45 protein-coding genes and 1 pseudogene are annotated in these 57,671 nt (G+C 71.0%); 26 read left to right on the top strand and 20 right to left on the bottom strand.

The window, feature by feature from the left end; all coding sequences use genetic code 11:
* Window positions 1-146: 146 nt before the first annotated feature.
* Complete coding sequence (locus EF387_RS30905; RefSeq protein ID WP_128379946.1) at window positions 147-2,858, bottom strand: ATP-dependent Clp protease ATP-binding subunit; 2,712 nt, start codon at window positions 2,856-2,858, stop codon at window positions 147-149.
* Window positions 2,859-3,091: 233 nt separating this feature from the next.
* Window positions 3,092-3,877: a type I methionyl aminopeptidase gene (gene map / locus EF387_RS30900; RefSeq protein ID WP_128379945.1), complete on the bottom strand. Its 786-nt coding sequence runs from the start codon at window positions 3,875-3,877 to the stop codon at window positions 3,092-3,094.
* A gap of 32 nt (window positions 3,878-3,909) precedes the next feature.
* On the opposite strand from map, the gene EF387_RS30895 reads away from it, so the two are divergent.
* The 9 genes from EF387_RS30895 to EF387_RS30855 all read left to right on the top strand — a co-directional run bounded on the left by EF387_RS30895 (window position 3,910) and on the right by EF387_RS30855 (window position 15,488).
* Complete coding sequence (locus EF387_RS30895; RefSeq protein ID WP_128379944.1) at window positions 3,910-4,161, top strand: helix-turn-helix domain-containing protein; 252 nt, start codon at window positions 3,910-3,912, stop codon at window positions 4,159-4,161.
* A 178-nt stretch (window positions 4,162-4,339) separates the two neighbouring features.
* A complete protein-coding gene (locus tag EF387_RS30890; RefSeq protein WP_128379943.1) occupies window positions 4,340-6,034 on the top strand; it encodes a hypothetical protein in 1,695 nt (564 codons plus the stop codon).
* A gap of 271 nt (window positions 6,035-6,305) precedes the next feature.
* Window positions 6,306-7,148 carry a nitrilase-related carbon-nitrogen hydrolase gene (locus tag EF387_RS30885; RefSeq protein ID WP_128379942.1) on the top strand — a complete coding sequence of 281 codons (843 nt, stop codon included), beginning with the start codon at window positions 6,306-6,308 and terminating at the stop codon, window positions 7,146-7,148.
* Window positions 7,145-8,446 carry an aspartate aminotransferase family protein gene (locus EF387_RS30880; RefSeq protein ID WP_128379941.1) on the top strand — a complete coding sequence of 434 codons (1,302 nt, stop codon included), beginning with the start codon at window positions 7,145-7,147 and terminating at the stop codon, window positions 8,444-8,446. The genes EF387_RS30885 and EF387_RS30880 overlap by 4 nt, the downstream gene beginning before the upstream one ends.
* A gap of 200 nt (window positions 8,447-8,646) precedes the next feature.
* Window positions 8,647-10,200, top strand: coding sequence for a PucR family transcriptional regulator (locus EF387_RS30875; protein WP_128379940.1), 1,554 nt, complete (start codon window positions 8,647-8,649; stop codon window positions 10,198-10,200).
* A 179-nt stretch (window positions 10,201-10,379) separates the two neighbouring features.
* Window positions 10,380-11,222, top strand: a complete 843-nt coding sequence (locus EF387_RS30870) for a nitrilase-related carbon-nitrogen hydrolase (protein WP_128379939.1) — start codon at window positions 10,380-10,382, stop codon at window positions 11,220-11,222.
* Window positions 11,223-11,361: 139 nt separating this feature from the next.
* Complete coding sequence (gene hydA / locus EF387_RS30865; protein WP_128379938.1) at window positions 11,362-12,765, top strand: dihydropyrimidinase; 1,404 nt, start codon at window positions 11,362-11,364, stop codon at window positions 12,763-12,765.
* Window positions 12,766-12,789: 24 nt separating this feature from the next.
* Window positions 12,790-13,812: a TIGR03842 family LLM class F420-dependent oxidoreductase gene (locus EF387_RS30860; protein ID WP_128379937.1), complete on the top strand. Its 1,023-nt coding sequence runs from the start codon at window positions 12,790-12,792 to the stop codon at window positions 13,810-13,812.
* A gap of 134 nt (window positions 13,813-13,946) precedes the next feature.
* Window positions 13,947-15,488, top strand: a complete 1,542-nt coding sequence (locus EF387_RS30855; RefSeq protein ID WP_128379936.1) for an NCS1 family nucleobase:cation symporter-1 — start codon at window positions 13,947-13,949, stop codon at window positions 15,486-15,488.
* A 28-nt stretch (window positions 15,489-15,516) separates the two neighbouring features.
* On the opposite strand, the gene EF387_RS30850 is transcribed toward EF387_RS30855, so the two are convergent.
* Window positions 15,517-16,173, bottom strand: a complete 657-nt coding sequence (locus EF387_RS30850; protein WP_128379935.1) for a hypothetical protein — start codon at window positions 16,171-16,173, stop codon at window positions 15,517-15,519.
* Between the two features lie 449 nt (window positions 16,174-16,622).
* On the opposite strand from EF387_RS30850, the gene EF387_RS47155 reads away from it, so the two are divergent.
* Window positions 16,623-17,099, top strand: coding sequence for a DUF4232 domain-containing protein (locus tag EF387_RS47155; RefSeq protein WP_162467239.1), 477 nt, complete (start codon window positions 16,623-16,625; stop codon window positions 17,097-17,099).
* A gap of 173 nt (window positions 17,100-17,272) precedes the next feature.
* Here the strand turns inward: EF387_RS47155 and EF387_RS30840 are convergent, their stop codons facing one another.
* Window positions 17,273-17,467, bottom strand: coding sequence for a DUF2795 domain-containing protein (locus EF387_RS30840; RefSeq protein WP_128379933.1), 195 nt, complete (start codon window positions 17,465-17,467; stop codon window positions 17,273-17,275).
* 151 nt (window positions 17,468-17,618) lie between these two features.
* Between EF387_RS30840 and EF387_RS30835 the strand changes: the two genes are divergently transcribed.
* From EF387_RS30835 to EF387_RS30800, 8 genes are all read left to right on the top strand, one after another.
* Window positions 17,619-19,535, top strand: coding sequence for a gamma-glutamyltransferase family protein (locus EF387_RS30835; RefSeq protein ID WP_128379932.1), 1,917 nt, complete (start codon window positions 17,619-17,621; stop codon window positions 19,533-19,535).
* Between the two features lie 77 nt (window positions 19,536-19,612).
* Window positions 19,613-20,458: an inositol monophosphatase family protein gene (locus tag EF387_RS30830; protein ID WP_128379931.1), complete on the top strand. Its 846-nt coding sequence runs from the start codon at window positions 19,613-19,615 to the stop codon at window positions 20,456-20,458.
* Window positions 20,459-20,784: 326 nt separating this feature from the next.
* Window positions 20,785-22,194, top strand: a complete 1,410-nt coding sequence (locus EF387_RS30825; protein WP_128380064.1) for a phytoene desaturase family protein — start codon at window positions 20,785-20,787, stop codon at window positions 22,192-22,194.
* Window positions 22,191-22,703 (top strand): O-acetyl-ADP-ribose deacetylase, encoded by a 513-nt coding sequence (locus EF387_RS30820; protein WP_128379930.1) that lies wholly within the window; start codon window positions 22,191-22,193, stop codon window positions 22,701-22,703. The genes EF387_RS30825 and EF387_RS30820 overlap by 4 nt, the downstream gene beginning before the upstream one ends.
* Window positions 22,704-22,972: 269 nt before the next feature.
* Entirely contained in the window at window positions 22,973-24,451 is a 1,479-nt protein-coding gene (locus EF387_RS30815) for an AlkA N-terminal domain-containing protein (RefSeq protein ID WP_128380063.1), read from the top strand.
* 86 nt (window positions 24,452-24,537) lie between these two features.
* Window positions 24,538-25,020 carry a methylated-DNA--[protein]-cysteine S-methyltransferase gene (locus EF387_RS30810; protein ID WP_128379929.1) on the top strand — a complete coding sequence of 161 codons (483 nt, stop codon included), beginning with the start codon at window positions 24,538-24,540 and terminating at the stop codon, window positions 25,018-25,020.
* Between the two features lie 415 nt (window positions 25,021-25,435).
* The gene (locus EF387_RS30805) at window positions 25,436-26,710 is read left to right on the top strand and encodes a S8 family serine peptidase (RefSeq protein WP_128379928.1); all 1,275 of its coding nucleotides are present in this window, start codon (window positions 25,436-25,438) and stop codon (window positions 26,708-26,710) included.
* A 180-nt stretch (window positions 26,711-26,890) separates the two neighbouring features.
* Window positions 26,891-27,451 (top strand): hypothetical protein, encoded by a 561-nt coding sequence (locus EF387_RS30800; protein ID WP_128379927.1) that lies wholly within the window; start codon window positions 26,891-26,893, stop codon window positions 27,449-27,451.
* 77 nt (window positions 27,452-27,528) lie between these two features.
* Here EF387_RS30800 and EF387_RS30795 read toward each other — a convergent pair whose 3' ends face one another.
* The 4 genes from EF387_RS30795 to EF387_RS30780 form a co-directional block, all read right to left on the bottom strand.
* A complete protein-coding gene (locus EF387_RS30795; RefSeq protein ID WP_128379926.1) occupies window positions 27,529-29,196 on the bottom strand; it encodes a hypothetical protein in 1,668 nt (555 codons plus the stop codon).
* A gap of 284 nt (window positions 29,197-29,480) precedes the next feature.
* Complete coding sequence (locus EF387_RS30790) at window positions 29,481-30,221, bottom strand: SIR2 family NAD-dependent protein deacylase (protein WP_128379925.1); 741 nt, start codon at window positions 30,219-30,221, stop codon at window positions 29,481-29,483.
* A 118-nt stretch (window positions 30,222-30,339) separates the two neighbouring features.
* The gene (locus EF387_RS30785) at window positions 30,340-30,843 is read right to left on the bottom strand and encodes an NUDIX domain-containing protein (RefSeq protein ID WP_128379924.1); all 504 of its coding nucleotides are present in this window, start codon (window positions 30,841-30,843) and stop codon (window positions 30,340-30,342) included.
* 107 nt (window positions 30,844-30,950) lie between these two features.
* On the bottom strand, window positions 30,951-32,018 hold the full coding sequence (locus tag EF387_RS30780; RefSeq protein WP_128379923.1) for an ADP-ribosylglycohydrolase family protein: 1,068 nt from the start codon (window positions 32,016-32,018) through the stop codon (window positions 30,951-30,953).
* A gap of 183 nt (window positions 32,019-32,201) precedes the next feature.
* Between EF387_RS30780 and EF387_RS30775 the strand changes: the two genes are divergently transcribed.
* Window positions 32,202-33,326: a glycerate kinase gene (locus EF387_RS30775; RefSeq protein ID WP_128379922.1), complete on the top strand. Its 1,125-nt coding sequence runs from the start codon at window positions 32,202-32,204 to the stop codon at window positions 33,324-33,326.
* A gap of 179 nt (window positions 33,327-33,505) precedes the next feature.
* On the opposite strand, the gene pssA is transcribed toward EF387_RS30775, so the two are convergent.
* The 7 genes from pssA to ccrA all read right to left on the bottom strand — a co-directional run bounded on the left by pssA (window position 33,506) and on the right by ccrA (window position 41,335).
* Entirely contained in the window at window positions 33,506-34,360 is an 855-nt protein-coding gene (pssA, locus tag EF387_RS30770; protein ID WP_128379921.1) for a CDP-diacylglycerol--serine O-phosphatidyltransferase, read from the bottom strand.
* Window positions 34,347-35,003: a phosphatidylserine decarboxylase gene (locus tag EF387_RS30765; RefSeq protein ID WP_128379920.1), complete on the bottom strand. Its 657-nt coding sequence runs from the start codon at window positions 35,001-35,003 to the stop codon at window positions 34,347-34,349. The genes pssA and EF387_RS30765 overlap by 14 nt, the downstream gene beginning before the upstream one ends.
* A 172-nt stretch (window positions 35,004-35,175) precedes the next feature.
* A complete protein-coding gene (locus EF387_RS30760; RefSeq protein WP_128379919.1) occupies window positions 35,176-36,381 on the bottom strand; it encodes an acyl-CoA dehydrogenase family protein in 1,206 nt (401 codons plus the stop codon).
* A gap of 2 nt (window positions 36,382-36,383) precedes the next feature.
* The gene (locus tag EF387_RS30755) at window positions 36,384-36,953 is read right to left on the bottom strand and encodes a MaoC family dehydratase (RefSeq protein ID WP_128380062.1); all 570 of its coding nucleotides are present in this window, start codon (window positions 36,951-36,953) and stop codon (window positions 36,384-36,386) included.
* Window positions 36,954-36,958: 5 nt separating this feature from the next.
* On the bottom strand, window positions 36,959-37,933 hold the full coding sequence (locus EF387_RS30750; protein ID WP_128379918.1) for an HpcH/HpaI aldolase/citrate lyase family protein: 975 nt from the start codon (window positions 37,931-37,933) through the stop codon (window positions 36,959-36,961).
* The gene (locus EF387_RS30745; RefSeq protein WP_128379917.1) at window positions 37,930-39,987 is read right to left on the bottom strand and encodes a protein meaA; all 2,058 of its coding nucleotides are present in this window, start codon (window positions 39,985-39,987) and stop codon (window positions 37,930-37,932) included. The genes EF387_RS30750 and EF387_RS30745 overlap by 4 nt, the downstream gene beginning before the upstream one ends.
* Window positions 39,988-39,997: 10 nt before the next feature.
* Window positions 39,998-41,335, bottom strand: coding sequence for a crotonyl-CoA carboxylase/reductase (ccrA, locus tag EF387_RS30740; RefSeq protein ID WP_128379916.1), 1,338 nt, complete (start codon window positions 41,333-41,335; stop codon window positions 39,998-40,000).
* Between the two features lie 529 nt (window positions 41,336-41,864).
* On the opposite strand from ccrA, the gene EF387_RS30735 reads away from it, so the two are divergent.
* A complete protein-coding gene (locus EF387_RS30735; RefSeq protein ID WP_128379915.1) occupies window positions 41,865-42,755 on the top strand; it encodes an endonuclease/exonuclease/phosphatase family protein in 891 nt (296 codons plus the stop codon).
* 4 nt (window positions 42,756-42,759) lie between these two features.
* On the opposite strand, the gene EF387_RS30730 is transcribed toward EF387_RS30735, so the two are convergent.
* On the bottom strand, window positions 42,760-43,593 hold the full coding sequence (locus EF387_RS30730) for a TetR family transcriptional regulator (protein WP_202918423.1): 834 nt from the start codon (window positions 43,591-43,593) through the stop codon (window positions 42,760-42,762).
* A 127-nt stretch (window positions 43,594-43,720) separates the two neighbouring features.
* Window positions 43,721-45,526 carry a 3-hydroxyacyl-CoA dehydrogenase family protein gene (locus EF387_RS30725; RefSeq protein WP_128379913.1) on the bottom strand — a complete coding sequence of 602 codons (1,806 nt, stop codon included), beginning with the start codon at window positions 45,524-45,526 and terminating at the stop codon, window positions 43,721-43,723.
* 375 nt (window positions 45,527-45,901) lie between these two features.
* Here EF387_RS30725 and EF387_RS30720 point away from each other — a divergent pair, with 375 nt between their 5' ends.
* Window positions 45,902-46,498 (top strand): adenylosuccinate lyase, encoded by a 597-nt coding sequence (locus EF387_RS30720; RefSeq protein ID WP_128379912.1) that lies wholly within the window; start codon window positions 45,902-45,904, stop codon window positions 46,496-46,498.
* A 282-nt stretch (window positions 46,499-46,780) separates the two neighbouring features.
* Here EF387_RS30720 and EF387_RS30715 read toward each other — a convergent pair whose 3' ends face one another.
* The 3 genes from EF387_RS30715 to EF387_RS30705 all read right to left on the bottom strand — a co-directional run bounded on the left by EF387_RS30715 (window position 46,781) and on the right by EF387_RS30705 (window position 50,033).
* Window positions 46,781-47,179 (bottom strand): RidA family protein, encoded by a 399-nt coding sequence (locus EF387_RS30715; RefSeq protein ID WP_128379911.1) that lies wholly within the window; start codon window positions 47,177-47,179, stop codon window positions 46,781-46,783.
* Window positions 47,180-47,263: 84 nt separating this feature from the next.
* On the bottom strand, window positions 47,264-48,835 hold the full coding sequence (locus tag EF387_RS30710) for an alpha/beta hydrolase (protein ID WP_128379910.1): 1,572 nt from the start codon (window positions 48,833-48,835) through the stop codon (window positions 47,264-47,266).
* A 136-nt stretch (window positions 48,836-48,971) separates the two neighbouring features.
* The gene (locus EF387_RS30705) at window positions 48,972-50,033 is read right to left on the bottom strand and encodes an Rv2578c family radical SAM protein (protein WP_128379909.1); all 1,062 of its coding nucleotides are present in this window, start codon (window positions 50,031-50,033) and stop codon (window positions 48,972-48,974) included.
* 327 nt (window positions 50,034-50,360) lie between these two features.
* On the opposite strand from EF387_RS30705, the gene EF387_RS30700 reads away from it, so the two are divergent.
* The 5 genes and pseudogenes from EF387_RS30700 to EF387_RS30680 form a co-directional block, all read left to right on the top strand.
* Window positions 50,361-50,801 carry an SRPBCC family protein gene (locus tag EF387_RS30700; RefSeq protein WP_128379908.1) on the top strand — a complete coding sequence of 147 codons (441 nt, stop codon included), beginning with the start codon at window positions 50,361-50,363 and terminating at the stop codon, window positions 50,799-50,801.
* A 210-nt stretch (window positions 50,802-51,011) separates the two neighbouring features.
* Window positions 51,012-53,501, top strand: a complete 2,490-nt coding sequence (locus EF387_RS30695) for an MFS transporter (protein ID WP_238431802.1) — start codon at window positions 51,012-51,014, stop codon at window positions 53,499-53,501.
* 139 nt (window positions 53,502-53,640) lie between these two features.
* The gene (locus EF387_RS30690; RefSeq protein WP_128379907.1) at window positions 53,641-56,277 is read left to right on the top strand and encodes a SpoIIE family protein phosphatase; all 2,637 of its coding nucleotides are present in this window, start codon (window positions 53,641-53,643) and stop codon (window positions 56,275-56,277) included.
* Window positions 56,278-56,412: 135 nt separating this feature from the next.
* Window positions 56,413-57,168 carry a response regulator transcription factor gene (locus tag EF387_RS30685; protein WP_128379906.1) on the top strand — a complete coding sequence of 252 codons (756 nt, stop codon included), beginning with the start codon at window positions 56,413-56,415 and terminating at the stop codon, window positions 57,166-57,168.
* Window positions 57,169-57,170: 2 nt separating this feature from the next.
* A pseudogene (locus EF387_RS30680) lies at window positions 57,171-57,671 on the top strand (HAMP domain-containing protein); the annotation flags it as partial.

Raw genomic sequence — 57,671 nt, 5'->3', positions numbered from 1 at the left:
ACCCCGGGCAGCGCGTCGTTCGCGAGGCCGTCCGGGGAACGCGTCGTCCGAGAAGTGTCACCCGGGCAGCGCGCCGCGCGGGCCTCGTGTGAGGTCCTCGTGTGAGGCCCCCGTGAGGTCCCGTGCGGGTGCTTCGTGCGCCGTGCTCAGTCGGCAGGCGGGCCGTCCCTGCCGGGCGGGGGCGCGGCGCCGGGCCCGGCCTCCGGGCCGCCGGCCGGTGGGGGCTGGATCCGGCTCTCGGCGCGGCCCACGACGCCCCGCGCGTCCTCGTCGTCGGCGCCGGCCAGGATCCTGCCGTCGGCGCCGGACCGCACCTCTCCGTCGGTGCGGAACACCAGCCGGTCGTCCTTGGAGTCCACCAGGACCAGGCTGCCGGCCGGGATCCGGCCGTCCAGGAGTATGCGGGAGAGCTGGTTGTCGACCTCGCGCTGAATGGTGCGGCGCAGCGGCCGGGCCCCGTACTCGGGCTGGTGGCCGCGCTGCGCCAGCCAGTCGACGGCCCGCTCGGTGAACTGGAGCGTGACGTCCTGGGCGTGCAGCCTGCGCCGCGTCCCCTCCAGCAGCAGGTTCGTGATCCGGCGCAACTGCTCCTGGGTGAGCTGCCGGAAGACGACGATCTCGTCGATGCGGTTGAGGAACTCCGGCCGGAAGTGTTCGCGCAGCGGGCGCAGGATCCGCTCGCGGCGCGCCTCCTCGTCCGCCTCGGCGCCTCCCATGGCGAAGCCCAGACCGGCACCGCGCCGGGTGATCGCCTCGGAGCCGAGGTTGCTGGTCATGACGACGACGGTGTTGGCGAAGTTCACGGTGCGGCCCTGTGAGTCGGTGAGCCGGCCGTCGTCGAGGACCTGCAGCAGGATGTTGAACACGTCCGGGTGGGCCTTCTCGACCTCGTCGAGCAGCAGCAGCGAGTAGGGGTGCCTGCGCACGGTCTCGGTGAGCTGCCCGGCCTCCTCGTGGCCCACGTAGCCGGGCGGGGCGCCCACCAGCCGGCTGACGGTGTGCCGCTCCTGGTACTCGCTCATGTCCAGCCGGACCATCCGCTCCTCGCTGCCGAACAGCGCCTCGGCGAGCGCGCGGGCCAGCTCGGTCTTGCCGACGCCGGTCGGGCCGAGGAAGAGGAAACTGCCGATCGGCCGGTCGGGGCTGGACAGCCCGGCACGGGAGCGCAGCACCGCGTCGGCCACCGCGCGGACCGCCTCGTCCTGCCCGATGACCCGCTGGTGCAGGTGTTCCTCCAGACCGAGCAGCCGGTCGCGTTCCTCCTCGGTGAGCTGCCGGACCGGGATGCCGGTCTTCTGCGACACCACTTCCGCTATGCGCTCGGCGGTGACCTCGAGGTGCTGGCCCTCGTCGGCCTCCTCGCCGAGTCCGGCGGCCCCGGTCTTCGCCCGCAGTTCGCTGATGCGGTCGCGCAGTTGTGTCGCCTTCTCGTACTGCTCGTCGGCGACCGCCTGGTCCTTGTCCCGGACGAGTTGCTCGATCTCCCGTTCGAGGGCCCGTACGTCGGTGCCCTTGGTGCGAGCGCGCAGCCGTACCCGGGCGCCGGCCTGGTCCATGAGGTCGATGGCCTTGTCCGGCAGATGGCGCTCGGTGAGGTAGCGGTCGGACAGTTCGACGGCGGCGATCAGCGCATCGTCGGTGTAGCGGACCTGGTGGTGGGCCTCGTAGCGGTCGCGCAGCCCGCGCAGGATCTCCACCGCGTCCGCGACCGACGGCTCCGGCACCAGGATCGGCTGGAAGCGGCGGGCCAGTGCCGCGTCCTTCTCGATGCGGCGGTACTCCTCCAGCGTCGTGGCCCCCACGATGTGCAGTTCGCCGCGGGCCAGCGGGGGCTTGAGGATGTTGCTCGCGTCCATCGCCCCGCCCTCGCCGCCGGCGCCGGCGCCGACGACGGTGTGCAGTTCGTCGATGAAGACGATCAGGGAGTCGGAGTGGGTGCGGATCTCCTCGACGATGTTGTTCAGCCGCTCCTCGAAGTCCCCGCGGTAGCGGGTGCCGGCGACCACTCCGGCCAGATCCAGGGCGACGACCCGGCGTCCGGTGAGGATGTCCGGCACGTCGCCCTCGGCGATCCGCTGGGCCAGGCCCTCCACGATGGCGGTCTTGCCCACGCCTGCGTCACCGATCAGGACCGGGTTGTTCTTGCCCCGCCGGGACAGCACCTCCACGGTCTGCTCGATCTCGTCCTCGCGGCCGATGACCGGGTCGATACGGCCCTGACGGGCGAGGTCGGTGAGGTCCCGGCCGTACTTGTCCAGGGTCGGGGTGGGGGCCGGCTCGGGGCGGGGCTGGGGGAGCCCCCGCTCGGTGCGCGGCGTCGACGGGCCTTCCGACGAACCGGACGGCAGGGTGGGACCGAAGCGGGCGGTGTGCAGGATGTGCCCGGCCGCGGAGTCGGGGTTGGCGGCGAGCGCGCTCAGTACGTGCTCGGGGCCGATGTAGCCGGTGCCGCGGGACCGGGCCAGGTCATGGGCGTCGAGGAGGGCGCGCTTGACCGCGGGTGTCATCGCCAGCGCGGAGGGCGGGGGCGCCTCGCCCGGCTTGTGTTCGGGGGTGCCGCTGCGCTGGTCGATCTCGCCGGCCAGCGCGTCGGGGTCGGCGCCGGCCCGGGCCAGCAGGGTGCGGGTGGGCTCGAGCTTGACCGCGGCGCGCAGCAGGTGCTGCGTGTCGAGGTCGGTACTGCCGTGCTCGGCGGCGTACGCGGCGGCGTCGGCCACCAGCTGCCGGGCCGGCTGGCTCATCAGCCGTCCGATGTCTATCTGCCGCGGACTTGGCTGGGGCCCGCCGAAGAAGCGTGCCAAGAACTCTTCGAAGGGGTCCGAACCGTAGCCCTGCGGACCCGGGAAGCCGCTGGTCATGGCCCTCCGTTCCGGCGTTCCGGCGCATGCCGGGACACCATCGGGGTCCCTCCCCGCTCGGGCGAGGCCGAGAGTCTCGGGAGAGGATCACGTGCCGGTCCGCACGCGGGTGCCCGGGGCAGCGTCGGTTACACCTGCCGCGCCCGGGCCCTCACGTCACCATGGGTGCCCCTTACAGCATGCCGTCGGGTGGGGTGGCGCGCATGTGGGCCGCGGGCGGGCGGGGGGCCGGGTCAACCCACGTGTGACTCCTGCCGGGCGGTGAGGATCCGGGGCCCGGTCTTCGTGATCGCCACCGTGTGTTCGGTGTGGGCGGCGCGGGAGCCGTCGTTCGTCCGCAGCGTCCAGCCGTCCGGGGCGGCGTGGTAGCCGTCGGTGCCGCCGCCGATCAGCATCGGCTCGATGGCCAGGACCATCCCGTGCCGCAGCGGCATCCCGCGACCGGGGCGGCCCTCGTTCGGAACCCCCGGGTCCTCGTGCATCCGGCGGCCCACGCCGTGCCCGCCGAAGCCGTCGGGGATGCCGTACCCCGCGGCCCGGCACACCGAGCCGATCGCGTGCGCGATGTCCCCGATGCGGTTGCCGACCACCGCCGCCTCGATGCCTGCGGCCAGGGCCCGCTCGGCCGCCTCCACAAGGCGCCGGTCGGCGGCCCGGGCCTCACCCACGACGAAGCTGATCGCCGAGTCGCCGACCCAGCCGTTCAGCTCCGCGCCGCAGTCGATGGAGACCAGGTCACCGTCGCGCAGCCGGTACTTGGTCGGTATGCCGTGCACGATCGCGTCGTTCACGGAGGCGCAGATAACCGCGGGGAAGGGGGTGGGGGCGAAGGAGGGGCGGTAGCCGAGGAAAGGTGAGCCCGCACCGGCCTCGCGCAGTACCCCGTGGGCGATCTCGTCCAGCTCCAGCAGCGATACGCCCACTTCGGCGGCGCGCCGCACCGCGGTGAGCGCCCTCCCGACGACCTGTCCCGCTTCGTACATTGCGTCGATGGACGCGTCCGTCTTCAGTTCCACCATGCCAATTACTATACCGGTATTAGAATGGGCCCATGGTGCGGAATCCTCTGACCCCGGAAGAGCGCGAGCGCGGCGAGCGCCTCGGCAGGCTGCTGCGCGAGGCCCGGGGCGGGCGCAGTATGGCTGACGTCGCCGCTCGGGCGGGCATCTCCGCGGAGACCCTCCGCAAGATCGAGACGGGGCGGGCGCCCACTCCGGCGTTCTTCACCGTCGCCGCGCTGGCGGGGGTGCTGGGGCTGTCGATGGACGAACTGGCGGGGCAGTGTGCCTTCGTGGTCGCGTGAGCGTGAGTTGGGGCCGGGATGGGCGGGAGGCCGGAGTGTGCCACGCCGGCCTCCCGGCCGCACAGGCTGCCGCCGCCGGCAGAAAGCGTCGACTACGAAAACTGAACGTAGCCGCCCTGTAACACGGTTGGTGTTGCCTCGACATCGGAGGGCTCCGTTGTGACGGGAGTGGGCTTTGATGACGGTGGAGCAACTCCCGGGTGAGGTGCGGGAGTTCGCGCAGTATCTGAACCGGATGCTGATGCGGATCGATCAGCGCGGCGGCTGGTGTGCGGTGTTCTGGCAGCGCGACCCCGACGGTATGCGGGCGTGCCTGGACGGAACGGAGGTTCCGCCCTGGGACGTCGTCGAGGCGCTCCTGATGGACCTCGCCACCGCGGCCGGAGCGGACGCCGCCGCCCGGGAGAAGGAGCGGGCCCGGGCGCTGCACACCGCCTCCCTCACGGCCTACGACGCGCGGCCCGGCGGGCGGGAGGAACTCGGCGACCGCCTCGACCAGATGCTCCGCGAACAGCGCCACGCCGCCGAACGCCGGGCGGAACTCACCCGCAGGCTCGGCTCGGCCACCTCCCCCCAGGAGGCCGAGGGCATCCGCCTCGACCTGGCCTGGGCCACCGACGACCATGAACGCGCAACCGCACGTTGCGCCGAACTCCGGTCCCGTATGGCGGAGTTGGCCTGGCGGGCGGTCGGCGGTCACCCGCCGCGGGGCCGCGAGGACGCGCGCCGGCCGTCCCCCGGGCAGCCGGACGCGTACGCCCACGCCACGGCCCGGGCCGACGAGGCTCCCGCCCCGCGCACCACGGCCTTCGTCCCGGAGCCCACAACGGCCCCGTCGGTGGCCCCGGACGACCCGTTCCTCGCGCCTTCCCGCGGTGACGTCTCCGTCGGCGCGCCCGCCACCCCGGACGACGACTTCATGGCGGCCTCCCGGCAAACCCGGCCCCACACCGGTGCTCCGGGGCCCGCGGACCCCGCGAACCCCGCAGATCTCAGAACGCCCGGAACCCCCGGAAGACCTGCCATCCCCGGAACTCCCGGAATCCCCGGAGGCCCTGGGGCCTCCGAATTCGGGCCGGCACCCGGCCCCGGCGACCCGGGTGCCGACGCCGACGCAAGCCCCAAGGCCAAGTCCAAGGCCAGACAACGCTTCAAGCGCCGCACCCGCGGCAGCGCCCGGTTCGCCGGCATGGTGGAGGAGGAGGCTGTGGAGCCGGTCGCCGTACCCACCATGGCGGCGCCCTCGCCCGCGCCCGCCTCCCGGTCCCCGCGGGGAGCCCGGTTCGCCGGGGCCGCCGACGCGGCGCCAGAGCCGGCCGAGCCGCCGCAGCGGCAGCTCGGCGACGAGGCCGGCCGGATCACCGCCGAGACCGTCGCGACACTGGTCCGGCTGCGCACCGAGGGCCGCGGCGGCGAGGCGCACGGAGTCCTCGTCGAGGCGGCGCACTGGCCGGCCGACCGCTTCCCGCTGCTCGCCGACCAACTGCAGCGCGCCGGGCTCTCCGCGGACTGGGCCACCCTGCTCTGGGAGGCCGCGTCGCTGCCCCCGCACCGGCTGGTCGCCGTGGCCGCGGCCCTCGCCGCGGCGGGCCGTGCCGCGGACGGCGAGCAGATGCTGCGCCAGGGCGTCACCCGCCCGGCCGAGGAGATCGGCGAGGCCGCGCTGGGCCTCGTCGAGGAGGGCCGGCGCGGCGAGGCGCGCTCCCTGCTCGACGCGTACGTCCGCATCCGCCCGCCCGCGGACGCCGCCCGGAGTGCCGCCGTCGCACCCGACCGGCTCGTCCCCCTCCTGCTGGAGGCGGCCCGCGGCGTCTCGCAGGAACACCACCGGGACCTCCTCCACGCCGTGCGCATGGCAGGGCTCACCGCCTGACCCGGCACTCGCCCGCCGACGGAACGCCACCGACCGGAGACGGCGCCCACCACTTGGCGACGGGCACCCGCCGGCGGGAAGCTGGGGAGGAATGAAGGGCCCTTCACCCACGGCGCTGGCCACTCACCCACTGGGGTAGGAAACGTGATCGACTCAGCCGGTTCACGGCGATGGTCTTGCCCAGCCCGGCGGCTCGGCTTACGTTCGTGCCTCTACGGCCTGCGTCTACGGGCGTAGAGGCTCTCTGACGTCCCCGTCGAAGGAGCAGCTCATGGCCAACGTCGTACGCGCCGCTCTGGTCCAGGCGACCTGGACCGGCGACACCGCGTCCATGGTCGCCAAGCACGAGGAGCACGCCCGCGAGGCCGCCCGGCAGGGGGCGCGGATCATCGGCTTCCAGGAAGTGTTCAACGCGCCCTACTTCTGCCAGGTCCAGGAGCCGGAGCACTACCGCTGGGCCGAGCCCGTGCCCGACGGGCCGACCGTGCGCCGGATGCAGGACCTCGCCCGCGAGACCGGGATGGTCGTCGTCGTCCCCGTCTTCGAGGTCGAGCAGTCCGGCTTCTACTTCAACACCGCGGCCGTGATCGACGCGGACGGCTCGTACCTCGGCAAGTACCGCAAGCATCACATCCCGCAGGTCAAGGGCTTCTGGGAGAAGTACTACTTCAAACCGGGCAACCTCGGCTGGCCCGTCTTCGACACCGCCGTCGGCAAGGTGGGCGTCTACATCTGCTACGACCGCCACTTCCCCGAGGGCTGGCGGCAACTCGGCTTGAACGGCGCCCAGTTGGTGTACAATCCGTCGGCCACCTCGCGGAGCCTGTCGTCGTACCTGTGGCAGCTTGAGCAGCCGGCCGCGGCGGTCGCCAACGAGTACTTCATCGCTGCCATCAACCGCGTCGGGCGGGAGGAGTACGGCGACAACGACTTCTACGGATCGAGTTACTTCGTCGACCCGCGTGGACAGTTTGTGGGGGAGATCGCCGACGACAAGACGGAGGAACTGGTCGTACGCGACCTCGACTTCGACCTCATCGAGGAAGTGCGGCAGCAGTGGGCGTTCTACCGCGACCGCCGCCCCGACGCGTACGAAGGGCTGGTGCAGCCATGACACCCCATCCGTCGAACGACCTCCACGAGCGGCACAAGGCCGTGCTGCCCGAGTGGCTCGCGCTCTACTACGACGAGCCGATCGAGATCACCCATGGCGAGGGCCGCCACGTCTGGGACGCCGAGGGCAACAAGTACCTCGACTTCTTCGGCGGGATCCTGACCACGATGACCGCGCACGCCCTGCCCGAGGTCACCAAGGCGATCAGCGACCAGGCCGGGCGGATCCTGCACTCCTCGACCCTCTACCTCAACCGGCCGATGGTCGAGCTCGCCGAGCGCATCGCCCAGCTGTCCGGCATCCCGGACGCACGGGTCTTCTTCACCACCTCTGGCACGGAGGCCAACGACACGGCGCTGCTGCTCGCGACGGCGTACCGGCGCAGCAACCAGATCCTCGCGATGCGCAACAGCTACCACGGCCGCTCGTTCAGCGCGGTCGGCATCACCGGCAACAGGGGCTGGTCGCCGACATCGCTGTCACCTCTGCAGACCCTCTACGTACACGGCGGCGTCCGCACCCGCGGCCCGTACGCCCACCTCAGCGACGCCGACTTCATCGCCGCCTGCGTCGCGGACTTGGAGGACCTGCTCGGTCACGGCCGTCCGCCCGCGGCCCTGATCGCCGAACCGATCCAGGGCGTCGGCGGTTTCACCTCCCCGCCCGACGGCCTCTACGCGGCCTTCCGCGAGGTCCTCAACCCGCGCGGCATCCTGTGGATCGCCGACGAGGTGCAGACCGGCTGGGGCCGCACCGGCGACCACTTCTGGGGCTGGCAGGCACACGCCCGGAGCGGTCCGCCGGACATCCTCACCTTCGCCAAGGGCATCGGCAACGGCAGCTCCATCGGCGGTGTCGTCGCCCGCGCCGAGATCATGAACTGCCTCGACTCCAACTCCATCTCCACCTTCGGCGGCACCCAGATCACCATGGCCGCGGGCCTCGCCAACCTCACCTACCTCCTCGAACACGATCTGCAGGGCAACGCCCGGCGCGTCGGCGGACTGCTCATCGAGCGGCTGCGGGCCGTCGCCGCACAGCTCCCGGGGGTACGGGAGGTACGCGGGCGCGGCCTGATGATCGGTGTCGAACTGGTCAGGCCCGGCACCGACGCCGCCGACCCGGACGCCGCCGCGGCCGTGCTGGAGGCGGCCCGCGAGGGCGGGCTGCTGATCGGCAAGGGCGGTGGCCACAACACCAGCGCACTGCGTGTCGCCCCGCCGCTCTCGCTCACCGTCGCCGAGGCGGAGGAGGGTGCCGAGATCCTCGAGCAGGCGCTGCGGAGAGTCCTGTCCTGACATGGTCTGTCATCATGCGGTACGTCTGGCGCGGCACGTCATGACATGGCCGGTCATGGGGTGTCCTGAGTAGCACCGGAGCAAGGCGAGTGAGCCGAAGGGGCGCGCCTGTGTCGAGGAGCTGAGCACGCTCGGGCCCTCCGCACAGGCTCCGGCGCCCCCCAGGCGAACCGAGCCACAGAAAAAAGGGGAATGTCGCCATGGCCACCTCCTTGGAACCCACCCTGTCGGTCCGCCAGGTCCTCAGCCTGGAACGGGTGCTGGCGGGGGAGCCCGAGGTGGTGGCCGGCGCGGCCCAGCTCGACCGGCCGGTGCGCTGGGTGCACGTCGCCGAGGCCGCCGACGTCGGTGTGATGCTCTCCGGCGGCGAGATGGTCCTCACCACCGGGGTGCTGCTGGCCGGCGATCCGGAGGCACAGGCCGAGTACATCCGCTCACTGCACCGCGCGGAGGCCGCGGCCGTCGTCCTCGGGCTCGGCCGGGCCTTCCCCGCGCCGCCGGAGGTGATGCGCCGGGCGGCGGAGCGCTGCGGGCTGCCCATGGTGGTGCTGCACCGGCCATTCCCCTTCGCCGACCTCACAGAGGAGGTCCAGTCCCGGCTGGTACGGCGCAAGTTCGCGGCGGTCAGCCTGTCGGAGGCCGTGCGGACCGCGCTCACCGGGCTGATCACCGCGGGCGCCCCGCTGCAGCAGCTGCTCGACGAGGTGGCCGGGCACAGCGGCTGCCCCGTCGTCGTCACCAACCTCGCGCACCGGGTGCTCGCCACGGCGGGGGAGCGGTCGGCGGTCGACGACGTGCTGCGCGACTGGGAGCGGATCGCCCGGCAGGCGGGCGGCAACGAGGGCGACGGCTGGATCCGGGCGGAACTGGGCGGGCGCGGCGAGCGCTGGGGCCGCATCGTCCTGTGCGGCTACCGCGGTGACGCCGAGACGGGACGGCTGCTGGCCGACCGGGCGGCCGAGGCGCTGGTGCTGCACCGCATGCTCGGCGGGGCGGTGCACACCTGGGAGGAACAGTCCGCGCAGAGCCTGCTGACCGACCTGGTGAGCGGGATCGTGCCGGCCCGGCAACTCCTGCCCCGGGTCCGCGCCGCGGGGCTCCCGGTCAACTACCGCACGTTCGTGCCGATGGTGGTCCGGGGCGCGGACACCGGCCGGCTCGACCGTGTGCTGCGGCTGCTGGGACTGCCCGGGCTGGTCGCCGAGCTGGCCGACTCGGCCACCGCCGTGCTGCTCAGCCTCGCCCGGGACCAGGACGCCGAGGCGCTGTCGGCGCACTTCGCCACCCGGCTGCGCACGGAGGCGGGGGCGGAGCGCACGGTCGTCGCCGCGGCGGACGCGCGGACCGCGTGGGAGGACGTCCCCGCCGGGGTGCGCGAGGCCCAGCACGTGGCGGACGCCGTGGCCGACTCCTCGGCCGCGCTGAACCTCCCGGCGGTCGTCCGACTGAAGGACGTTCATCTGCGGGGCCTGATCCGGCTGTTGCGGGACGACCCGCAGGTCCAGTCCTTCGCGGAGCGCGAGTTGGACGGACTGCTCAGCCGGGCCGACCCGGACCTGTTCTCCGTGCTGCGGACGTATCTCGCCACGGGCCGGAACAAGTCCCGTACCGCCCAACTGCACCATGTCAGCCGCCCGGCGCTGTACCGCCGGCTGGAAGCCATACAGGCCCTGCTCGGTGTCGACCTGGACGATTTCGAGCAGGCCGCGTCGGTACACATCGCCCTCCTCGCACACGACGCGCAACGGGGCTGACACGACGCCGGGAAACAGCGGGGAAACACAGCACTACCTGGGAAAACGGCGGTGAAACATGGGGTCTTGCAAGGGTGACACGGTGGCACGCCCGGCGCCCCGAGACGTGACACGGTGCAACTCAATCCGCCCCGCGGGCCCCCCTACGCTCGCCGCACACCGAGCTACCGGAGGTCCCGATGAGCAGAGTGATCCGTGCCGCCGTCTTCCAGACCGCGTGGACCGGCGACAAGGAATCCATGATCCAGGTCCACGAGCAGGCGGCCCGCGACGCCGCCGCGCAGGGCGCCCAGGTCCTGTGTTTCCAGGAGCTGTTCTACGGGCCCTATTTCTGCCAGGTCCAGGACAAGGCGTTCTACGAGTACGCCGAGCAGATCCCGGACGGCCCGATCGTCAAGCGTTTCCAGGCGCTCGCCAAGGAACTGGGCATCGTCCTGGTCCTGCCGATGTACGAGGAGGAGCAGCCCGGCGTCCTCTACAACACCGCCGCGGTGATCGACGCGGACGGCTCCTACCTCGGGAAGTACCGCAAGACCCACATCCCGCAGGTCGAGGGGTTCTGGGAGAAGTTCTACTTCCGCCCGGGCAACAGCGGTTGGCCGGTCTTCGACACCAAGGCGGGCAGGATCGGCGTCTACATCTGCTACGACCGCCACTTCCCGGAGGGCTGGCGCGCGCTCGGCCTCGCGGGTGCCGAGATCGTCTTCAACCCCTCGGCCACCTCACGCGGACTGTCCGGCTACCTCTGGCAGTTGGAGCAGCCGGCGGCGGCCGTCGCCAACGAGTACTTCGTGGGCGCCATCAACCGCGTGGGCGTGGAGGAGTACGGCACCAACGACTTCTACGGCACCTCGTACTTCGTGGACCCGGAGGCGCAGTTCGTCGGGGAGGTCGCGAGCGACAAGGAGACCGAACTCGTCGTGCGCGACCTCGACCTGGCCAAGCTGCGCGAGGTCCGCGACCGCTGGCAGTTCTACCGCGACCGCGCGCCGGGAGCGTACGAGCCGCTCACGGCTCCGTGACAGGGGCGCGGGGCCGCAACACCCTGCGGCCCCGCCGCGTGGGCGCGACCAGCCTCCCCCAGGCTCTGAACCGCGTTCGAGCCGGGGACATCCCCACCCATCCGCACTTTCCGACCACAACCGAGCGGAGCGTCAACGCATGAGCAGCCGTACCGTCATCCGCGGTGGTCTCGTCATCACCGCGTCCGACGAAATCCACGCCGACGTCCTCATCGAGGACGGCCGTATCGCGGCGCTCGCCGCGTCAGGCACCGACGCCGCCGGCTCCTGGACGGCCGAGCGGACCATAGACGCCACCGGCAAGTACGTCATCCCGGGCGGAGTCGACGCCCACACCCACATGGAGCTGCCGTTCGGCGGCACCTTCGCCTCCGACACCTTCGAGACCGGCACCCGGGCCGCCGCCTGGGGCGGCACCACCACCATCATCGACTTCGCGGTGCAGAGCGTGGGCCACTCGCTGCGCGAGGGACTCGACGCCTGGAATGCCAAGGCCGACGGCAAGTGCGCCATCGACTACGGCTTCCACATGATCGTCTCCGACGTCAACGAGGAGACGCTGAAGGAGATGGACCTGCTGGTGGAGGAGGGCGTGACCTCCTTCAAGCAGTTCATGGCCTACCCCGGCGTCTTCTACAGCGACGACGGCCAGATCCTGCGCGCCATGCAGCGCTCCGCCGAGAACGGCGGACTGATCATGATGCACGCCGAGAACGGCATCGCGATCGACGTCCTCGTCGAACAGGCGCTGGCCCGGGGCGAGACCGATCCGCGCTTCCACGGAGAGGTCCGCAAGGCGCTGCTGGAGGCCGAGGCCACCCACCGCGCCATCAAGCTCGCCCAGGTCGCGGGCGCACCCCTGTACGTGGTGCACGTCTCGGCCATGGAGGCGGTCGCCGAACTGGCCAAGGCCCGCGACGACGGCCTGAACGTCTTCGGCGAGACCTGCCCGCAGTACCTGTTCCTCTCCACCGACAACCTCGCCGAACCGGACTTCGAGGGCGCCAAGTACGTGTGCTCCACTCCGCTGCGGCCGCGCGAGCACCAGGCCCAGCTGTGGAAGGGCCTGCGCACCAACGACCTTCAGGTGGTCTCCACCGACCACTGCCCCTTCTGCTTCGTCGGGCAGAAGGAACTCGGCCGCGGCGACTTCTCCAAGATCCCCAACGGTCTGCCGGGCGTCGAGAACCGTATGGACCTGCTGCACCAGGCCGTCGTCGACGGACACATCTCGCGCCGCCGCTGGATCGAGATCGCCTGCGCGACCCCGGCCCGGATGTTCGGCCTGTACCCGAAGAAGGGCACCATCGCCCCGGGCGCCGACGCCGACGTCGTCATCTACGACCCGAGCGCCGAGCAGGTCATGTCCGCCGAGACCCACCACATGAACGTCGACTACTCGGCGTACGAGGGCAAGCGCGTCACCGGACGGGTGGAGACCGTGCTCTCACGCGGCGAACTCGTCATCACCGAGCGGGAGTTCACCGGACGCGCGGGACACGGCGTCTACACCCCCCGCTCCACCTGTCAGTATCTGAACTGAGAACCCGGACCAGGAGCGCGGCACATGGACTTCGGACTCGTCCTGCAGACGGACCCACCGGCCTCGAAGGTCATCAGCCTGATGAAGCGCGCCGAGGAAAACGGCTTCACCCACGGCTGGACCTTCGACTCCGCGGTGCTGTGGCAGGAACCCTTCGTCATCTACAGCCAGATCCTCAGCAGCACGGAGAAGCTGACCGTCGGTCCGATGGTCACCAACCCGGGCACCCGCACCTGGGAGGTCACCGCCTCCACCTTCGCCACCCTCAACGACATGTTCGGCAACCGCACCATCTGCGGTATCGGACGCGGCGACTCGGCGATGCGGGTCGCGGGCCGCAAGCCCAACACCCTGGCCCGGATCAGCGACGCCATGAAGGTGATCCGGGCGCTCGGCAGCGGCGAGGAGGCCGACCTCGGCGGTGGCACGGTCATCAGCTTCCCCTGGATCAAGCCGGGCGCCCGGCTGCCGGTGTGGATGGCCGCGTACGGACCCAAGGCGCTGAAGATGACCGGTGAGGAGGCGGACGGTTTCATCCTCCAGCTCGCCGACCTGTATCTGACGGAGTACATGGTCAAGGCCGTCAAGGACGCGGCCGCCGCGGCCGGACGCGACCCGTCCGACGTCAAGATCTGTGTCGCCGCGCCCGCCTACGTCACCGAGGACGACTCGCCTCAGGCGCTCGCCCACGCCCGTGAGCAGTGCCGCTGGTTCGGCGGGATGGTCGGCAACCACGTCGCCGACCTGGTCGCCAAGTACGGCGAGCACTCCGCCGCCGTTCCGGACGAACTCACCGACTACATCAAGGCCCGTGAGGGCTACGACTACTCCCACCACGGACGCAGCGGCAACCCCGACACCCAGTTCGTGCCCGACGAGATCGTCGACCGGTTCTGCGTCATCGGGCCGGCCGAGAAGCACATCGAGAAGCTGCACGCGCTGCGCGAGCTGGGCGTCGACCAGTTCGCCGTCTACGACATGCACGACGCTCAGGAACGCGTCATCGACGTCTACGGATCCACGGTGATCCCGGCCGTCAACTCCTGAGCGCCCCCGCGTCGTCACCGGTTGTTCCCGCTCCGTCCCAGCCCCCCACCCCTCGTCACCCCTCCCCACGGTCCCGGGGAGGGGCAAGGGCCCCCGCACGGCCTTTTCCGTCCCCCTGATCGATTGGCCTGCCCATGACCGACACCGTCCCCACGGGGCTGACGACCCAGACCGCCGACGCCGACGGCCGGATCGAGCTCGCCCCCGAGGCCTTCCCCGCCGACAGCCCCTTCGCCAACGAGGACCTGCGCCCCGTCCCGGTCTCCGAACGCAAGTGGACGACGTACAACTTCGCGGCCCTGTGGATCTCCATGGCCCACTGCATCCCGAGCTGGACCCTGGCCTCCGGCCTGGTCGCCCTGGGAATGGACTGGAAGCAGGCCGTCTTCACCATCGCCCTGGCCAACGTCATAGTGCTGCTGCCGATGCTGGCCACCGGTCATGCCGGACCCAAGTACGGCATCCCCTTCCCGGTGCTCGCCCGCGCGTCCTTCGGTGTGCGCGGCGCCAACATCCCGGCGCTGATCCGCGCGGCCGTGGCCTGCGGCTGGTTCGGCATCCAGACCTGGATCGGCGGCAGCGGCATCTTCGCGCTCGGCTCCAAGCTCACCGGCGGTGGGTGGGAGAACGCCGGGAAGATCGCCGGCAACCCGTGGCCATTGTGGCTGTGCTTCGTCCTCTTCTGGGTCGTGCAGATGGCCATCATCTACCGCGGTATGGACTTCCTGCGGCACTTCGAGAACTGGGCCGCGCCCTTCGTGATAGTCGGCGCGTTCGTGCTGCTGATCTGGATCGCGGTCAAGGCCGACGGCTTCGGACAGCTGCTTGACCAGCCGTCGAAGCTCGGCTGGGGTGACGACTTCTGGCCGGTCTTCTTCCCGTCCCTGATGGGCATGATCGGCTTCTGGTCCACGCTGTCCCTCAACATCCCGGACTTCACCCGCTTCGGCCGCAGCCAGAAGGCACAGACCTGGGGCCAGTCCCTGGGCCTGCCCACCACGATGACGCTGTTCGCGATCCTCGCCGTGCTGGTCACATCCGGCTCCGAGGTGGTCTACGGCGAGGCGATCTGGGACCCGGTCGCCCTCGCCGCCAAGACGGACAACACCTTCGGTCTGCTGTTCGCGCTCATCACCGTGCTGATCGCCACGGTCTCCGTGAACATCGCGGCGAACGTGGTCTCGCCCGCGTACGACCTGGCCAACCTGGCCCCGAAGCTCATCAACTTCCGTACGGGCGCGCTGATCACCGGTGTCATCGGTGTCCTGATCTTCCCGTGGAAGCTGATCTCCACGCCCGAGTTCTACATCTTCACCTGGCTCGGCGTGGTCGGCGGTCTCCTCGGCACGGTCGCGGGCATCCTCATCGCCGACTACTGGATCATCCGCCGTACCGTGCTCGACCTCGCGGACCTCTACCGCTCCGGCGGGCGCTACTGGTACTCGTCCGGCTGGAACTGGCGCGCGGTGCTGGCCTTCGTGGTCGGCGGTGTGCTCGCCGTCGGCGGCTCGTACTCGAACGTGGACGCCGAGGGCGCGAAGCAGGGCCCGTTCCCGGTCGACGGCCTGATCCCGTTCCTCAAGCCGCTCGCGGACTACGGGTGGGCGATAGGACTGGCCTCGTCGCTGGTGCTGTACGTGGTCCTGATGTCCGGGCAGCGCCGCGGGCACGTCTGATGCGGAGGGCCGACGCCGGGGGAGGACCCTACTGGGCCTTCTCCAGCGCGGCCACCGCCTCCTTGGCGGCCTTGATGGCGCCCTTGTTGATCTCGTCCGTGCTGGGTGCCTTCTTCGTCTCGAAGTCACTGCCGTTGTACGTGACGACGACCAGGGCGTTGGACACGCGAGTGACCACCACACCCTCGCGCGTCTGCTGCTTGTCCTTGGTGGTGAGGTTCACGACGGAGTAGCCCGTGTCGCCGAGACCGGGGACCGCGCCGCCACCGCCCTTCTCCTCGAGACGCTGCCCGTAGGCGCTCCGGGCCGCCTCGTCGGACTTCTTGAGTTCGTACGAGACGTCCAGCCAGCGGTAGTCGAAGCCCTTCAGCGCGTTCCACGAGCAGGTGCGGCGCAGCGTCTTGTCGGTCGACGGGATCTCCTTGCCGGCCGTCTTGGCACCCGGCACCAGCGACTTCACCGTGGCCTGGCTGATCCCGCGACAGGGTTCGGGCGAGGTGCGGTACGTCATCGGCGCCGCCGTTCTGGACGGGGCGGTCGTCGACTCGCTCTGCGGCTTCTTGTCGTCATCCGCGGCCGGGGTCGAGGCGAACGGGCCCGAGGACAGGGCCCAGCCCATGGACGCCAGCACGGCGACCGGCAGCAGGCGCGCGCCCAGGGTGAGCGGCAGGGGAAGAGAACGCACAGCGCACTTCTCGCAATCGGGTCGGCCCTCAGAGCCGCACTCGGGGTGGGGAAACGACAGTGTCACACGCATGCCTGTGAGGTGGTAGTGAAAACTCGCAGCGTGGCTGTGCGGTCACTGTGACGTGCTGTTGCTCGTGGCATGATCGTCGGATGACGGTCATATCGGCCAGACGCCGGACATCCATCGGACGCCGGATATCCACCAGCAGGCGCAGGATACCCGGAGAACGCGGAACACCCCCACGGCGCGGGCCATCGGCCGGACAGGGATTACCGGCCGCCCAAGGGCGACCGGCCGGACGCGGGCTCCGCCTCGCCGCCTCCTTGTCCGCGCTCCTGCTCCTCACCGGCTGCGGGCTCTCCGGCGAACTGGACCGCGAACGAAATCCCGAGCGCAAGCCCACACCGACACCGACACGGACACCGAGCCGGGCTGAGCCGCCGCCTGTGTCCGCGCTCCCCGTACCCACCGCCTCCACCTCCGCGTCCGTCCCCGTCCAGCAGGCTCAGGGCTGCCCGCCGTCCGGCCTGCGGTTCACAGCGGATGAGGGCACCGCGGCCATGGGACTGCGGGCCATGGGCCTCGACGTCACCAACTGCGGTGACCGCCCACAGGAGTTGAACGGCTACCCCGCCATCACCGTCCTCGACGAGTCGGGCGCGCCCATGCCGGGCGTACGGGCCGTTCAGGGGACCGACGATGTGTCCATGGCACCGGATGACCCTGGTCCCCGGCCGTTGACCCTCGACCCGGGCGAGAGCGCACACGCGGGCCTGTACTGGAGGATGCACGCCGAGGACGCCGTGTACCTCCGCGTCGCTCCGGAGCAGGGGGGTGACGCCGTCAACGTACGCCCCCCGTACCCCCTGGACATCGGCCCGGAGAACGTCCTCGGGACGACGGCCTGGCAACCATCGCGGTAGTGGGCGGGCGGACCCGGGCGCGGGAACGAGTCCGGAGTCGGGGCCGGGGCCGCCGGTCGCCGGACCGCAGGGGTCCGGCCCCTTCCGGTTCGTCCCGGCCCCCTCCGGTCCCTCCGGCCCGTCCTCCCCTTCCGGCTAGTCCGGCCCCCTCGGCACCGCATCGCCGCGGTCCGTCAGGCGGACTCGAAGACGGCCCGGCTCACCTCGTTGGGTCCTTCGAACTCCTCTTCTCCGTGCTCGTTCAGCAGGTCCACCAGCTGCTGGTCGGCCCCGTTCTCCTGCGCGGTCTGCGCCAGGTTCTCACCGGTCGTCGGGTATTCGACGCCCTTGAGTGCCTTCTGCAGGTCGATCGGACTGATGCTCGCCATGATGGAGTCCTTTTGATCGTCGTTCGTATCAATCCTCCGCATTTGTCGGAGGATGAACATCACGCAGTACCCCTCCCGCGATCCGCCATGCAGCCTCCGCGAAATCATGTGGTCCGACCGGATCCCCACGAACGGCGAGGTGGCAAACGGCATGTTCACGACCCGACCGACGCTCCAGGGCACGTTCGGCATGGTGTCCTCCACGCACTGGCTGGCCTCGCAGTCCGCGATGGCCGTGCTGGAGGACGGCGGCAACGCCTTCGACGCGGCGGTCGCCGCCGGCTTCGTACTGCATGTCGTCGAACCGCACCTCAACGGGCCCGCCGGCGAGGTGCCGATCGTCCTGGCCCCGGCGGCAGGCGAGGTGCGCGTGCTGTGCGGGCAGGGCGTGGCGCCCGCCGGGGCCACGATCGCCCACTACCGGGACCTCGGGCTTGATCTCGTGCCCGGTACCGGACCGCTCGCCGCCGCCGTTCCGGGCGCCTTCGACGCCTGGATGCTGCTGCTCCGCGACCACGGCACGAAGCCGCTCGGGGACGTACTGAAGTACGCGATCGGCTACGCGGAGCACGGCCACGCACCCGTGGAGCGCGTCGGGGAGACCGTGGAGACCGTACGGGAGCTGTTCGAGACGGAGTGGACCTCCTCCGCGGAGGTCTATCTGCCCGGCGGGAAGGCACCGCGGCCCGGTGAGCTCTTCCGCAACCCGGCACTCGCCGCGACCTGGCGGCGGCTGCTCGCCGAGGTCTCCGGGGCCGGCGGCAGGGAGGCCGAGATCGAGGCGGCGCGGGAGGTGTGGCGGTCCGGCTTCATCGCCGACGCCCTGGTGCGGCAATCCGCGAGGCCCACCCTCGACACCAGCGGCGAGCGCCACACGGGCACCCTGACCGCTGCCGACCTGGCCTCCTGGTCCGCGTCCTACGAGGACCCGGTGACGTACGACTGGCAGGGCTGGACCCTGTGCAAGGCGGGCCCCTGGAGCCAGGGCCCCGTCCTGCTGCAGCAGCTCGCGCTGCTCCCGCCGGAGCTGCCGCCGTACGGGTCCGCCGACTACGTCCACCTGCTGATCGAGGGCTGCAAGCTCGCGATGGCCGACCGGGAGGCCTGGTACGGCGACGCGGCGGAGGTTCCGATCGACGAGCTGCTGTCCGAGTCGTACAACTCCGGCCGGCGCGCGCTAGTCGGAGACCGGGCTTCCCGGGAGCTACGGCCCGGCAGTCCCGGAGGGCGGATCCCGCGGCTCAGCGGCCACGCGCGCGTGGCCGCCGCCGGAGGCCCCGGAAGCCGAGCGACCGCGCCGGGCGCCGGCGAGCCCACGGTCGCGAAGAGCCCGCTGTCACCGGTGCCGGACGAGCCGGACGCCACGGCGGGCGAGCCGATCGTCACGGCGGGCGAGCCGGACGTCGCGGCGGGCGAGCCGGACGTCGCGGCGGGCGAGCCGGACGTCGCGGCGGACGGGCGGACCCGCGGCGACACCTGCCACCTCGACGTGGTCGACCGGTGGGGCAACATGGTCGCGGCCACGCCCAGCGGCGGCTGGTTGCAGTCCAACCCGGTGGTGCCCGAACTCGGCTTTCCCCTGGGCACCCGGCTCCAGATGACCTGGCTGGAGGACGGACTGCCGGCCGCACTCACACCGGGCCGCCGTCCGCGCACCACACTGACCCCCTCGCTCGCTCTGCGCGACGGGGTGCCGGTGATGGCGTTCGGCACCCCCGGCGGTGATCAGCAGGACCAGTGGCAGCTGCACTTCTTCCTGGCCGTCGCGCTGCGCGAGCGGGTCCGCGGGGACCTCGACCTGCAGGGCGCGATCGACGCCCCCAACTGGCACAACGACAGCTTCCCCGGCTCGTTCTTCCCGCGGGGCATGCGGCCCGGGGCCGTCACCGTGGAGTCCCGCACGGACGCCGGGGTCGTCGCGGAGCTGCGGCGGCGCGGGCACGAGGTGCTGGTCGCGGAGGCCTGGTCCGAGGGACGGCTGTGCGCGGTCGCCCGGAACCCGGACACCGGGGTGCTGTCCGCGGCGGCCAATCCGCGCGGAATGCAGGGGTACGCCGTGGGCCGCTGAATGCATGTTCACGGTGATTCCACCGGGAGTGCACCGACAGGGCGGGGATTGTCAGTGGGCCGTGCTCTCATGGAGCCGTGATGGAAGACACCGAGACCTTCGACGGGTTTCTCGCACGCCATGCGGCCGACGTCGAAGAAGCGGTCCGCAAGGCGGCCGCCACCGAGATCATGCCGCGCTTCCGGCAGCTCGCCGAGCACGAGGTGGACCGCAAGAGCGGACCGCACGATCTGGTGACCGACGCCGACCGCAAGGCGGAGCTGTACCTCACCGAGGCGCTGGGCACGCTGCTGCCCGGATCGGTCGTGGTCGGCGAGGAGGCCGTCCACGCGAACCCCGCTTCGTACGAGGCGATACGGGGTGACGCACCGGTCTGGATCGTGGATCCGGTCGACGGCACCCGGAACTTCGTGCACGGCGAGACGCACTTCTGCACGCTGGTGGCGCTGGCCCGCCGCGGCGTCGTGCTGGCGTCGTGGACGTACGCGCCGGCGCTTGACCAACTCGCCACGGCGGTCCGCGGAAAGGGCGCGTTCCACGAGGGCGAGCGGCTGCGCTCCGGTTCGCCGGAGCCCGGCCGCGACCTGAGGGTCGTCACCTCCCACCCGGACTACACCACCGACGCGGAGAAACGCGCCCTGCTCGCCCTGCGCACCGAGGGCGTCCGGCCCCGGCCGTGCGGCTCGGCCGGGCTGGACCACCTCGCCGTCGCCCGCGGGGAACTCGACGCGACGGCGTTCTCGTGGGAGGCCGCCTGGGACCACGCGGCCGGTGTCCTGCTGGTGGAAGAGGCGGGCGGTGCGCACCTGACACCCGCGGGGGAGCCGTTCCGTATCACCGGGGGCAACGCGCTGCCGTTCACCACGGCCCGGGACGCGGCAACGGCCCGCCGCGTGGCGGGACTGCTGGCGAGCGGGGTCTGAGGGCCCGGTGGCGGGGCGGCAGACGCCCGCGGTGGGGCGATGGGGCTCGCTGGTGGGGCGGCACGTGCTCGTGGTGTGCGGCACGTGCTCGTGGTGGGGCGTGGGGCTCGCTGGTGGGGCGATAGGTGCTCGGTGAGGGGGCGGCAGGTGCTCGTGGTGGGGTCGGCAGTGCTCGTGGTGGGGTCGGCAGTGCGTGGTGAGGCCGGCAGTGCTCTGGTGAGGCCGGCGGGTGTGCAATCCGCTGCACCTGGGGAACCGGTCAGACCCCCGGCATATCCTGACCCCGAGTGGCCATCGGCTGACGAAGGAGTCCGAAGGTGCCGGCGATGCTCGATGCCGTGGTGGTGGGTGCGGGGCCGAACGGACTGACGGCCGCCGTCGAGTTGGCCCGCCGCGGCTTCTCCGTGGCCGTGTTCGAGGCCCGGGACACCGTGGGCGGGGGAGCGAGCACCGAGGAGCTGACCCTCCCCGGCTTCCGGCACGACCCGTGCTCCGCCGCGCACCCGCTCGGGATCAACTCGCCCGCCTTCAACGCGATGCCGCTCGAACGCTACGGACTGCGGTGGCTGCACGCCGAACTGCCCATGGCGCACCCCTTCCCGGACGGCACGGCGGCGGTACTGGCGCGCTCGGTGGCCGAGACGGCCGCCTCGTTCGGGCCGCGGGACGCCGGCGCCTACCGCCGGCTCGTCGAGCCGTTCCTCGGCCGGTGGGACACGCTGGTACGGGACTTCATGTCGCTGCCGCTCACCGCACTGCCCCGCGACCCCGTCACCCTCGCCCGCTTCGGCCTGGCCGGACTGCCGCCGTCGACGTGGCTGATGCGCCGCTTCCGCGACGAACGGGCCAAGGCGCTGTTCTCCGGTCTCGTGGCACATGTCATGGCACCGCTCAACGGCTTCGCCACCGGTGCCGTCGGCCTCGTCTTCGCCCTGGCCGCGCACGCGCGGGGCTGGCCCGTCGCGCGCGGCGGCTCCCAGTCCGTCTCCGACGCGCTCGCCGCCTATCTGAAGGACCTCGGTGGCGCGGTCCACACCGACTACGAGGTCAAGCGCCTGGACGACCTGCCGCCCGCCCGCGCGTACGTCTTCGACACCTCACCCACCGCGCTCGCCCGGATCGCCGGCTTCGGGCGCTACTACGACGGGTTCCGGTACGGCCCCGGCGTGTTCAAGATCGACTACGCGCTGGACGGACCCGTGCCATGGACCGCCAAGGAGGCACGCTCCGCCGGCACCGTGCAGATCGGCGCGAGCAGCGCGGAGATCGGCACCGCCCTCCGCGCGGCCTCCCGCGAGGGCCGCGCGCCCGACACACCGTTCCTGATCACCGTGCAGCCCAGCGTCGTCGACCCGTCCCGGGCCCCCGCCGGCAAACAGGTCTTCTGGGTGTACGGGCATGTGCCGGGCGGCTGGACCGGTGATCTGACGGACGCGATCGAACGTCAACTGGAGCGGTTCGCGCCGGGGTTCCGGGACCGCGTGCTCGCGCGGGCGACCGCGGGCCCGCCCGAGTTGGCCGTACGCAACGCCAACTACGTGGGCGGCGACATCGCCTGCGGGGCCACGTCCGGGCTGCAGCTCGTCCTGCGGCCCAAGCTCTCCCTTTTCCCGTACAGCACCCCGCACCCGGCCGTGTTCATCTGCTCCTCGGCGACCCCGCCGGGCCCGGGTGTCCACGGCATGTCGGGGCACAACGCCGCCAAGGCCGTGTGGAGGAGGCTACGCGACTCATGACAACGATCACCCTCGTCCAGGGGGACATCACCCAGGAGACGGTCGACGCGATCGTCAACGCGGCCAACTCCTCACTGCTCGGCGGAGGCGGTGTCGACGGCGCCATCCACCGCCGCGGCGGACCGGAGATCCTCGAGGAGTGCCGCAGGCTGCGCGCTTCCCACTATGGAAAGGGCCTGCCCACGGGCCAGGCCGTCGCCACCACCGCCGGAAAACTGCACGCTCAGTGGGTGATCCACACCGTGGGCCCGGTGTGGTCGGCCTCCGAGGACCGCTCCGACCTGCTGGCCTCCTGCTACGCCCAGTCCCTGAAAGTCGCCGACGACCTCGGCGCGCAGACCGTGGCCTTCCCGGCGGTCTCCATAGGGGTCTACGGCTGGCCGATCGAGGACGGAGCCCGGATCGCGATACGGACCGTACGCGACGCCGACGTACCGGCCGTCGAGGAGGTCCGCTTCGTCCTCTTCGACACCCGCGCGTACAACGCCTTCGTGGACCAGTTGGGCTGAGGGGTCGTCTGCTGGACGCTCGTCCGCGGGATACTCGCCTCGGGATGGTTGTCCGCGGGATGCTCGCCCTCGGGATGGTTGTCCGCGGGATGTTGGTCGGCGGGATGTTCGTCCGCGGGGTACTCGTCCGCAGGGCTCCCGCCCCTCCCCGGCCCCCGAGGCGCCCGGGGAAGGCGGTCGGCCTCCCACGGTCTGCCTCCCACCTACATGTCGGATTCCCGCCAGCCCCGCCTCCTCCCGTGCAAGATGCTTGAGCCATGCGGAACGGGATGCACACCGAGACGGAGCGCTGCGTGCGCGCCGTGCAGTCGAAGGACGCGCGGTTCGACGGCTGGTTCTTCACCGCGGTCCTGACCACCCGGATCTACTGCCGCCCCAGCTGCCCCGTCGTCCCGCCCAAGGCGGAGAACATGACCTTCTACCCGAGCGCTGCCGCCTGTCAGCAGGCCGGATTCCGGGCCTGCAAGCGCTGCCGCCCGGACACCAGCCCGGGCTCCCCGGAGTGGAACCAGCGTGCCGACGTCGTCGCCCGCGCCATGCGGTTGATCGGCGACGGTGTCGTGGACCGCGAGGGCGTGCCCGGTCTCGCCACGCGCCTGGGCTACAGCACCCGGCAGGTCGAGCGCCAACTGCTCGCCGAACTGGGCGCCGGACCCCTCGCGCTGGCCCGGGCGCAGCGCGCACAGACCGCCCGCCTGCTCATCGAGACCACCGGACTGCCCATGGCGGAGATCGCCTTCGCCGCCGGGTTCTCCTCGATCCGCACCTTCAACGACACCGTCCGCGAGGTCTTCGCCCTCTCACCCAGCGACCTGCGCGGCCGGGTTCCGAAGAACGCGCAGTCGGCGGCGGGCAAGACACCGGGTGCGCTCACCCTGCGCCTGCCGTTCCGCGCCCCGCTCAACCCCGACAACCTCTTCGGTCACCTGGCCGCCACCGCCGTACCGGGAGTGGAGGAGTGGCGCGACGGCGCCTACCGGCGCACCCTGCGTCTGCCGTACGGCCACGGCATCGCGGCGCTCACCCCCCGGGCCGATCACATCGCCTGCCGGCTCACCCTCAGTGACCTGCGCGACCTCCCGGTCGCGATCAGCCGCTGCCGCCGCATGCTGGACCTCGACGCCGACCCGGTCGCAGTCGACGACCAGCTGCGCACCGACCCGCTGCTCGCGCCCCTGGTCGACAAGGCGCCCGGCCGCCGCGTACCCCGCACCGTCGATGAGGCCGAGTTCGCGTTGCGGGCCGTGCTCGGCCAGCAGGTCTCCACCGCGGCCGCGCGTACCCACGCCGCTCGCCTCGTCGTGGCGCACGGCGAATCGGTCGAGGACCCGGAGGGCGGCCTCACCCATCTGTTCCCGTCGCCCGAGGCGTTGGCCGCGCTCGACCCCGAGTCACTGGCAATGCCCCGTGGCCGCCGTGCCACCTTCACCACCCTGGCTCGACAACTCGCTGACGGGGCCCTGCACTTGGGCGTCGAAAGCGACTGGGACGAAACCCGCCGGCGCCTTCTGGAGCTGCCCGGGTTCGGGCCCTGGACGGTCGACGTCATTGCGATGCGCGCACTCGGCGACCCCGACGCCTTCCTCCCCACGGACCTCGGAATCCGGCGCGCGGCAAGCGAGTTTGGCCTGCCGTCCACCCCCGCCGCACTCACCGCCCGCGCCGCGGCGTGGCGCCCCTGGCGGGCGTACGCGGTCCAGTACCTCTGGGCCACCGACAGCCACCCGATCAACTTCCTACCGGTATGAGCGTCGACAGCCTGCCCTCCACCGGTCAGCCCTTCACAACCACCCCACCAACGAACCCACCCGGCAGCCACTCCATGAAGCAGAAGATGAAACAACACACGGTCATCGACAGCCCGTACGGCCCTCTCACCCTCGTCGCTTCCGACGGAGTCCTCTGCGGCCTCTACATGGCCGGCCAACGCCACCGCCCCCCGGAAGAGAACTTCGGCGACCGCGACGACACCCCCTTCGCCGAGACCACCGCCCAACTGCGGTCCTACTTCGCGGGCGAGCTCGTGGAGTTCACGGTCCCGCTCGGCATGATCGGCACCCCGTTCCAGCGCAGTGTCTGGGAGCAACTGAGGCGCATCCCCTACGGCGAGACCCGGTCCTACGGCGAACTGGCCCGGGCCCTGGGCAATCCCGGCGCCTCACGTGCGGTGGGGCTGGCCAACGGCAGGAACCCCATCGGCATCATCGTGCCCTGCCACCGGGTCGTGGGCGCCGACGGCAGTCTGACCGGGTACGGCGGCGGCCTGGACCGCAAGCAGCGACTGCTGGACTTCGAACGAGGACTGGCCCCGCGGTAGTGGCGAGCGCGAACGGCGAGGGACGAACGGCGAGGGACGAACGACGAGCGGCGAACGGCGAGCGGCGAACGGCGAGGGCGAGCGGCGAACGGCCCGGCGGCGCAACCTTCCCCCGGCCAGGCGGCGAGCGGCGGGCCGGGAGTGGTGGGTTGGGAGCGGCGGGCCGACGGCTACGTGCCGCGGAGGGACGGCGGGGAGCGGGTGACGGAAGGCCCGCCGCTCCGGGAGGGCGGCTCCGCCGCACGGCTGACAGGACGTCAGGGAATCCGGTGATCGCCGGATGTCGGACGGCCGTGCTCCATGCGGACCTGTTACCTCTGGGTGTGCCCTGGCGGCGGCGACCCCCGCATCGACGAACCGAGGGGCCCACCCGTCCCCGGTCGGCTGCCGCCCCTCGCCCCTGAGAAAGGTCCGGATGAACAAGATCATCGGCGCGACGCTCCTTGCGCTGGTGCTGGCGTCGGCTCCCGCCGCGTCCGCGGCAGCTCCAGCCCCAGTCACCACGAAGTCCGACCAGACCACCGACCGGTACATCGTGTCCCTCGACACCGAGGCGACGGGCGATTTCCAGGCGAACGCAGCCACGGTGGCCGCCGAGCACGCCGACGCCGTGGGCGCCAAGGTTCGGCACGTGTACCGCCACGCCCTCAACGGCTATGCGGCGTCGATGAGTCCCGAGGCGGCCGCCGAAGTCGCCAAGGACCCACGCGTACGTTCCGTGCAGCCCGACCGGCCGGTGCACGCGACCGCCGCCCAGCCGACGCCGACGGGTGTCGCCCGGGTGGGGACGGAGAAGAGCCCCACGGCGGCCATCGACGGTATCGACCAGCGCGTGAATGTGGACGTCGCGGTCATCGACACCGGAATCTCCCTGAAACACCGCGACCTCAACGTCTACCAGGAGGGTGGCAAGAACTGCTGGCTGGGCTGGGACTTCCTGCCCCCGGACGACTTCCACGGTCACGGCACGCACGTCGCGGGCACCATCGGGGCCCTGGACAACAGCAGCGGCGTCGTCGGTGTGGCGCCGGGTGCCCGGCTGTGGCCGGTACGCGTGCTGAGCCCGTTGGGCAGCGGCAGCACCTCGGAGGTCATCTGCGGCATCGACTACGTCACCGAGCACGCCGACGAGATCGAGGTCGTCAACATGAGCCTCGGCGGCGCGGGCACCGACGACGGGAACTGCGGGAAGACCAACAACGACCCGATGCACGAGGCGATCTGCAACTCGGTGGCGCGGGGCGTCACCTACGTCGTGGCCGCGGGCAACGACAACCAGGACGCCGCGAAGATGGTGCCGGCCGCGTACGACGAGGTGATCACGGTCAGCGCCCTGGCCGACTCCGACGGCAAACCGGGTGGTCTCGGCAAGTCGACGAGCTGCGGCTACACCGACCAGGACGACACCTTCGCGAACTTCTCCAACCACGGTGCGGACGTCGACCTGATCGCTCCGGGTGTGTGCATCTACTCCACCTGGCGGTTCGGGGGCTACAACACCATCTCCGGCACCTCGATGGCCGCTCCGCACGCGGCCGGTGGCGCCGCCCTCTACAAGGCCACCCATCCGGGAGCCAGCCCGGCCCAGGTGAAGGCGGCCCTGCAGGCCGCCGGATCCAAGGACTGGATCTGGCCGTCCCAGGACGACGACAACATCCAGGAACCGCTGCTCGACGTTTCCGGGTTCTGATCCCCGTCCGGTGCGACGCGACGGTGGCCCCCGCCTTCCGGGCGGGGGCCACCGTCGCGTCGTCCCCGCTGTGCTTCCCGCGCTTGCGGACCTCGGGAGACCTACGCTGGTGCTGTGACCGGGAAGGCGAGAGCCCGAAGGCGGATGCGCCCAGCGAGAACGGCGCCGACTGCGGCAGTCGTGACCGGTCTGGTCGTCGTGGCCGCGGCGTGCGCCTCGTCGTCGGACTCCCGGCAAGGCCCAAAGGCCGAGTCCACAGAAGTGACCGTCACACCCGCGACGCAAACCGCCGCTCCCGCCTCACCCGCCCTGCCGGGGGACGGGCCCGGCCAGCGCGTGGACGCACCCGCCGGCAGGGTCACCATCACGCTCTCGGCAAGGGCCTACGAGGAAGGGCAGGTCATCTCCGCCCTGATCGCCAACGGTCTGGAGCGGACCGTCCACGCGCAGGATTCCAAGACCGACTGCACCATCGCTTTCCTCCAGCGCGGGCATGGAACGGAATGGGTCGATCTCCTCGCGTGCGCGGTGATGCGGCCGCCCATCACCCTGGCGATCGGCCCGCAGCACGGGCGTACGGTCACCTTCGACCCGTCCAGCAGAAATTTCGCCGCTCTGCCGGAGAGACAGCCGGCCCTCGGCCCCGGGACCTACCGTGTGAAATTCACCTTCCGGCTGAGCCCCGGACCAGAAGGTGAAGAGCGGCTCGCGGCCTTCTCGCCCGTCTTCGCCATCCACTGACTGCCCGGCGCCGGGACGACCGCGGCCCCCGCCCGGAAGGCGGGGGCCGCGGTCGGTTCGTGGCGGAGCCGTTCTGTTCACGCCGCGGGGACGGAGTTCCTCCAGGCCAGGTAGCAGGGCTCGTCCCGGCCGCGTCCGAACTCGACGTACCGCGAGTTGACGTTCGCCACTGCCGTTCCGTTGAGGAGTCCGTATCCGGTGGTGGTGAAGAACTCACCGCACGGTGCCTGCCGGCGGACCGTGAAGTAGTCACCGAAGCGGTTGTTGGTGGGGTTGTGCGTGGCAGCGGCCACGGTCGTGAAGGAGAAGCCACCGGGGCCGGGGCTGAACTGGTCCTTCATGGTGATGGCCGTGGCGACGGCGGGTCCGCCGCCGCCCTTGCGACCGCCCAGGGCGATGGCCAGTCCCTCGTCACCGCGGTCGTTGACACCGGTCGTCGACGTTCCCGCGCACTGGTCGGTGAACCAGATCTCCGGCTGCTGGACGAGTGACAGAGCGCTCTGGCTGCTGCCGACACGGAACCGGGCGCCGCGCACGTAGGCGTGCGGGTGACTGGCGTCGTTGGCCGTGGGCACCCAGACGTTCACGTGGTCGTTCCCGATGGAGGTCCGCACGTTGAATCCCACGATTCCCGTCGCGAGCGGACTCGACCAGTCGGTGTTGTTCGCACCTCCTCGGCAGTCGGCGTCCCCGAAGGTCATCGAGGCGACGTTGACGAACGTCGACAGGACGCTGGCCGAGTTGTCGGCCCAGCTGAACACACGCCACTGGGTGGGGGTGTTGACCCAGGAGAAATACATGACGTCCCGGGCTCCGTGTCCGGGGACGAGAACGCGCTGGCCGCCGGCGTTCGTGAAGTTGACCGAGCTCCCCGAAGCCCCTACACACGAGGCCATCTGGTCGAGGTTGAGTCGTCTGAGCGACGCGCCGAGCCATGCCGTGGGGCTGACCCGGTTGGCGCTGACGTACAGGAAGTCGTTGCTCAGGCCCAGGTGCGGGTAGTCGGGGATGACGTTCGTCGCGCTCGGGTCGAAGTCGAGGGTGTACGAGCAGTTGTCCGCCGCGGGGATGCTGCGGCGGACGAAGACGCGTACGACACCGTTGGTCGCGGAGCTGTTGAGGTACATGACACTGTGGAACGTCACGCTGCGTGAGTGGTCGTAGACGACGTCCGTGTCGCCCCACGGGATCGGCGCCTCGGCGGGCCCGGCCGGGAACGCGGACGCACAGTTCCAGGTCGCTCCGCCGTTGGTGGAGAACTCCTGATGTGACAGGTTGCCGGAGGCGAAGACGTGCGGTCCTTCGTTCGCCGCGGCCGGCTCGGCCAGCGTGCTGCCGGTCCCACAGGTGTTGGTGTTCGCCACCGTGTTCTTGTTGTTCCGTCCGATGACCAGCGTGCCCGGAGCGCGCGTCCCCTTCCTCACGTGCGAGGCCGCGGCAGCCGGCGTCCGGGGGGCCTCGATGTTCTTCTGGGGAACCGAAGCTGCCAGCTTCTCGCGGTTCGCATGCAGCCGCTCCCTGATGGCTTCGGCCTCGGCTGCCGACATCTTCACGGCCGGCCGGAAGTCCTTGGCCTGAACAGGGTTGACCGAAACCGGCTGCGTGCTCTGCGACAGCACCCGCGACCGGGACGGCGCCACATCGTCGGCGCTGACCGACCCGGAGGCGCCGAAGGGGATAAACGCGGCCGACGCCACAAGTCCGATGGCGAGGCAGCGGAGATTCACACGACCACGTGGGGGCATTCAAGCAGTCCTTCTCTGTGATCCAACGTCGTGTTGTCGCAGGCATACTCATGAGCTGCCGCACCCCCGACCGCACGACGCGCCGCTTGCCGCCCGTCAACCAACCTGTTGGACGCTCAGGTGACGACGACGGGCAGCTCTGATCGCCCCCGCACAGCGGTGCTGTGGAGAGATGAAGAGACGGACGACGAGAACTTCCTGAGACCGCCGCGCGGTGGCGCCCTGCCGCGCGGCCAGGTGCGGCGCCGGACGTCGCAGGCCCGGCGGGATTCGTCGGACAGGCCCTACTGGGCGTCGCTCCTGGTGGCCAGCCCGCGCAGCAGCTTCGGCAGCGCCGTGCCGATCGGTTCCCGGACGATCTCGTCGGCGCGGTCGTCGTACGGGGTCGGCTCGGCGTTGACGATGATCAGCCGCGCGCCGTGGTCGGCCGCGAGGCCCGCGAGACCGGCGGCCGGCTGCACCTGCAGACTGCTGCCGACCGCGATGAACACCTGGCACGCCTTGCTGATCGCCGCAGCCTCGCCGAGCACCACCGGGTCGAGCCGCTCACCGAACATCACCGTCGCCGACTTCAGGATTCCACCGCACTCCAGACACGGCGGATCGTCCTCGCCGGCCTCGACCCGCGCGAGCGCGTCCTCCATGGAGCCCTTCGCATGGCACTTGGTGCACACCACGGACCGTGCGCTGCCGTGCAGTTCGAGCACCTTGCGGGCGGACAGCCCGGCACGCTGGTGCAGCCCGTCCACGTTCTGAGTGAGCACCCGCACGGGCACCCCGGCCCGCTCCAGCTCGGCCACGGCCAGGTGCGCGGCATTGGGCTCCGCCCGCAGCGTCCGGTTCTTCCGCCGCATCTGCCACGAGCGCCGGCGGATCTCCGGGTCCCCCATGTAGTACTCGTACGTCACCAGCTTCTCGGCCGCGGGGTCCCGCCGCCACAGCCCGTTCGGCCCGCGGTAGTCCGGAATGCCGCTGTCGGTGGAGATACCGGCGCCACTGAGGATCGCGACGAGGGGTTTGCTCATGGGGCCGAGGGTAGGACGCCCGTCCGCCCGGTGCGAACGGATATCGGACCCGCTCCGCGGCGGCCCCCGGCGGGGCGTCGCAGCCCATCACGGTCCCGGTCGCGGTCCACCGCGGATCTCACGCCCCGTTCCGGCCCACCCGGTGGCCGTTCTCCAGCTCCACCGTCCCCCCGCCCTCCGCCAGGACGTCCAGGGCCGCCAGGATCCGGTGGCCCAGGGGCACCGAGACGTACTCCGTGATCTCGTCGCGCGGTACCAGGCGCCAGGACAGCAGTTCCTCCTCCTGGAGGCGGATGGACTGGAAGTCGCTCTCGTCGAGGACGCCGCCGTCGTAGAGATAGGCGACCACAGGCGGTCGGGCCTCGCCGTGCACCCAGTCCACGGCCAGCAGAGCGCCCAGGGTGATGTCGAGGCCGATCTCCTCGAGCGTCTCCCGCCGAGCCCCCTGCCGGGGGGTCTCCCCGTCGTCCGACTCGACGGTCCCGCCCGGAAGCGCCCACCCCGCACGGTAGTTGGGCTCCACGAGCAACACCCGCCCGCTGTCGTCCCGGATGAGCGCGGCGGCCCCGGCGAGCACCCGGGGGAGGCCTGCGATGTACGTGGCGAAGTCTTGGATGGTCACTCAGGCAGGGTAACGAGGTGCCGAAAGGTAACGGGTCCGCTCGACGGACCCAGCCGTCCCGGTCCACCATCGCCGCCGTCACCCGTCCCGGCCCACCGACGCCACCGTCAGCCCTCCTCACCCACCAACGCCACCGTCCTTGCCGCCAGTTCGCTGATCCGTACCCCGTCGAACCCGAACACGGCACTGCGCACCCGGTCTTCCAAAGGGTCCTTCCACTGGGCCGGGACGGCCGCCGCCCCGCACAGCACACCGACGACCGAACCGGCCGTCGCACCGTTGGAGTCGGTGTCCAGGCCGCCGCGGACGGTCAGTGCGATGGTCCGGGTGAAGTCGCCGTCGCCGTACAGCAGGCCGGCGGTGAGGACGGCGGCGTTCGGCACGGTGTGGATCCAGCCGAGTCCGGACGTCTCCTTGGCCATCGTCGCCAGCGTCTCCTCCCAGCCGAGCCCGGTCTCGTGCAGCGCGAGGACCCTGCGCACGGTCCGCGCCAGTCGGCTGCTCGCCGGGATCACCGTCAGCGCGGTGTCCAGCGCGTGCCGCACGGTGGGCGCGGTGAACGCCGCCGAGATCAGCGCGGCCGCCCACATCGCCCCGTACACGCCGTTGCCGGTGTGGGACAGCACGGCGTCCCGGCGGGCCAGGGCGGCCGCGCGCCGGGGCAGTCCGGGGGAGGTCCAGCCGAAGACGTCGGCGCGGATGAGCGCACCGATCCACTCCTGGTACGGGTTGTCGTACGTGGCGGTGAGCGGCGGCTTGAGGCCGTTGGCGAGGTTGCGGTACGCAGCGCGCTCCGCCGTGAACGTCTGCAGGTACGGCAGCCGCAGCAGCCACAGATCGCCCACCTGCTCGGTGCTGAAGGTGAAGCCGTGCGTCTCGAGCAGGTGCAGGCCGAGGATGGCGTAGTCGATGTCGTCGTCCCGGCAGCTGCCGTGGATCTGCCCGCGGACGCAAGCCGGCCACTCGGGCCGCAGCGCGGAGTCGTCGACCCCGGCCGTCGGGGGCGGCAGATAGTCGGTCAGCGGCAGCGCGTCGGTCTGCCGCAGGTAGTGGTCGATGCGCTCGCGCGTCCAGTGGTCACCCTGTTCCACCGGCTTGCCCAGCATGTTGCCCGCGATCCGGCCCAGCCAGCCCCCGAGGACGCGGTCGCCGAGATCGGAATCCACAGGTGTCATAGCTACGGTGTACCGAATCCGCGGCCCGCGCGCGCGGGATGCATGGCATGACATCGTTGGCGGGACCAGGACGACGAGGCATGACGGAGTGCTCCCGTGCCGGTTAAGGTCGCAGCGGCGCGACTGCCTTGACATGTGCAAGGCCCGGAGAGCAAGGGGATGCAGGTGCCGGACGCTGTGACGATGCAGGTTCTGATCGCCGCGGACAAGTTCAAGGGCTCGCTGACGGCCGTCCAGGTCGCCGAGCGGGTGACGGCGGGACTGCGCCGGGTCGTGCCGGACGCCGCGGTGGAGTCACTGCCGGTGGCCGACGGCGGCGACGGCACGGTCGCCGCGGCGGTCGCGGCCGGGTTCGAGCGCCGCGAACGGAGGGTGGCGGGCCCCCTCGGGGCGGAGACCACCGCGGCGTACGCGCTGCGCGGGGACACGGCCGTGGTGGAGATGGCCGAAGCGAGCGGACTGCAGCGGCTGCCGAGGGGCGTCTTCGCGCCCCTGACGGCCACCACCTACGGCTCGGGCGAACTGCTGCGGGCCGCGCTCGACGACGGGGCGCGCACCATCGTCTTCGGTGTGGGCGGCAGTGCCACCACGGACGGCGGCGCGGGCATGCTGACCGCGCTCGGCGCACGCTTCCTGAACGAGGACGGCGATCCCGTGGCCCCCGGCGGCGGGGGCCTCGCCGACCTGTCCACCGCCGACCTCTCGGGACTCGACCCGCGCCTCGACGAGGTCGAGCTGGTGCTCGCCAGCGACGTCGACAACCCATTGACCGGGCCCAAGGGCGCGCCGGCGGTGTACGGGCCCCAGAAGGGCGCCGGACCCGATGACGTGGAGGCCCTGGACGCCGCCCTGACGCGCTTCGCGACGGTCCTCGAGGCGTCCATCGGGCCCAAGGCGCTCGAGTACGCCCAGGCGCCCGGTGCGGGCGCCGCGGGCGGCATCGGGTACGGGGCGCTGCTCCTCGGTGCGCGTTTCCGGCCCGGTATCGAGGTCATGCTGGACGTCCTCGGCTTCGCACCCGCCCTGGAGCGGGCCTCGCTGGTGATCACCGGGGAGGGCTCGCTGGACGAGCAGACGCTGCACGGGAAGGCGCCCGCGGGAGTCGCGGCGGCGGCGCGGGCGGCGGGCAAGGAGGTCGTCGCGGTGTGCGGGCGGCTGGCGCTGCCGCCGGAGGCACTGGAGCGGGCCGGCTTCGGGCGCGCGTACCCCCTCACCGAGGTCGAACCGGACGTCGCGCGGTGCATCGCGGAGGCCGGGCCGATCCTGGAGCGGGTGGGGGAGCGGATCGCCCGGGATTTCCTGAGCTGAACCCGGACCGAACGCCTGCGGGCCGCACGCACCACCACACCCCGCTCCCTGATCCGGATCACAACCCCGGACAGGCCCTGGACCGCTCCGGCCTCGGCGCTGTCCTCAGCTTCGACGCGAAAGGGCCCCGGACCACGAAGGTCCGGGGCCCTCACCCGTCTCACGGGCGTACCGCCCGGCTAGGGCAGCTGTGCCGCCCGAGCCTCCCGCCGGTTGTCACGGAAGGTGTTCACCCGGCGCGCCGTGGCGAACAGCGGGATCGTCGCCGCCATCACGATCTGCAGCGCACAGCCCATCTGCAGCAGCACCTGGCCGCCCGGCGCGTCGAACGCCCACGCCGCCAGCATGCCCATGGCCGACACGATCCAGCCGAGCATCGCCACCGCGAGGACGCCCCGCGGCTTCGGGTACTCGACCCGGCTCACCATCAGCCACGCGGTACCGACGACCGCCAGCAGTGTCGCCTCGAACGGCAGCTCGAGCAGCACGATAGAGACGACCGTGAGTGCACCGAATGGCGATGGCATGCCCTGGAACGTGCCGTCCTTCACGGTGACGCACGAGAAGCGGGCAAGCCGCAGCACCACCGCCAACAGCACAACGATCGCGCCCACCGCCGCGACCCGCTCATGCGCGTCCCTCGCGACCATGCCGTACACGAGCACGAAGTAGGCGGGCGCCAGGCCGAAGCTGATCAGGTCGGAGAGGTTGTCCAGCTCCGCGCCCATCGGCGAGGACCGCAGCTTGCGGGCGACCAGACCGTCGAAGAGGTCGAAGACCGCAGCGCAGAGCATCAGGATGACCGCGGTGGCGGCGCTATGGCGGGCCATGCCCGACTCGTCGCTGCCCGTGAGGTGCGGGATCAGGATGCCGGTGGTGGTGAAGTACACCGCCATGAAGCCGCAGGTGGCGTTGCCGAGTGTGAGGGTGTCCGCTATCGACAGGCGCAGAGAGAGGGGCATCTCCTCCTCGTCGTCCACCTCGTCGGCCTCCGGAACCCAGCCGGCCTGCGTCTGGGGATCAACCACGGTCAATGCGAGTCACCCCAGCCACTGTCTTCTGGCCGACCTCCACGTCGACCTCGATGCCCTCGGGGAGGTAGATGTCGACGCGCGAGCCGAAACGGATGAGGCCGATCCGGTCACCCTGCTCGACCTTCGTGCCCTGCGGAATGTACGGCACGATTCGGCGCGCGACCGCACCCGCGATCTGCACCATCTCGATGTCGCCGAGCTCGGTGTCGAAGTGCCAGACGACGCGCTCGTTGTTCTCGCTCTCCTTGTTGAACGCCGGAACGAACCCACCGGGGATGTGCTCGACCGAGGTCACCGTGCCGGAGAGGGGTGCGCGGTTGACGTGTACGTTGAGCGGGCTCATGAAGATCGCGACGCGGGTGCGCCCGTCCTTCCACGGCATGATGCTCTGCACCACACCGTCGGCCGGCGAGATCACTCGGCCGGTGGCGATCTCGCGCTCGGGGTCGCGGAAGAACCACAGCATCCCCGCCGCGAGCGCGGTGGCGGGAACGGCGACGGCCTTGGCGGCACCCGAGCGGCGGGCACGGACGAGGCTGAGGGCTGCGGTGGCGACGGTCGGGAGAAGCCACGGCGATGCTCCGCGCGCGAGTCGTACGCCGACCAGGCTGTCGCGTGGTGCAGAGGTTTGGCTGTGGGGCATGGATGACCTTCGTAGCGGATGGCGCCGCTTCTGGTAACGGGGGACGGCGGCTTTCCCGGGATCGTATCGGTTGCGAGCCGCAACTGGGCAAGCGAAGCTGAGGACTCGGCCGCCGAAGCGTGCTGACGGGGTGTGATCTTCGCCGCGAAGAAAACACCCCATACCTCAACATCTATCCCTGGAACCGATACTCTTCGAGCAGTCGGCGCCCAATGATCATTTTTTGGATTTCGGCTGTACCCTCACCGATCAGCAGCATCGGTGCCTCACGGTAGAGGCGCTCGATCTCGTACTCCTTGGAGAAGCCGTAGCCGCCGTGGATCCGGAAGGCATCCTCGACGACCTCCTTGCAGTACTCGGAGGCGAGGTACTTCGCCATCCCTGCCTCTAGGTCGTTTCGCTCACCGGAGTCCTTTTTGCGTGCCGCGTTGACCATCATGGCATGAGCGGCCTCGACCTTGGTAGCCATCTCCGCCAGCTTGAACTGAATCGCCTGGTGCTGGGCGATCTGCTTGCCGAAGGTGTGCCGCTGCTGGGCGTAGGCGACACCGAGCTCGAAGGCGCGCTGGGCGACTCCGCAGCCACGTGCCGCGACATTGACGCGGCCGACCTCGACGCCGTCCATCATCTGGTAGAAGCCCCGGCCGGTCGTCCCGCCGAGCACCCGGTTCTGCGGAACACGCAGGCCGTCCATGATGAGTTCGGTGGTGTCGACGCCCTTGTAGCCCATCTTCTCGATCTTCCCGGGGACGGTCAGCCCGGGCCGCACCTCGCCGAAGCCCGGCTCCTTCTCCACCAGGAAGGTCGTCATCGACTTGTGCGGTGCGGTGCCCTCCGGGTGTCCTTCGTCACTCTTGACGAGCACCGCCACCAAGTTGGCCGAGCCGCCGTTCGTCAGCCACATCTTCTGGCCGGTCAGAACGTATTCGTCACCGTCCTTGACCGCCTTCGATGTGATGGCCGACACATCGGAGCCGAGACCCGGTTCCGACATCGAGAAGGCACCGCGAATCTCCCCGAGCGCCATCTTGGGCAGGAAGTGGTTCTTCTGCTCGTCGGTGCCGTGCTGCTTGAGCATGTACGCCACGATGAAGTGGGTGTTGATGATGCCCGAGACGGACATCCAGCCGCGGGCGATCTCCTCCACGCACAGCGCGTACGTGAGCAGCGACTCGCCCAGACCCCCGTACTCCTCGGGGATCATCAGCCCGAACAGGCCCAACTCCTTGAGCCCGTCGACGATCTGCTGCGGGTACTCGTCGCGGTGCTCCAGCTCGGTGGCGACCGGGATGATCTCCTTGTCCACGAAGTCGCGGACGGTGGAGAGGATCTCCTGCTGGATGTCGGTCAGACCGTGGGTCTGGGCGAGTCGCGCCATGGCTACTTCTCCTGCGCCTTCAGCTCGGAACGAGAGGGGTCGTCCCGCAGGGACGTCGTTTGAGGGTGGTGGTGGGAGACGGGCGGGCGGCCGGGCTGTTCGCCGCCGCGCTCCTTGATGTAGGTCTCGGTGGGCACCATCACCTTGCGGCGGAACACGCACACCAGCGTGCCGTCCTGCTTGTAGCCCTTGGTCTCCACGTGCACGATGCCGCGGTCGTTCTTCGACTTTGACGGCCATTTGTCGAGCACGGTCGTCTCGCCGTAGATCGTGTCCCCGTGGAAGGTCGGCGCCACGTGCTTCAGCGACTCGATCTCCAGGTTGGCGATCGCCTTGCCGGAGATGTCCGGCACGGACATGCCGAGGAGCAACGAGTAGATGTAGTTGCCCACCACGACGTTCTTGCCGAAGTCCGTGGTGTTCTCGGCGTAGTTGGCGTCCATGTGGAGCGGGTGATGGTTCATGGTGAGGAGACAGAAGAGGTGGTCGTCGTACTCGGTGACCGTCTTGCCCGGCCAGTGCTTGTACGTCGCCCCGACCTCGAACTCCTCGTAGGTGCGCCCGAACTGCATCGCGCTCACGCCTCCGGAATCTCGAACTTGCTCGTGCGCTGCATGCCGGCCGCGCGTCCCTTGCCCGCGATGACCAGCGCCATCTTGCGGCTGGCCTCGTCGATCATCTCGTCGCCGAGCATGGCCGAGCCCTTCTTGCCGCCGGCCTCGGACGTGCAGTACTCGTACGCGTCCAGGATCAGCTCGGCGTGGTCGTAGTCCTCCTGCGACGGCGAGAAGATCTCGTTGGACGCCTCGACCTGGCCCGGGTGGAGCACCCACTTGCCGTCGAAGCCCAGGGCCGCGGCGCGCTGCGCGACCTCGCGGTACCCGTCCACGTTGCGGATCTGGAGGTAGGGGCCGTCGATCGCCTGGAGGTTGTTGGCGCGGGCGGCCATCAGGATCTTCATCAGGATGTAGTGGTAGGCGTCCGCCGGGTAGCCGGGCGGCTGCTCGCCCACGACCAGCGACTTCATGTTGATCGACGCCATGAAGTCGGCCGGGCCGAAGATGATCGTCTCGATGCGCGGGGAGGCCTGGGCGATCTCGTTGACGTTGTTCAGGCCCTGCGCGTTCTCGATCTGCGCCTCGATACCGATCCTGCCGACCTCGAAGCCCATCGTCTTCTCGATCTGGGTCAGCAGCAGATCCAGTGCGACCACCTGCTGGGCGTCCTGGACCTTCGGCAGCATGATGCAGTCGAGGTTCTGGCCCGCCCCCTCGACCACGGTCACGACATCGCGGTACGTCCACTCCGTCGTCCAGTCGTTGACCCGTACCACCCGCGTCTTGCCCGTCCAGTCACCCTCGTTGAGGAACTTGACGATGGTGTGCCGCGCCTCCGGCTTGGCGAGCGGCGCGCACGCGTCCTCCAGGTCGAGGAAGACCTGGTCGGCCGGGAGGCCCTGGGCCTTCTCCAGGAAGCGGGGGTTGCTTCCCGGTACCGCGAGGCAGGAGCGTCGCGGGCGGAGTCGGTTGACCTGGGGAGCTGGGCTGGTCATGCGGGGACCTCCAGGGGGTCGAGCTTGTTGGCTGACCGGATCTCGTCGACGATACGGCCGATGATTCCGGTGATGTCGAAGTCCTTCGGCGTGAAGACCGCGGCCACTCCGGCGGCCCGCAGCTGTTCGGCGTCACCGTTCGGGATGATGCCACCGGCGATCACAGGAATCTCTGTGGCTCCTGCCACACGCAGCCGCTCCAGCACGTCCGGCACCAGCCGCGCGTGCGAGCCGGACAGGATGGACAGGCCGACCGCGTGTACGTCCTCGGCGACGGCCGCGTCCACGATCTGCTCGGGGGTGAGCCGGATGCCCTGGTAGACCACCTCGAAGCCGGCGTCCCTGGCCCGTACGGCGATCTGCTCGGCCCCGTTGGAGTGGCCGTCCAGACCGGGCTTGCCGACCAGGAAGCGCAGCTTGCCGACACCCAGGTCCCGGGCGGTCGCGTCGACCTTGCGGCGCACCTCCGCCAGCGCGGTGCCCTCCTCGGCGGTCACCGCGACCGGCGCCGACGACACACCCGTGGGCGCCCGGAACTCGCCGAACACCTCGCGCAGGGCACCCGCCCACTCGCCGGTGGTGACCCCCGCACGGGCGCACTCCAGCGTTGCCTCCATCAGGTTGTCCGTGCCCGCCGCGGCCTCCTTCAGCCGCTCCAGCGCCTTGCACGGGCGCGGATGGTTGAACGGGGGCTGGTAGCGGGTGTCGCGCCAGTCCTTCAGCGCCCGTACGACGCGCTCCTCGACGGCCGGGTCGACCATGTGGATCGCCGTGTCCAGGTCGGCCGTCAGCGGGTTGGGCTCGGTCGTCTCGAAGACGTTGACGCCGACGATCTTCTCCTGGCCCGACTCGATCCGGGCCCGGCGCTCGGCGTGCGAGGCGACCAGCTGGGACTTCAGATAGCCCGACTCGACGGCCGCCATCGCACCGCCCATCTCCTGGATGCGGTCGATCTCGGCGAAGGACTCCTCGACGAGCTGGGCGACCTTGGCCTCGATGACGTGCGACCCGTCGAAGATGTCCTCGTACTCCAGCAGATCGCTCTCGTACGCCAGCACCTGCTGGATGCGCAGCGACCACTGCTGGTCCCAGGGCCGGGGCAGGCCCAGCGCCTCGTTCCAGGCCGGCAGCTGCACGGCACGCGCGCGTGCGTCCTTGGAGAGGGTCACGGCCAGCATCTCCAGCACGATCCGCTGGACGTTGTTCTCCGGCTGCGCCTCGGTCAGCCCGAGGGAGTTGACCTGGACGCCGTAACGGAAGCGGCGGTGCTTGGGGTTCTCGATCCCGTACCGCTCCCGGGTGATCTTGTCCCAGATGCGGCCGAACGCCCGCATCTTGCACATCTCCTCGACGAAGCGGACGCCCGCGTTCACGAAGAAGGAGATGCGCGCGACGACATCACCCATGCGCTCCTGCGGTACCTGGCCGGAGTCGCGGACCGCGTCGAGCACGGCGATGGCGGTGGACATCGCGTACGCGATCTCCTGGACCGGAGTGGCGCCCGCCTCCTGCAGGTGGTAGCTGCAGATGTTGATCGGGTTCCACTTCGGCATGTGGGAGACCGTGTACGCGATCATGTCCGTCGTCAGCCGCAGCGAGGGCCCCGGCGGGAAGACGTGCGTGCCCCGCGAGAGGTACTCCTTGACGATGTCGTTCTGGGTCGTCCCCTGGAGCAGGCTGATGGCCTCCTCGTCGAGACCTTGCTCCTCCGCGACGACCTGGTAGAGCGCCAGCAGCCACATGGCCGTGGCGTTGATCGTCATCGAGGTGTTCATCTGCTCCAGGGGGATGTCCTGGAACAGCCGGCGCATGTCACCGAGGTGCGAGACCGATACCCCGACCCGGCCGACCTCGCCGCGGGCGAGGACGTGGTCGGGGTCGTAGCCGGTCTGCGTCGGCAGGTCGAACGCGACCGACAGCCCGGTCTGGCCCTTGGCGAGGTTGCGCCGGTACAACTCGTTGGACGCCTCGGCCGTGGAGTGACCGGCGTAGGTACGCATCAGCCAGGGCCGGTCCTTCTCCCGCCGGCCCTCGGGAGTCTGGCGCTCTGTCATGGTTGCGACCTCAGATGTTCCGGAAGCGGTTGATGGCGTCGATGTGCTTGGCGCGCTTCTCCTCGTCGCGCACGCCCAGGCCCTCGCGGGGGGCCAGCGCGAGGACGCCGACCTTGCCCTGGTGGAGGTTGCGGTGCACGTCGTACGCGGCCTGTCCGGTCTCCTCCAGGGAATAGACCTTCGACAGCGTGGGGTGGATCTTGCCCTTCGCGATGAGCCGGTTGGCCTCCCAGGCCTCGCGGTAGTTGGCGAAGTGCGAGCCGATGATCCGCTTCAGTGACATCCACAGGTAGCGGTTGTCGTACTCGTGCTGGTAGCCGGAGGTGGAGGCGCAGGTGACGATGGTGCCGCCCTTGCGCGTGACGTAGACGGACGCGCCGAAGGTCTCCCGGCCCGGGTGCTCGAAGACGATGTCGACGTCCTCGCCGCCGGTCAGCTCGCGGATGCGCTTGCCGAAGCGCTTCCACTCCCGCGGGTCCTGGTTGTGCTCGTCCTTCCAGAACTTGTAGTCCTCGGCGGTGCGGTCGATGATCGCCTCCGCGCCCATGGAGCGGCAGATCTCCGCCTTCTGGGGCGAGGAGACGACACAGATGGGGTTGGCACCGCCGGCCAGCGCGAACTGTGTCGCGTAGGAGCCGAGTCCGCCGCTCGCGCCCCAGATCAGGACGTTGTCGCCCTGCTTCATCTGGGCGCCGTTACGGGAGACCAGCTGCCGGTACGCGGTGGAGTTGACCAGGCCCGGAGCGGCGGCCTCCTCCCAGCTGAGGTGGTCCGGCTTGGGCATCAGCTGGTTGGACTTGACGAGCGCGATCTCGGCGAGGCCGCCGAAGTTGGTCTCGAAGCCCCAGATGCGCTGCTCGGGGTCGAGCATGGTGTCGTTGTGGCCGTCGCTCGACTCAAGCTCCACGCTGAGGCAGTGCGCGACGACCTCGTCACCGGGCTTCCAGGCGTTGACTCCGGGACCGGTGCGCAGGACGACGCCCGCCAGGTCGGAGCCGATGATGTGGTACGGCAGGTCGTGGCGCTTGGTCAGCTCGGAGAGCTTGCCGTAGCGCTCCAGGAAGCCGAAGGTCGGCAGCGGCTCGAAGATCGAGGTCCACACCGAGTTGTAGTTGACCGAGGAGGCCATGACGGCCACCAGGGCCTCGCCCGGGCCGAGCTCCGGCACCGGCACGTCGTCCAGGTGGATCGACTTGCGCGGGTCCTTGTCGCGGGTGGTGAGCCCGGCGAACATCTCCGTCTCGTCCTTGTGCACGGTGATCGCGCGGTACGACTCGGGCAGCGGCAGGGCCGCGAAGTCGGCGGATGTGGACTCCGGCGACTGGATGGCGTCCAGGATTTCCTTCATCGGTTGCCTCCGGCGAAGTGGTGTCTCCCCTGACCGAGTGACCGGGTGTCCGAGCGGGGTCGGGGGCTGAGGGATGTGTGGCGGGGAGACGTCGAGGGTTACGTCGGGGTGCTGCGGTGCTTGGGTGCTGGTGCCGTCGGTTCGGCGGAGGTGGTGCGGCAGCGCGGGTCGGCGCGGAGGGTTGCCTGTGACGCAGGCGTCCGGGCGCGCAGGCCCGAGGGCTTGCGGGGACAGCCGACGCGCGACGGTTCACTGCGCGCCGGCCGCCCGGACTCCTTCAACGTATGGCACGCCGTGTCACGGTGCAAGGCACTCGGTGCCAAGAATTTCTCTCGTTTGTCATTTCGTCGTAACAGATGAGCGATGATCGATCGCCAGTGATCGTTGATCGATCGAAATGCATGCCTGATCAGGGCAAATCGGTTGCGAATGCGGGAGGCCGGCGTCGGCGGATCTTGTGCACGGCGGCCGGGAGACGTGTGCGGGAAGAGCCGGGCGGTTGGGCCGTGCGGGTGAGTACCCTGCGCTGGTGAGGCTGGCGACGTTCAATGTGCTGCACGGTCGGACGCTCCGCGACGGCCGCCCCCTCCCCGCCCCTTCCGAGGCTCCCGAGCGGCCGCTCGCGGAAGCCGTCGCGTCCCTGGACGCCGACGTACTTGCACTGCAGGAGCTCGACCGGCTTCAGGAGCGGTCGGGGAACGTCGACCAGGCCCGGATCGCCGCCGAGGCCGCGGGCGTGCGGGACTGGCGCTACGCGTCGGCGTTCCACGGCCGTGCGGTACCGGACCGGGGCTGGGTCCTGGACCCGGCCGAACCAGGGCTACGGGTGTACGGACCCGAGGACGCGGGTCCGGCCCACGCCGCTCCCGGTGTCCCCTCGCACGGGATCGCCCTGATCTCCAGGCTTCCGGTACGGCAGTGGCGGGCGCGGCGGTTTTCCGCGGCGCCCCTCGGCCTGCCCCTGCGGGTGGCGGGGCGGCCCGGGCTCACCGTCGTCCGGGACCAGCCGCGGCCGGTGCTGGCCGCTGTGCTGGACGGACCGCGGGGACCCTTCACGGCGGTGGCACTGCACCTGTCGTTCGTGCCGGGGTGGAACGCCGGTCAGCTGCTCGCCCTGCGCGGCTGGCTCGCCGGACTGCCCCGGCCGCAGGTGCTGCTGGGTGACTTCAACCTGGTCGGCGCGCTCCCCAGGACCGTGCTCAACGCGGCCGGGACGACCGGCTCCGGCAACGGCACCGGGACCGGGCGGGGCTGGCGGGACCTGGCCCGGGTCCCGACCTTTCCCGCGCACCGGCCTCGGGTGCAGTTCGACCATGTGCTGGTGGACGGTGCGTTCCGGTGCGGGGAGGTGGTCGGGGTACGGGCGCCGCGGACCCCGGTCTCGGACCACCGGCCCCTCGTGGTCGAGCTGCCCGCGTGAGGCGTCACGTACGGTCGCGCAACGCCTGTTCGATGGTCTTCATCACCTCGTCCAGCGGCGCGTCCGTCCTGGCCACCGTCACCAGAACCTCTCCCTGGGAGGCCACGGTCGCCGGCGGCGCGGGCCGCGGGGAGGTCGTGCGGCCGGCGCCGATACCCGTGCCGAAGGTCTTGCGGACGATGGCGAAGGCGTGGTCCAGCTGGGCCTCGACATCGCCCTGCCCGCCACCCCGCAGCCATCTGCGGAGCACGTGGTTGTGGGCGGTGACCACCGCCGACGCCGCCACCTCCGCGAGCAGCGGATCGTCGTTCGCGTCGTCGTCGTGGGCGTGCTCGTCGAAGTGGCCCAGCAGATACCGGGTGAAGAGGCGCTCGTAGCGGGCCACCGAGGCGATCTCCGCCTCCCGCAGGGTCGGCACCTCGCGGGTGAGCTTGTAGCGCTGCACGGAGATCTCGGGGCGGGCCGCGTACATCCGCATGACCTCCTTGATGCCGCGGCACACCGTGTCGAGGGGGTGCTCGTGCGCCGGTGCGGCGTTGAGCACCGCCTCCGCCCGGACCAGGGTGTCGTCGTGGTCCGGGAAGATCGCCTCCTCCTTGGAGCGGAAGTGCCGGAAGAAGGTGCGCCGGGCCACCCCGGCCGCCGCCGCGATCTCGTCGACGGTGGTCGCCTCGTAGCCCTTCGCGGCGAACAGCTCCATGGCCGCGGCGGCCAGTTCGCGGCGCATTTTGAGCCGTTGGGCGGCGGCGCGACTGCCTGCGGCACTTTCCGGAGCGTCGGGCACGGTCGTGGTTCGGGGCGGCTTGGCAGGCTGGGGCATGCCCCGAACGTACTGCATGTGCGCGGGTGAACGGGCCGAACCGGTGGTCCCTCCGCCCTCGGCGGACGGAGGGACCACGGCAGGATCGAGCAGCCCGCCCCAGTCGGCGCGCACCGGGGACCCGTACCCGGGCCGTGCCGACCGGTCAGCGCCGGGCATATTCGCGGAAGCCGCGGCCGGTCTTGCGGCCGAGGCAGCCCGCGGCCACCAGGTGCTCCAGCAGCGGAGCCGGGGCGAGGCCCGGGTCGCGGAACTCGCGGTGCAGGACCTTCTCGATGGCGAGGGAGACATCGAGGCCGACCACGTCCAGGAGCTCGAAGGGGCCCATGGGGTAGCCGCCGCCCAGCTTCATCGCCGCGTCGATGTCGTCCAGGGACGCGTAGTGCTCCTGCACCATCTTGATCGCGTTGTTGAGGTACGGGAACAGCAGGGCGTTCACGATGAAGCCCGCGCGGTCCCCGCAGTCCACCGGGTGCTTCTTGATCTCGGCGCAGACCTCGCGGACGGTGGCGTGCACGTCGTCCGCGGTCAGGACGGTGCGGACCACCTCGACCAGCTTCATCGCCGGGGCCGGGTTGAAGAAGTGCATCCCGATGACGTCCTGCGGCCGCGAGGTGGCGCGGGCACAGGCGACGACCGGCAAGGAGGAGGTGGTGGTCGCCAGCACGGCGCCCGGCTTGCACACCTTGTCCAGGGTGGCGAACAGCTGCCGCTTGACCTCCAGGTCCTCGGCGATGGCCTCCACGGCGAGATCGACGTCGGCGAAGGCGTCACAGGACCCCGCCGGGACGATCCGCTCCAGGGTCCCTGCCGCGGCCTCGGCCGTCAGCCGTCCCTTGTCGACAGAGCGTGAAAGCGACTTGCCGATGCGGGCCTTCGCCGCCTGCGCCTTCTCCTCGGTACGGGCGGCGAGCACCACGTGGTAGCCGGCCTTCGCGAAGACCTCCGCGATGCCGGAGGCCATGGTCCCGGAGCCGGCGACACCGACCGAGCGGACCGTGCGACCGGTGGCCCGCGCGGCGTCGGGGACGGGCGTGAGCGCGTCCGGCACGACCGTGGCGCTCCCCGGGGCCTCGTAGGTGTAGAAGCCGCGGCCCGCCTTGCGTCCGGTCAGGCCCGCCTCGCTGAGCTGCTTGAGGATGGGCGCGGGCGCGTGCAGCCGGTCCCGGGAGGCGGCGTACATGGCGTCCAGGACCGTGCGCGCGGTGTCGACGCCGATGAGGTCCAGCAGCGCCAGCGGCCCCATGGGCAGCCCGCAGCCCAGGCGCATCGCGGCGTCGATGTCCTCGCGGGAGGCGTACTTGGCCTCGTACATCGCGGCGGCCTGGTTGAGGTAACCGAAGAGGAGGCCGTCGGCGACGAAACCCGGGCGGTCGCCGACGGCGACCGGTTCCTTGCCCAGCTCCAGCGCGAGATCGGTGACCGCGGCGACGGCCGCCGGGGCGGTGAGCACCGAGGAGACCACCTCGACCAGCTTCATCGCGGGCGCCGGGTTGAAGAAGTGCAGGCCGAGCACGCGCTCCGGGCGGGCGGAGTCGGCGGCGAGCCGGGTCACCGACAGGGCGTTGGTGCCGGTCGCCAGGATGGTCTCCGGGCGCACGATGGCGTCCAGGGCGCGGAAGACCTGCTGCTTGATCGCGTACGACTCCGGGACCACCTCGATCACCAGATCGGCGTCGGCGGCGGCCTCGAGCTCGGTGGAGGTCCGCAGGCGGGCCAGGATCTCGCCGCGCTCCTGCTCGCCGAGCCGGCCGCGCTCCACGGCGCGCTCGGTGGAGGCCTCCACGGTGGCGACGGCCCCCCGGGCCGCGGCCTCGCTGATGTCGATGCCGATCACGTCGCGGCCGGCCCGGGCGAGGACCTCGGCGATACCGGCGCCCATGGTGCCGAGGCCGACGACGGCGACGGTCTTGAGCGGGGACAGGGGGGTGTCGGAAAGGGGAGTGGCCATCGCGGGACTCCAGGAATGAGGTGACGACTGGGACGGCACGGCACGCACGGCGGTGCGCGATGCGCACGGGTGCTCCGACCGGCGGGTGGGGTGTCCGGGCTGACAAGCGCACACGCCCGGGGCGTCCGTCCGCGGGCCCGAGGGCGCACACGAACGGGAAACCGACCGGCCCTGTCCCGGAGCCGGGTCGTACATGCGGTACTTGGTGCTTGGTGTACCGAACCGACCAGCGCTCGCGACGGCTGCGTCACCAGGCCGCCACGAGAAGCGCGAGAGGGTGTCTCGCTCGTCTGAGCTTAACCCGTGGGTAACGAGCGCGCCAGTCTCTCTCCCTGACGGGGTTGTGTGATGTACGTCGCGGATAAGCTCGGTTTCATGGACGAAGAGTTGCGAGCGCTCACGGAACGCTTACGGAAGGAGTCCGGGGGGTCGGACTCCTTCGAACGGCTGGTCGCCACGCGCGACCCGGGTGAACTGGCGGTCGTCCTCACCGAGCCCGGACAGCCGTTGTGGGCGCGGGAGGTGGCGGCCTTCCGGCTGGGGCTGCTGGGGGACCGGCGGGCCTTCGAGGCGCTCGTCCTGCTGCTGAACCACCGTGATCCGCAGCGGTGCGCCTCCGCCGCGCACGCGCTGGCCCGGCTCGGCGATCCCCGCACGGCACGCGCCGCGGCGGCTCTGGCCACGAACGAACTCCGCGTCGCATACGCCCTCCACCCCGTGCGGCTCCTCGCCGAACTCCGTGCTCCCGAGTCGGTCCCCGCCCTCATCACGACACTGGCGCGTCGCCTCCGGCCGAACGACCCGTACCGCCGGGTCGCGCTCGCCTGCGTCGAGGGGCTGGGGGCACTGGGCGACGAGCGTGCCCGCGCCGTCCTGAACGAGGCCCGCGCCCACCCCGCCCTCTCGGAAACGGCGACCCGCGCCCTGTCCCGGTTGCCCCAGGTACCGGAGCCGCGCTCCCGGCACCGTTAGGCTCCGCCGCCGCAGGGTTCGCCCGCCCCGCGGCGCAGGGTTGCCCCCGTCGCCGCGGGCTTTCCTTGCCCCCGCCGCCCCTACCCGTCCCGTCCCCTGGGCACTGCCCCGAAGCCCCGCCGGGGGCTGCCGCCCCCCGGGCCCCCGCTTGTTGGCCTGGCGGCCTTGTCCTCAAACGCCGGACGGGCTGAATGATGCGGCATCCCGTTCCCTGGGCACTGTCCCGTAGCCCGGCCGGGGCTGCCGCCCCCGGGCCCTCGGCAGGCCGTGAAACTCCCCGGATCACTCCGGCAACACGGCGTAAGCCTCGATCTCCATCAGGTACTCGGGGGAGATCAGCGCCGCCACCTGGACCGCGGAGGCCGCGGGGAGGCGGTCTGAGGGTATGTGGGCGTCGCGGGCCGCGCGGATCGCGGGCATGTGGGACATGTCCTTGACGAAGAACGTCAGTTTCACGACGTCGTCGAAGGTGGCTCCCGTGGCGGCGAGGCAGCGGCGGAGGTTTTCGAAGACCTGGCGGGCCTGGGCCTCAGGGTCGTCCGCGCCGACCAGCTTGCCGTCCTCGTCCAAGGGGAGTTGGCCGGAGATCGCCACGAAACGGCCTGTGCCCATCACCACGTGGCTGTAGGCGGAGGCGGGGGCGACCCCGTCGGGGGCGGGGATCCGGGTCAGCTCACTCATGGTCCTCATGGTGGACCAGGGGTCTGACATCGCGGTACCTGCCCCCGACGGGTCGTCACCTCGGTGCGGGCCGGTGCTGAACGCTTACCCGCGGGAGCCGATCATCCCGTGCAGCGTCGCCCCGCGTGCGGCCGAGGCCGTGCTCAGCGGCTTGGGGTCCGCGAGCGCCTTGCAGGTCGCGTCGACCGCCCCGCTGCCGCGCGGCACCTTCCCGTTGGTGAGGTACGTCGCCAGGTACTTGTCCAGGCAGGCGTTCCCGCTGAGGCTGATGCCGTGGTTGCCGCCACCCTGCTCCACCACGAGGCTGGAGCCCTTCAGCAGCTTGTGGACGGTGACGCCGCCCTCGTAGGGAGTGGCCGCGTCGTCCGTCGCCTGGAACAGCAGCACCGGCGGCAGCTTGCTGTTGGCGACGTTCACGGGCTTCAGCGACTTGGTCGGCCAGAAGGCGCAGGGCGCGTTGTACCAGGCGTTGTTCCAGGTCATGAACGGCGCCTTGGAGTACACCTTCCAGTTGTCGGCCCGCCACTTCGCCCAGTTGCGGGGCCAGGAGGCGTCCCGGCACTGCACCGAGGTGTAGATGCTGTAGCCGTTGTCGCCGGCGGCGTCCACCGCGGCGAAGTTGTCGTACGCCTCGACCAGCGGGTCCGCGTCCTTGTCGTTCACGTAGGCCGCGAACGCCTCGGCCAGGTACGGCCAGTAGCCGTTGTAGTAGCCGCCGGGGAGGAACGTGTCCTCCAGTTCGGAGGCGCCCACCTTGCCGCCCGCCGGCTTCTTGGCCAGTGCGGCGCGCATCGCGTACCACTTGGCCTCGATGGCCGCAGGGTCCGTACCGAGCTTGTAGGTGGCGTCGTACTTGGCGACCCACGCCATGAACGCCTTGTGGCGGCCGTCGAACGCGTAGTCCTGTGCGAGGTTGTCCGCGTACCAGACGCCCGTGGGATCGACGATGGAGTCCAGCACCAGCCGCCGCACCCGCTGCGGGTACAGCTTGGCGTACACGGCGCCCAGGTAAGTCCCGTACGAGTAACCGAAGTAGTTGATCTTCTTCGCCCCGAGCGCGGCCCGGATCGACTCCATGTCCTTCACGGCGTTCACCGTGTTGATGTGCGGCAGCACCTTGCCGTACTTGGTGCCGCACGCCTTCGCGAAGGACTGGGCGCGCTTGAGGTTGGCCTGCTCGATGGCGGCAGTGCGCGGCACGCTGTCCGGGCGCACCGGTGCGAAGTACTTCGGCTTGCAGTCCAGTGCGGGGGAGCTCTTGCCTACGCCCCGCGGGTCGAAGCCGATCACGTCGTACTGCGCGGCAACCGACTTGGGCAGCGAGGAGGCCACGAAGCCGGCCAGGGTGAGTCCGCTGCCGCCCGGCCCGCCGGGGTTGACCAGCAGTGGTCCCTGCGACTTCGTCGCGGTGTGCTTGACGCGCGAGAGCGCGAGGGCGATCTTCGTACCGCGCGGGTTGTTGTAGTCGAGCGGCACCTTCAACGACGAACACTGGAGCGTCGGGTAGTCCTTGGTGCCGCATTTCTTCCAGCTGAGCTTCGCCGCTTGGGCGGCGGTCGCCGTGTTGCCCGGTGTGATCGCCTCGGCAGGGACAGCGGTGAGCGCCCCGGCCACCATGACGGCGGCACCGCACAGCACGGCTGCGCGTTTTCTCATCAAGTCCTCCCAGGACGGAGGGTTTCGGACCGCGGATGTCACGGCCCTCGCCGCATCGTCCCGGAAAGGACTCCCGGAAGAACGAATTCTGGAAAGTCTTGACCCAATCGGTTTGGGTAAAGCCCTCGGATGCTCGCTAAAGAAGCGTCAATTGTGTGGGTTCTGACGCTTGTTCTGTCGTTTCGGGTACGGGGAGGCGTCGCGGCATGCCGGCCCGGGTCGGGCCGATCCCGTACTCCTGTGCGAGCTCGTGTACCTGACGGGTGATCCGACGCTGGTACCACTTGGGCGCGTAGGCGCCCTCCGCGTAGAGCCGTTCGTACCGCCGCACCAGATACGGGTGGTGCTGCCCGAGCCAGGCCATGAACCACTCGCGGGCCCCCGGCCGCAGATGCAGCACCAGCGGCGTCACCGAGGTCGCCCCGGAGGCCGCGATCGCCCTTACGGTGGCGCGCAGTTGGCCCGGATGGTCGCTCAGGAACGGGATCACCGGCGCCATCAGGACCCCGCAGCCGACGCCGTGTTCTGCGAGAGTGCGTACGACGTCCAGCCGTCGTTCCGGCGCCGGGGTGCCGGGCTCCACGGTGCGCCACAGTTCGGGGTCGGTGAAGCCCACGGAGACGGAGATCCCGACGTCCGTCACCCCCGACGCCTGCTTCAGCAGATCCAGATCGCGCAGGATCAGCGTGCCCTTGGTCAGGATCGAAAACGGGTTGGCGTGGTCGCGCAGCGCGGCCAGGATGCCGGGCATCAGCCGGTAGCGGCCCTCCGCGCGCTGGTAGCAGTCGACATTGGTGCCCATCGCTATGTGCTCGCCCTGCCAGCGGGGTGAGCCCAGGTGTCGGCGCAGCAGCTCCGGGGCGTTGACCTTCACCACGATCTGGGAGTCGAAGCCCAGGCCGGTGTCGAGGTCCAGGTAGCTGTGCGTCTTGCGGGCGAAGCAGTACACGCACGCGTGCGTGCAGCCGCGGTAGGGGTTGACGGTCCACTCGAACGGCATGCGCGAGGCGCCGGGCACCCGGTTCACGATCGACTTCGCGCGGATCTCGTGGAAGGTGATCCCGCTGAACTCGGGCGTGTCGAAGGTTCGGGTCGTCACGGCGTCCGCGTCGAACAGCGCGGCGTCCCGGGGGCGGCCCTCGAAGGGGCGCCCGGTGGGCTCCGCCGCGGATTCGACTCTGAGGTTCTCCCAGCGCATGACGCCTCCTCGGTAGCACTGGCGTCAGAATAGAACACATGTTCCCTTGATCGTGCGACCGAGACCGCGAGGGACTTGTGAAGGCCGATCCGGGCGGCGGGCCGGTTGACGTCTGGGACGGCCGGCCTGGTTCGTTCGGGGTCGGCTCCGTTTCGCCCGGGGTCGGCCTGGATCCCTCCCGGGGGTCGGCCCGGTTCCCTCCGGGGGTCGGCCCGGTTCCGTTCCGGGGGCCCGTGCGCCCCCCGCGCGACCCCGGATTTGGCCCCTCCGTGACGGGGTGGTTGGCTGTGCCCAACGCCCGACAATCCGAGTGCTGGAGGAAGAGCAATGGCGCAGGTCGAGGCCACCACGGAGCGGGTCATCGCGGCCGGGCCGGAGGACGTCTTCGACGCTCTGGCCGACTACAGCGGCACGCGCGCGAAGCTCCTGCCCGAACACTTCAGCGAGTACGAGGTGCGTGAGGGCGGCGACGGCGAGGGCACCCTCGTGCACTGGAAACTCCAGGCCACCAGCAAGCGCGTCCGCGACTGCCTGCTGGAGGTCACCGAGCCGACCGACGGCGAACTGGTGGAGAAGGACCGCAACTCCTCGATGGTCACCACCTGGCGAGTGACGCCCGCCGACGGCAAGTCCCGGGTCGTCGTCACCACCGTCTGGAACGGGGCCCAGGGCATCGGCGGCTTCTTCGAGAAGGCGTTCGCCCCCAAGGGCCTCGCCCGGATCTACGACGCGGTGCTGGTCAAGCTGGCCGCCGAGGTGGAGCAGTAGTCCCCGAGGTGAACTCCGCGGTCCCCCGCAGGGATTGCGGTAAAGATCACCAATACGGGTGATCCTTCGTGGCGTTTCTGCGGCTGGTGCGCCGGTTCAGCGGCGTCAACGGGGGCCCGGCCGGTGCGCAGATTGACTCGTCGCGCTTGCCCGCAAGTGTCGCGGAATGCGACAAAAGGGCGGCGCAGGCGCGACGAGGGGAGCGGCACGGTGGGCGGCACGACGCTGGCGAAGAGCGAGCAGGGCATGTCGCCCGGGGCGGCGGACGGCAGTACGCATCCCGGAACGCCGCCCGACCCCGGCACCCGTGCCGGCCAAGGCACGGACCACTACTCCGATGGCCGCACCGGCCACGGCGCCGATCGCGGTGACGGCCACGGCACCGATCGCGGAACCGACCGCGGTGCCGGTCCCGGCGGCATCCGCCCCGTACTGGCCCTCCTCGGACTGACGCTCGCACTCGTGCTCGTCGCCCTGGACCCGATGACCGTCGCCACCGCGCTCCCGGCGATCGTCGACGAACTGCACGGCCTCGACCGGATCTCCTCGGTGATCGCCCCCGGTCTGCTCGCCGCCGGTGTCGGAGGGCTCGTCTTCGGCAGACTCGGCGACCTCCACGGACGCAAGGGCGCCTTCCAGCTCGCCGTCCTCGCCTTCGTGGCCGGCTCGGGGCTCGCGGGCCTGGCGCAGACCATGGACCAGCTGATCGCCTGCCGTGCCCTCCAGGGCCTCGGCACCGGCGGCCTCATGAGCGGCGCGCAGATCATCCTGGCGGACATCGCCCCCACCACCCGCCGCGGCCGCTTCACCGCAACGGTCGCCGCGGCCTTCGGGATCGCCTCCCTGACGGGCCCGCTGCTCGGGGGCTACCTCACCGACCAGCTCTCCTGGAGATGGTGCTTCTACGTCAACGTGCCCTGCGGACTGGTCACTCTGGCCGTCGTCACCCTCGCCCCCAAGGTCCCCCCGTCGTCGACGTCAGGGTCGCCCGCGCGGGCCGAGGCGGCCGCGCCGTCCCAGGGCGCCGCGCCCGCCGCCCGCTTCGACGTCCTCGGCGCGCTGCTGCTCGGCGCCGCCGCGACCTGCCTGGTGCTGCTGACCGCGTGGGGCGGCACCGCGTACGCCTGGGACTCCGACGCCGTCCTCGGCCTGGCCGCCGGGGCCTGCGCGGCGACCGCGCTGCTCCTGGTCGTCGAGCGGCACGCCGCCCACCCGCTTCTCCCGCCCCGGCTGCTGGGCGACCGGGGCCTCCTCGCCGGCGGTCTGGTCGCCCTGGTCACCGGCGCGGCGCTGTTCGCGGCGGCCGGCCATCTGCCCGCCTACCTGCAACTGGCCCGGGAAGGCGTCAGCGCCACCGAATCCGGCCTGCTCATGCTGCCCCTCACAGGTGCTCTCGTCGGCGCCTCCGTCGTCTGCGGACGGCTCGTCCGCCGCGGCGGACGCCGCCGCACCGTCTGCGCGGTCCTCGGCACCGCCCTGTCCGGCACCGGCATGTGGCTGCTGTCCCGTCTCGAAACCGACGTCTCCGCGCTCGACTTCGGCATCCGGACGGCCGTCCTCGGCGCCGGTATCGGCATGGTGATGCCCGTGCTGGTCCTCGCCGTGCAGAACTCCGTACGCCCCGCCGACCTGGGTGCCGCCACGGATCTCCACACCTGCCTCCGGCAGCTCGGCGGCAGCGCCGGCGCCGCCGTCGTCGGCGGCCTGCTGGCGAGCCGGCTCACCGGCGGGCTGCCCCACGACCGCCTCCCCGCGCACGCCGGCGCCCTCCTCGCGGACACCCTGCCGCGGATCTTCCTGTACCTCGTGCCGGTGCTCGCCCTCGGACTGCTCGCCGCCTTCTTCGTCAGGGACAGGCCACCGGTCGCCGAGGAACCGGTACCCGCCACCGCCGAGCCCGCGCACCGCCCCCAGCTCCCGCACGCGCGCTCGGCACAGACCGACGGCATCCACGTCCGCGGCACGGTCCGGCACCCCGACGGCACCGCCGTGCCGCGCGCCGCGCTCACCCTCATCGACATCGTCGGACAGCAGATCGGCCGGTGCGTCGGCGGCGACGACGGACGGTACGCCCTCGGCACACCCGGCGCCGGCTCGTACGTGCTGATCGCCGCGGCCGGCGGTCACCAGCCGCAGGCCGTCGGTGTCACCGTCGGCGAACGCCCGGTCGAACTCGATGTGGTCCTCGGCGGCGCGGGACGACTCGCCGGTACCGTGCGGACCCCGGACGGTACGCCCGTCTCCAGCGCCACCGTCACGCTCACGGACGTCCACGGCGAGGTCGTGGCGACCGTGCGCAGCGGACGCGAGGGCACGTACGTCGTCACCGAGCTGGCCGCGGGGGAGTACACGCTCGCGGCCAGCGCGCCCGCCTTCCGCCCGGCCGCCCTCCCGGTCGGCGTCCGGGCCGGACACGAGACCGTGCAGGACGTCGAACTGGCCGGTGGCACGGTCGTGAAGGGCACTGTGCGGGCCGGCGGCGGGCGTCCCGTCGAGGACGCCCGGGTGACCCTGTTCGACACCGCGGGGAACGTGGTGGACACGCAGATCACCGGCACCGACGGCACCTACAGGTTCGGGGACCTGTCCGCCGGCGAGTACACCGTCGTCGCCGCCGGTTACACGCCGGTGGCCACCGTGCTGAGGGTCGCCCCGGGAGGCCGGGCGGAACGTGACCTGCACCTGGGACACGAGGACTGAGGGGGCTCCCGGAGGGGCGTGCGCCGGAGCTGACCAAGGATCCCAATTCCCCTATTGGCACACATCGCAACCGGTCGTAGCCGTACCGTGGTCGGGACGGTACAGATCTTGTGGAGTCGGTGGAGGAGGAGCCTGGGCCATGGATCGTGGCACCGAGACAGGCGCTCCCGACCCAGGGGCCGCCGGTGGCCCGCCCAAGCTCGGGGCTGTCGGCGGCCCGCCCGCCGCCGGAGCCACCGGCGGCCCGACCGACCGCGCGGCCGCCGGGGAAGCGGGTGCGCACACCACCGCCGGACGCATACCCCTGGCCGTCGTCGTGGTCGACCGGGGCGGCCTCGTCTCCCACTGGAGCACCGGCGCCCGCCGTGTCTTCGGCGTCACCAAGGAGGAGGCGGTGGGCCGGCTCGCCACCGACTTGCTCCCGGTCTCCGGCGCACTCCCCGACGAGGACGAAGACGCCGAGGACGCCGAAGACGAATATGGCCAATACGGCGGGGACGGCGGAGCGAGCGCGGCCCATGACGATTCGACGCCCTACGGCCCCTACGACGGACTCGGCCCCGGCCTGGAGTCCTCCCTCGGCGGACGCCTCTCCTACCCGGCCGCCGGACGGGCCCGGCTCTCCACCCCGGACCTCGACCGGATCGACGTCCTGTGGTGGGCCTACCCGCTGGTCGGGCCCGGCCGGGAACGACTGCTCGTGCTGGCCGCAGACGCCGCCCGGCTGCGGACGGAGGGCGACGAGGACAGCATCGCGGTGGAGCGCATAGCTCCGGCCTTCGCCCTCCACACCGACTTCCCCGGCGCCGAGGAACTGGCCCGCAGGCTCCCCGAGATCCTGCCCGGCATGAGCGTCGGCGAAAGCGCCCGCATCGTCTCGCAGGTCCTCGAACTGGGTTACCCCGTCCTGGAGTTCAGCCACAACGACCGGGTCCCGGTCACCCCCGACTGGGGAGTGGCCCGCCGCACCGAGCGCCGGGCCCGCCGCGAACGGGCGGCCCGGGCGGCCGCGCTGGGCGAGCCCGTGCCGCGGGAACTCCTCGACGAGGGCGAGGACCTCGAGTACGCCGCCGTACGCGAACGCCTGGAGTTCCTCAACGAGGTCAGCTCACGCATCGGCACCTCACTGGACCTGGCGCGGACCATCGTCGAGGTGAGCAAGGCCGTCGTGCCCCGCTTCACCGACGTGGCGGGCACCTACCTGCGCGAGCAGGTCGTCGCGGGGGAGGGTTTCCCCGAAGGGGTGCCCGACACCACCACGATGTGGCACCGGGTCGCCGTCGAGCACACCGACGAACCGGGCCGCTGGGACGACGTCGTGCCGGTCGGCGAGTCCATGACGTTCCCCGCGCACACACCGTTCTTCCAGTGCATGACCACCGGCGAACCCGTCCTCGTGCCGCGCATCAGCGAGCAGATGGGACACGCCATCGCCGCACAGTTCGAGAAGCGCGACATCCGGCCGCTCATCAGCAACCGCTCGATGCTGGTCGTGCCCCTCAAGGCCCGCCATGTGGTACTCGGCTTCATGATCCTCTTGCGCCACCCGGAGCGGGCCGAGTTCAACGAGATGGACCGTGTCACTGGCGCCGAACTCGCCGCCCGCGCGGGCCTCGTACTCGACAACGCGCGCATGTACACCCACCAGGAGAACGTCGCCGAGACGCTCCAGGACAGCATGCTGCCGCACATCCCGCCCCACCTGGGGGGCTGTGACCTCGCCACCCGCTATCTGCCGGGCACACTCCTCGGACGGGTCGGCGGCGACTGGTTCGACGCGGTGAAACTGCCGGGCTCGCGCACCGCGCTGGTCGTCGGCGACGTCATGGGCCACGGCCTCAACTCAGCAGCGATGATGGGCCAGTTACGGACCGCCGTGCAGACCATGGCCGCACTCGATCTGCCGCCCGCACAACTCCTGCGCAACCTCGACGACTTGGCCCAGCGACTCGGCGAGCACTACCTCGCGACCTGTCTGTACGCCGTCTACGACCCCATAGTGGGCGAGCTGGAACTCGCCAACGCCGGCCACATACCGCCCGTCCTGGTGCACGCCGACGACGGCCGCAGCGAACTGCTCGACCTGCCCACGGGCGCCCCGATCGGCGTCGGCGGGGTGCCGTTCGAGTCGGTATGCGTCCCCGTGTCACCCGGCGACCGGCTCGTGATGTGCACCGACGGACTGGTCGAGGTGCGCGGCGAGGACATCGGCGTCGGGCTCGCCGCGCTCTGCGAGTCCGCCGCGCACCCCGCGGCCTCCATGGACGCCGCCTGCGACACCGTCATCCGCGCGCTGGGCAACCGCGGAGACCGCAAGGACGACCTGGCCCTGCTGATGGCCAGGCTCAACGGCATCGCACCCGACGACGTCGCCGAGTGGCGCCTCGCCTCCGAACCGATCGAGGTCGGCAGGGCCCGCGCCGTGGTCCGCGGGAAGCTCCACGACTGGGGCCTGCCCGCGCTCGCCGACACCGCGGAACTGATGGTGAGCGAACTCGTCACCAACGCCGTACGGCACGCCCGGGGCCGCCAGATCGGCCTCAGGCTGGTCCGTGGCGAAACCCTGCTGTGCGAGGTCGACGACGCCGAACACACCCTCCCCACCCTCCTCGGCGCCGGTCCGCACGACGAGTTCGGGCGGGGCCTGCGGGTGGTCGGGAGACTGGCGCGCGAATGGGGCACCAGCCGTACCGGCGGGGGCAAGACGGTCTGGTTCGAGATGACGTTGCCGCGGCTTCTCCGGCGCCGCACGCTTCCCAGCCCCTCCGGCGCCTGACGACGAGCCCGCACGCCCGCTCGGCGGCGAGTACTCGGCGAGTCCGCCGAACTCGACTCCTTACGAAACACGGACGTCGGGAACGCGGGCGGCTCGAAGCGCGACGGGCAGGAGAATGGATGCGAGGCTGGCCGCATGGAACAGCAGCCATACGAGCCGGCGGCGGACGCCTCAGCCGGTCGAGGGGCGGGGGGCGCCCGCGTTCTCGTCGTCGACGACGATCCCACCGTCGCGGAGGTCGTCTCGGGCTACCTGGATCGCGCCGGGTATGTGGTCGACCGGGCCGGAGACGGGCCGAGCGCACTCGCCGGCGCCGCCGCGCACTGGCCCGACCTGGTGGTTCTCGATCTCATGCTGCCCGGCATGGACGGCCTGGAGGTGTGCCGCCGGATGCGCGAGCGCGGCCCGGTCCCGGTCATCATGCTCACCGCACGCGGCGACGAGGACGATCGCATCCTGGGGCTGGAGGTGGGCGCGGACGACTACGTCACCAAGCCGTTCAGCCCCCGGGAACTGGTGCTGAGGGTGGAGTCCGTACTGCGCCGTACGCGGCCCCTCACGGGCACGCGGTCCCTCAGCTCGGCCGGACTCACCATCGACCCGGCCGCCCGCCGCGCCACCAAGAACGGCGCCGAACTGGCCCTCACCCTGCGCGAGTTCGACCTCCTCGCGTTCTTCCTCCGTCATCCGGGCCTGGCGTACAGCCGCGAGGACCTGATGCGGGAGGTGTGGGGCTGGGACTTCGGCGACCTGTCGACCGTCACGGTTCATGTCCGGCGGCTGCGCAACAAGGTCGAGGACGACCCCGCCCGCCCTCGTCTGATCCAGACCGTCTGGGGCGTCGGCTACCGTTTCGATCCCGCAGGCACCTCCGCCCGAGGCGAGGAGTGATCATGGGCGCAACCCTCCTCATCGCCCTCTACGCCTTCCTCGGCGCCTGTGCGGCCGGGCTGCTCGGCGCGGGAGCACTGTGGCTGCTGCGCCGCCGCTCACTGACCACCTCACTGACCGTGGTGGCCGCCGTCGCCGTGACCGCGATGCTGGCGGGCACCCTGGCCGTGGCGGAGGCGATGTTCCTGTCCGCGCATGACCTGTCCGTGGTCACGACGGTGGTGGCGATGGCGGCTGTCGTCTCCCTGGCCACCGCGCTGCTGCTGGGCCGTTGGGTGGTCGCCCGCAGCCGCGAGCTCACCCTCGCTGCCCGCTCCTTCGGTGACGGCGGCGACTTCACGGCACCCCACGGACCGGCCACGGCCGAACTCGCCGCACTCAGCCGCGAGTTGGAGGCGACCAGCGCGAAGCTGGCCGAGTCCCGGGAGCGCGAGCGCGCCCTTGAGTCCTCCCGCCGTGAACTCGTCGCCTGGATCTCGCACGATCTGCGCACGCCGCTCGCG

It is taken from the genome of Streptomyces cavernae (genome assembly GCF_004023625.1).
Classification (GTDB): domain Bacteria; phylum Actinomycetota; class Actinomycetes; order Streptomycetales; family Streptomycetaceae; genus Streptomyces; species Streptomyces cavernae.
Note: the sequence above shows the minus strand (reverse complement) of the source record. Positions and strands in the feature narration are given on the sequence as shown.

Bases quoted from the DNA above. Each gene is read 5' to 3' on its own strand.
- EF387_RS30840 (WP_128379933.1), bottom strand. From the start codon at position 17,467: ATGGCGAGCATCAGTCCGATCGACCTGCAGAAGGCACTCAAGGGCGTC.
- EF387_RS30825 (WP_128380064.1), top strand. From the start codon at position 20,785: ATGCTCGATGCCGTGGTGGTGGGTGCGGGGCCGAACGGACTGACGGCC.
- EF387_RS30880 (WP_128379941.1), top strand. From the start codon at position 7,145: ATGACACCCCATCCGTCGAACGACCTCCACGAGCGGCACAAGGCCGTG.
- EF387_RS30700 (WP_128379908.1), top strand. From the start codon at position 50,361: ATGGCGCAGGTCGAGGCCACCACGGAGCGGGTCATCGCGGCCGGGCCG.
- EF387_RS30765 (WP_128379920.1), bottom strand. From the start codon at position 35,003: ATGCCCCACAGCCAAACCTCTGCACCACGCGACAGCCTGGTCGGCGTA.
- EF387_RS30715 (WP_128379911.1), bottom strand. From the start codon at position 47,179: ATGAGTGAGCTGACCCGGATCCCCGCCCCCGACGGGGTCGCCCCCGCC.
- EF387_RS30705 (WP_128379909.1), bottom strand. From the start codon at position 50,033: ATGCGCTGGGAGAACCTCAGAGTCGAATCCGCGGCGGAGCCCACCGGG.
- hydA (WP_128379938.1), top strand. From the start codon at position 11,362: ATGAGCAGCCGTACCGTCATCCGCGGTGGTCTCGTCATCACCGCGTCC.
- EF387_RS30730 (WP_202918423.1), bottom strand. From the start codon at position 43,593: ATGCAGTACGTTCGGGGCATGCCCCAGCCTGCCAAGCCGCCCCGAACC.
- EF387_RS30805 (WP_128379928.1), top strand. From the start codon at position 25,436: ATGAACAAGATCATCGGCGCGACGCTCCTTGCGCTGGTGCTGGCGTCG.
- EF387_RS30835 (WP_128379932.1), top strand. From the start codon at position 17,619: ATGTTCACGACCCGACCGACGCTCCAGGGCACGTTCGGCATGGTGTCC.
- EF387_RS30855 (WP_128379936.1), top strand. From the start codon at position 13,947: ATGACCGACACCGTCCCCACGGGGCTGACGACCCAGACCGCCGACGCC.
- EF387_RS30905 (WP_128379946.1), bottom strand. From the start codon at position 2,858: ATGACCAGCGGCTTCCCGGGTCCGCAGGGCTACGGTTCGGACCCCTTC.
- EF387_RS30890 (WP_128379943.1), top strand. From the start codon at position 4,340: ATGACGGTGGAGCAACTCCCGGGTGAGGTGCGGGAGTTCGCGCAGTAT.
- EF387_RS30775 (WP_128379922.1), top strand. From the start codon at position 32,202: ATGCAGGTTCTGATCGCCGCGGACAAGTTCAAGGGCTCGCTGACGGCC.
- EF387_RS30780 (WP_128379923.1), bottom strand. From the start codon at position 32,018: ATGACACCTGTGGATTCCGATCTCGGCGACCGCGTCCTCGGGGGCTGG.
- EF387_RS30820 (WP_128379930.1), top strand. From the start codon at position 22,191: ATGACAACGATCACCCTCGTCCAGGGGGACATCACCCAGGAGACGGTC.
- EF387_RS30760 (WP_128379919.1), bottom strand. From the start codon at position 36,381: ATGGCGCGACTCGCCCAGACCCACGGTCTGACCGACATCCAGCAGGAG.
- EF387_RS30795 (WP_128379926.1), bottom strand. From the start codon at position 29,196: ATGCCCCCACGTGGTCGTGTGAATCTCCGCTGCCTCGCCATCGGACTT.
- EF387_RS30725 (WP_128379913.1), bottom strand. From the start codon at position 45,526: ATGGCCACTCCCCTTTCCGACACCCCCCTGTCCCCGCTCAAGACCGTC.
- EF387_RS30685 (WP_128379906.1), top strand. From the start codon at position 56,413: ATGGAACAGCAGCCATACGAGCCGGCGGCGGACGCCTCAGCCGGTCGA.
- EF387_RS30875 (WP_128379940.1), top strand. From the start codon at position 8,647: ATGGCCACCTCCTTGGAACCCACCCTGTCGGTCCGCCAGGTCCTCAGC.
- EF387_RS30750 (WP_128379918.1), bottom strand. From the start codon at position 37,933: ATGACCAGCCCAGCTCCCCAGGTCAACCGACTCCGCCCGCGACGCTCC.
- EF387_RS30895 (WP_128379944.1), top strand. From the start codon at position 3,910: ATGGTGCGGAATCCTCTGACCCCGGAAGAGCGCGAGCGCGGCGAGCGC.
- EF387_RS30815 (WP_128380063.1), top strand. From the start codon at position 22,973: ATGCACACCGAGACGGAGCGCTGCGTGCGCGCCGTGCAGTCGAAGGAC.
- EF387_RS30690 (WP_128379907.1), top strand. From the start codon at position 53,641: ATGGATCGTGGCACCGAGACAGGCGCTCCCGACCCAGGGGCCGCCGGT.
- ccrA (WP_128379916.1), bottom strand. From the start codon at position 41,335: ATGAAGGAAATCCTGGACGCCATCCAGTCGCCGGAGTCCACATCCGCC.
- EF387_RS30755 (WP_128380062.1), bottom strand. From the start codon at position 36,953: ATGCAGTTCGGGCGCACCTACGAGGAGTTCGAGGTCGGGGCGACGTAC.
- EF387_RS30885 (WP_128379942.1), top strand. From the start codon at position 6,306: ATGGCCAACGTCGTACGCGCCGCTCTGGTCCAGGCGACCTGGACCGGC.
- map (WP_128379945.1), bottom strand. From the start codon at position 3,877: ATGGTGGAACTGAAGACGGACGCGTCCATCGACGCAATGTACGAAGCG.
- EF387_RS30710 (WP_128379910.1), bottom strand. From the start codon at position 48,835: ATGAGAAAACGCGCAGCCGTGCTGTGCGGTGCCGCCGTCATGGTGGCC.
- EF387_RS30745 (WP_128379917.1), bottom strand. From the start codon at position 39,987: ATGACAGAGCGCCAGACTCCCGAGGGCCGGCGGGAGAAGGACCGGCCC.
- EF387_RS30860 (WP_128379937.1), top strand. From the start codon at position 12,790: ATGGACTTCGGACTCGTCCTGCAGACGGACCCACCGGCCTCGAAGGTC.
- EF387_RS30870 (WP_128379939.1), top strand. From the start codon at position 10,380: ATGAGCAGAGTGATCCGTGCCGCCGTCTTCCAGACCGCGTGGACCGGC.
- EF387_RS30720 (WP_128379912.1), top strand. From the start codon at position 45,902: ATGGACGAAGAGTTGCGAGCGCTCACGGAACGCTTACGGAAGGAGTCC.
- EF387_RS30790 (WP_128379925.1), bottom strand. From the start codon at position 30,221: ATGAGCAAACCCCTCGTCGCGATCCTCAGTGGCGCCGGTATCTCCACC.
- EF387_RS30810 (WP_128379929.1), top strand. From the start codon at position 24,538: ATGAAACAACACACGGTCATCGACAGCCCGTACGGCCCTCTCACCCTC.